General features: G+C 63.8%; 54 protein-coding genes, 1 tRNA gene and 1 pseudogene. 48 read left to right on the top strand and 8 right to left on the bottom strand.

The window, feature by feature from the left end:
- The first annotated feature begins 336 nt into the window (after positions 1-336).
- From CQ017_RS14540 to CQ017_RS14525, 4 genes are all read left to right on the top strand, one after another.
- Positions 337-1,344 carry an ABC transporter substrate-binding protein gene (locus CQ017_RS14540; RefSeq protein WP_105554281.1) on the top strand — a complete coding sequence of 336 codons (1,008 nt, stop codon included), beginning with the start codon at positions 337-339 and terminating at the stop codon, positions 1,342-1,344.
- 99 nt (positions 1,345-1,443) lie between these two features.
- Positions 1,444-2,364 carry an ABC transporter permease gene (locus CQ017_RS14535; protein ID WP_105554280.1) on the top strand — a complete coding sequence of 307 codons (921 nt, stop codon included), beginning with the start codon at positions 1,444-1,446 and terminating at the stop codon, positions 2,362-2,364.
- Positions 2,357-3,148 carry an ABC transporter ATP-binding protein gene (locus tag CQ017_RS14530; RefSeq protein WP_105554279.1) on the top strand — a complete coding sequence of 264 codons (792 nt, stop codon included), beginning with the start codon at positions 2,357-2,359 and terminating at the stop codon, positions 3,146-3,148. Before CQ017_RS14535 ends, CQ017_RS14530 begins: the two co-directional genes overlap by 8 nt.
- 187 nt (positions 3,149-3,335) lie before the next feature.
- The gene (locus tag CQ017_RS14525; protein WP_105554278.1) at positions 3,336-4,364 is read left to right on the top strand and encodes a GTP-binding protein; all 1,029 of its coding nucleotides are present in this window, start codon (positions 3,336-3,338) and stop codon (positions 4,362-4,364) included.
- Between the two features lie 81 nt (positions 4,365-4,445).
- On the opposite strand, the gene CQ017_RS14520 is transcribed toward CQ017_RS14525, so the two are convergent.
- Positions 4,446-4,521, bottom strand: a tRNA-Arg gene (locus tag CQ017_RS14520).
- A gap of 153 nt (positions 4,522-4,674) precedes the next feature.
- Here CQ017_RS14520 and argS point away from each other — a divergent pair.
- The 20 genes from argS (at position 4,675) to CQ017_RS14420 (ending at position 26,092) form a co-directional block, all read left to right on the top strand.
- Entirely contained in the window at positions 4,675-6,315 is a 1,641-nt protein-coding gene (argS, locus tag CQ017_RS14515) for an arginine--tRNA ligase (protein ID WP_105554277.1), read from the top strand.
- A 5-nt stretch (positions 6,316-6,320) separates the two neighbouring features.
- Entirely contained in the window at positions 6,321-7,742 is a 1,422-nt protein-coding gene (lysA, locus tag CQ017_RS14510) for a diaminopimelate decarboxylase (protein WP_105554276.1), read from the top strand.
- Positions 7,743-9,032, top strand: a complete 1,290-nt coding sequence (locus CQ017_RS14505; protein ID WP_105554275.1) for a homoserine dehydrogenase — start codon at positions 7,743-7,745, stop codon at positions 9,030-9,032.
- The gene (gene thrC, locus CQ017_RS14500; protein ID WP_105554274.1) at positions 9,033-10,133 is read left to right on the top strand and encodes a threonine synthase; all 1,101 of its coding nucleotides are present in this window, start codon (positions 9,033-9,035) and stop codon (positions 10,131-10,133) included.
- A 77-nt stretch (positions 10,134-10,210) separates the two neighbouring features.
- Entirely contained in the window at positions 10,211-11,170 is a 960-nt protein-coding gene (gene thrB, locus CQ017_RS14495) for a homoserine kinase (RefSeq protein ID WP_258133701.1), read from the top strand.
- Between the two features lie 329 nt (positions 11,171-11,499).
- On the top strand, positions 11,500-13,824 hold the full coding sequence (rho, locus tag CQ017_RS14490; protein ID WP_105554273.1) for a transcription termination factor Rho: 2,325 nt from the start codon (positions 11,500-11,502) through the stop codon (positions 13,822-13,824).
- A gap of 148 nt (positions 13,825-13,972) precedes the next feature.
- Positions 13,973-15,049, top strand: coding sequence for a peptide chain release factor 1 (gene prfA / locus CQ017_RS14485; RefSeq protein WP_105554272.1), 1,077 nt, complete (start codon positions 13,973-13,975; stop codon positions 15,047-15,049).
- An 18-nt stretch (positions 15,050-15,067) separates the two neighbouring features.
- Entirely contained in the window at positions 15,068-15,940 is an 873-nt protein-coding gene (gene prmC, locus CQ017_RS14480) for a peptide chain release factor N(5)-glutamine methyltransferase (protein ID WP_105554271.1), read from the top strand.
- A 4-nt stretch (positions 15,941-15,944) separates the two neighbouring features.
- On the top strand, positions 15,945-16,631 hold the full coding sequence (locus tag CQ017_RS14475) for an L-threonylcarbamoyladenylate synthase (protein ID WP_105554270.1): 687 nt from the start codon (positions 15,945-15,947) through the stop codon (positions 16,629-16,631).
- Positions 16,628-17,746 (top strand): MraY family glycosyltransferase, encoded by a 1,119-nt coding sequence (locus CQ017_RS14470; RefSeq protein WP_105554269.1) that lies wholly within the window; start codon positions 16,628-16,630, stop codon positions 17,744-17,746. Before CQ017_RS14475 ends, CQ017_RS14470 begins: the two co-directional genes overlap by 4 nt.
- Positions 17,747-17,891: 145 nt before the next feature.
- The gene (locus tag CQ017_RS14465) at positions 17,892-18,326 is read left to right on the top strand and encodes a hypothetical protein (RefSeq protein ID WP_105554268.1); all 435 of its coding nucleotides are present in this window, start codon (positions 17,892-17,894) and stop codon (positions 18,324-18,326) included.
- Between the two features lie 286 nt (positions 18,327-18,612).
- Positions 18,613-19,404 (top strand): F0F1 ATP synthase subunit A, encoded by a 792-nt coding sequence (gene atpB / locus CQ017_RS14460; RefSeq protein ID WP_105554267.1) that lies wholly within the window; start codon positions 18,613-18,615, stop codon positions 19,402-19,404.
- A 103-nt stretch (positions 19,405-19,507) separates the two neighbouring features.
- Positions 19,508-19,720, top strand: coding sequence for an ATP synthase subunit C (locus tag CQ017_RS14455; protein ID WP_013348621.1), 213 nt, complete (start codon positions 19,508-19,510; stop codon positions 19,718-19,720).
- Between the two features lie 82 nt (positions 19,721-19,802).
- The gene (locus CQ017_RS14450; RefSeq protein WP_096283894.1) at positions 19,803-20,357 is read left to right on the top strand and encodes a F0F1 ATP synthase subunit B; all 555 of its coding nucleotides are present in this window, start codon (positions 19,803-19,805) and stop codon (positions 20,355-20,357) included.
- On the top strand, positions 20,357-21,169 hold the full coding sequence (locus CQ017_RS14445; protein ID WP_105554266.1) for a F0F1 ATP synthase subunit delta: 813 nt from the start codon (positions 20,357-20,359) through the stop codon (positions 21,167-21,169). The genes CQ017_RS14450 and CQ017_RS14445 overlap by 1 nt, the downstream gene beginning before the upstream one ends.
- 126 nt (positions 21,170-21,295) lie before the next feature.
- Positions 21,296-22,933: a F0F1 ATP synthase subunit alpha gene (gene atpA / locus CQ017_RS14440; RefSeq protein WP_105554265.1), complete on the top strand. Its 1,638-nt coding sequence runs from the start codon at positions 21,296-21,298 to the stop codon at positions 22,931-22,933.
- A 75-nt stretch (positions 22,934-23,008) separates the two neighbouring features.
- A complete protein-coding gene (locus CQ017_RS14435) occupies positions 23,009-23,902 on the top strand; it encodes a F0F1 ATP synthase subunit gamma (RefSeq protein WP_096283888.1) in 894 nt (297 codons plus the stop codon).
- A gap of 35 nt (positions 23,903-23,937) precedes the next feature.
- Positions 23,938-25,383, top strand: a complete 1,446-nt coding sequence (gene atpD, locus CQ017_RS14430) for a F0F1 ATP synthase subunit beta (protein ID WP_096283886.1) — start codon at positions 23,938-23,940, stop codon at positions 25,381-25,383.
- Between the two features lie 2 nt (positions 25,384-25,385).
- A complete protein-coding gene (locus tag CQ017_RS14425) occupies positions 25,386-25,655 on the top strand; it encodes a F0F1 ATP synthase subunit epsilon (protein ID WP_096283884.1) in 270 nt (89 codons plus the stop codon).
- A gap of 8 nt (positions 25,656-25,663) precedes the next feature.
- Positions 25,664-26,092 (top strand): DUF2550 domain-containing protein, encoded by a 429-nt coding sequence (locus CQ017_RS14420; RefSeq protein ID WP_105554264.1) that lies wholly within the window; start codon positions 25,664-25,666, stop codon positions 26,090-26,092.
- Between the two features lie 81 nt (positions 26,093-26,173).
- Here CQ017_RS14420 and CQ017_RS14415 read toward each other — a convergent pair whose 3' ends face one another.
- Positions 26,174-27,382 (bottom strand): N-acetylglucosamine-6-phosphate deacetylase, encoded by a 1,209-nt coding sequence (locus CQ017_RS14415; protein ID WP_105554263.1) that lies wholly within the window; start codon positions 27,380-27,382, stop codon positions 26,174-26,176.
- Between the two features lie 9 nt (positions 27,383-27,391).
- The gene (nucS, locus tag CQ017_RS14410) at positions 27,392-28,087 is read right to left on the bottom strand and encodes an endonuclease NucS (RefSeq protein WP_105554262.1); all 696 of its coding nucleotides are present in this window, start codon (positions 28,085-28,087) and stop codon (positions 27,392-27,394) included.
- A gap of 55 nt (positions 28,088-28,142) precedes the next feature.
- On the opposite strand from nucS, the gene CQ017_RS14405 reads away from it, so the two are divergent.
- On the top strand, positions 28,143-28,484 hold the full coding sequence (locus CQ017_RS14405; RefSeq protein WP_105554261.1) for an ATP/GTP-binding protein: 342 nt from the start codon (positions 28,143-28,145) through the stop codon (positions 28,482-28,484).
- Here the strand turns inward: CQ017_RS14405 and CQ017_RS14400 are convergent.
- Entirely contained in the window at positions 28,481-29,755 is a 1,275-nt protein-coding gene (locus CQ017_RS14400; protein WP_258133691.1) for an AI-2E family transporter, read from the bottom strand. The two genes, CQ017_RS14405 and CQ017_RS14400, sit on opposite strands and share 4 nt — an antisense overlap.
- Positions 29,756-29,914: 159 nt before the next feature.
- On the opposite strand from CQ017_RS14400, the gene CQ017_RS14395 reads away from it, so the two are divergent.
- The 4 genes from CQ017_RS14395 (at position 29,915) to CQ017_RS14380 (ending at position 35,047) form a co-directional block, all read left to right on the top strand.
- The gene (locus CQ017_RS14395) at positions 29,915-31,681 is read left to right on the top strand and encodes a hypothetical protein (protein ID WP_105554259.1); all 1,767 of its coding nucleotides are present in this window, start codon (positions 29,915-29,917) and stop codon (positions 31,679-31,681) included.
- Complete coding sequence (locus CQ017_RS14390; protein WP_105554258.1) at positions 31,681-32,589, top strand: tetratricopeptide repeat protein; 909 nt, start codon at positions 31,681-31,683, stop codon at positions 32,587-32,589. The genes CQ017_RS14395 and CQ017_RS14390 overlap by 1 nt, the downstream gene beginning before the upstream one ends.
- Positions 32,590-32,741: 152 nt before the next feature.
- Positions 32,742-33,500 carry an ABC transporter ATP-binding protein gene (locus tag CQ017_RS14385; RefSeq protein WP_096283870.1) on the top strand — a complete coding sequence of 253 codons (759 nt, stop codon included), beginning with the start codon at positions 32,742-32,744 and terminating at the stop codon, positions 33,498-33,500.
- Complete coding sequence (locus CQ017_RS14380; protein ID WP_105554257.1) at positions 33,482-35,047, top strand: transporter; 1,566 nt, start codon at positions 33,482-33,484, stop codon at positions 35,045-35,047. Before CQ017_RS14385 ends, CQ017_RS14380 begins: the two co-directional genes overlap by 19 nt.
- Before the next feature lie 159 nt (positions 35,048-35,206).
- On the opposite strand, the gene CQ017_RS18565 is transcribed toward CQ017_RS14380, so the two are convergent.
- Positions 35,207-35,749, bottom strand: a complete 543-nt coding sequence (locus CQ017_RS18565; protein ID WP_374954998.1) for a DUF222 domain-containing protein — start codon at positions 35,747-35,749, stop codon at positions 35,207-35,209.
- 1,474 nt (positions 35,750-37,223) lie between these two features.
- Between CQ017_RS18565 and CQ017_RS14370 the strand changes: the two genes are divergently transcribed.
- The 7 genes from CQ017_RS14370 to CQ017_RS14340 all read left to right on the top strand — a co-directional run bounded on the left by CQ017_RS14370 (position 37,224) and on the right by CQ017_RS14340 (position 45,046).
- Positions 37,224-37,475 (top strand): DUF3039 domain-containing protein, encoded by a 252-nt coding sequence (locus tag CQ017_RS14370; protein WP_105554255.1) that lies wholly within the window; start codon positions 37,224-37,226, stop codon positions 37,473-37,475.
- Between the two features lie 39 nt (positions 37,476-37,514).
- Positions 37,515-39,281: a DEAD/DEAH box helicase gene (locus tag CQ017_RS14365; protein ID WP_105554254.1), complete on the top strand. Its 1,767-nt coding sequence runs from the start codon at positions 37,515-37,517 to the stop codon at positions 39,279-39,281.
- Between the two features lie 527 nt (positions 39,282-39,808).
- Positions 39,809-40,702, top strand: a complete 894-nt coding sequence (locus CQ017_RS14360; RefSeq protein ID WP_258133684.1) for a TetR family transcriptional regulator C-terminal domain-containing protein — start codon at positions 39,809-39,811, stop codon at positions 40,700-40,702.
- Between the two features lie 40 nt (positions 40,703-40,742).
- Positions 40,743-41,642, top strand: a complete 900-nt coding sequence (locus tag CQ017_RS14355) for a 3-keto-5-aminohexanoate cleavage protein (RefSeq protein ID WP_105554253.1) — start codon at positions 40,743-40,745, stop codon at positions 41,640-41,642.
- Between the two features lie 2 nt (positions 41,643-41,644).
- Complete coding sequence (locus CQ017_RS14350) at positions 41,645-42,592, top strand: 3-hydroxyacyl-CoA dehydrogenase NAD-binding domain-containing protein (RefSeq protein WP_105554252.1); 948 nt, start codon at positions 41,645-41,647, stop codon at positions 42,590-42,592.
- Positions 42,589-43,044, top strand: a complete 456-nt coding sequence (locus CQ017_RS14345) for a thioesterase family protein (RefSeq protein ID WP_105554251.1) — start codon at positions 42,589-42,591, stop codon at positions 43,042-43,044. Before CQ017_RS14350 ends, CQ017_RS14345 begins: the two co-directional genes overlap by 4 nt.
- A gap of 61 nt (positions 43,045-43,105) precedes the next feature.
- Positions 43,106-45,046 carry a BCCT family transporter gene (locus tag CQ017_RS14340; protein WP_105554250.1) on the top strand — a complete coding sequence of 647 codons (1,941 nt, stop codon included), beginning with the start codon at positions 43,106-43,108 and terminating at the stop codon, positions 45,044-45,046.
- Between the two features lie 116 nt (positions 45,047-45,162).
- On the opposite strand, the gene CQ017_RS14335 is transcribed toward CQ017_RS14340, so the two are convergent.
- Entirely contained in the window at positions 45,163-45,780 is a 618-nt protein-coding gene (locus tag CQ017_RS14335) for an isochorismatase family protein (protein ID WP_105554249.1), read from the bottom strand.
- 58 nt (positions 45,781-45,838) lie between these two features.
- Positions 45,839-47,137 (bottom strand): nicotinate phosphoribosyltransferase, encoded by a 1,299-nt coding sequence (locus CQ017_RS14330; RefSeq protein ID WP_105554248.1) that lies wholly within the window; start codon positions 47,135-47,137, stop codon positions 45,839-45,841.
- A 117-nt stretch (positions 47,138-47,254) separates the two neighbouring features.
- On the opposite strand from CQ017_RS14330, the gene clpS reads away from it, so the two are divergent.
- From clpS to CQ017_RS14275, 11 genes and pseudogenes are all read left to right on the top strand, one after another.
- Positions 47,255-47,539, top strand: a complete 285-nt coding sequence (clpS, locus tag CQ017_RS14325; protein ID WP_105554247.1) for an ATP-dependent Clp protease adapter ClpS — start codon at positions 47,255-47,257, stop codon at positions 47,537-47,539.
- A gap of 5 nt (positions 47,540-47,544) precedes the next feature.
- Positions 47,545-48,123, top strand: a complete 579-nt coding sequence (locus tag CQ017_RS14320; RefSeq protein WP_105554246.1) for a DUF2017 domain-containing protein — start codon at positions 47,545-47,547, stop codon at positions 48,121-48,123.
- A gap of 3 nt (positions 48,124-48,126) precedes the next feature.
- A complete protein-coding gene (gene murI / locus CQ017_RS14315; protein ID WP_105554245.1) occupies positions 48,127-49,050 on the top strand; it encodes a glutamate racemase in 924 nt (307 codons plus the stop codon).
- A pseudogene (locus CQ017_RS14310) lies at positions 49,047-49,841 on the top strand (MBL fold metallo-hydrolase); the annotation flags it as partial. The gene murI and the pseudogene CQ017_RS14310, both read left to right, overlap by 4 nt.
- 223 nt (positions 49,842-50,064) lie before the next feature.
- Positions 50,065-50,517 (top strand): carboxymuconolactone decarboxylase family protein, encoded by a 453-nt coding sequence (locus CQ017_RS14305; protein ID WP_105554243.1) that lies wholly within the window; start codon positions 50,065-50,067, stop codon positions 50,515-50,517.
- Positions 50,518-50,713: 196 nt separating this feature from the next.
- A complete protein-coding gene (locus tag CQ017_RS14300; RefSeq protein ID WP_105554242.1) occupies positions 50,714-51,154 on the top strand; it encodes a PACE efflux transporter in 441 nt (146 codons plus the stop codon).
- Positions 51,155-51,260: 106 nt separating this feature from the next.
- A complete protein-coding gene (rph, locus tag CQ017_RS14295) occupies positions 51,261-51,995 on the top strand; it encodes a ribonuclease PH (RefSeq protein ID WP_105554241.1) in 735 nt (244 codons plus the stop codon).
- Complete coding sequence (gene rdgB, locus CQ017_RS14290) at positions 51,992-52,627, top strand: RdgB/HAM1 family non-canonical purine NTP pyrophosphatase (protein WP_105554240.1); 636 nt, start codon at positions 51,992-51,994, stop codon at positions 52,625-52,627. The genes rph and rdgB overlap by 4 nt, the downstream gene beginning before the upstream one ends.
- Positions 52,628-52,851: 224 nt before the next feature.
- Positions 52,852-53,241, top strand: coding sequence for a GntR family transcriptional regulator (locus CQ017_RS14285; protein WP_258133683.1), 390 nt, complete (start codon positions 52,852-52,854; stop codon positions 53,239-53,241).
- Complete coding sequence (locus tag CQ017_RS14280; RefSeq protein WP_105554239.1) at positions 53,234-54,163, top strand: ABC transporter ATP-binding protein; 930 nt, start codon at positions 53,234-53,236, stop codon at positions 54,161-54,163. Before CQ017_RS14285 ends, CQ017_RS14280 begins: the two co-directional genes overlap by 8 nt.
- Positions 54,151-54,849 (top strand): hypothetical protein, encoded by a 699-nt coding sequence (locus tag CQ017_RS14275; RefSeq protein ID WP_105554238.1) that lies wholly within the window; start codon positions 54,151-54,153, stop codon positions 54,847-54,849. Before CQ017_RS14280 ends, CQ017_RS14275 begins: the two co-directional genes overlap by 13 nt.
- An 87-nt stretch (positions 54,850-54,936) precedes the next feature.
- Here CQ017_RS14275 and CQ017_RS14270 read toward each other — a convergent pair whose 3' ends face one another.
- The gene (locus tag CQ017_RS14270) at positions 54,937-55,467 is read right to left on the bottom strand and encodes a DinB family protein (RefSeq protein WP_105554237.1); all 531 of its coding nucleotides are present in this window, start codon (positions 55,465-55,467) and stop codon (positions 54,937-54,939) included.
- Between the two features lie 483 nt (positions 55,468-55,950).
- On the opposite strand from CQ017_RS14270, the gene CQ017_RS14265 reads away from it, so the two are divergent.
- The gene (locus CQ017_RS14265; protein ID WP_105554236.1) at positions 55,951-56,460 is read left to right on the top strand and encodes an SRPBCC domain-containing protein; all 510 of its coding nucleotides are present in this window, start codon (positions 55,951-55,953) and stop codon (positions 56,458-56,460) included.
- The last annotated feature ends 140 nt before the right edge of the window (positions 56,461-56,600 follow it).

Here is a 56,600-nt window from a genome sequence, read left to right as displayed (position 1 = left end):
CGGCAAAAACCCTTGATCTGCGTCACAGTGCGGCGAAGTCAATTTTTAAATCCGTCCACCGAAATGCCGGCAGCCTCGCTGGCCCGAATACGGATTCGCGCCCGAGAGCACGCCAAATGCCCAGTTGTGTCCGGCATTGGCCGAATCAAGGGGCAAACGTCTTTGGCATCACCGGGTTCATCGGCGAAGTGAGGTCTTTCACATGTAAGATCGTGGGTAATCACCTGCACGTGGTTCGGGCAGTTCCCGGTTCGCTTGTCTTCGCCGATGAGCTGGCTACCGGGCCAACGCGCACGGGGACATCACTCGCACAGGGAACATGTTGAAAGGATCACCATGAAGCGATTCACAGCTTTGAAACTAGCCGCAGTGGCTGCCACCGGCGCCTTGGCGCTCACCGCCTGCGGCTCGGACACCGGCAGCGAGGGTTCCGGCGACGGCGGAGCCGCCGCCGAGGGCCCGGTCAAGATCGGCATTTTCCAGTATGTCTCGCACCCATCCCTTGACGCCGTCACCAAGGGCTTCAAGCAGGGCATGGAAGACGCCGGCTACACCGGCGACAAGATTTCCTACGACGACAACAACGCGCAGGGCGACCAGGCCACCAACGCCTCGATCGCCGGCAAGCTCGCGGCCGACAGCGACATCGACCTGGTGCTGGCGATCGCCACCCCGTCGGCGCAGGCCGCGGCCCAGTCGATCACCAGCATTCCGGTGCTCTTCTCCGCGGTCACCGATCCGGTGGACGCGAAGCTGGTGGCCTCCAACGAGGCTCCGGGCGCCAACGTCACCGGCACCTCGGACAAGAACCCGGTCAAGGAGCAGCTGGAACTGCTCAAGACGCTCTCCCCGGATGCGAAGAAGGTCGGCATCGTCTACTCCTCGGGCGAGGCGAACTCCGCCATCCAGGTCCAGTGGGCCGAGGAAGCCGCCGGCGAGCTCGGACTGACCATCGAGAAGTCCGCCATCTCCGCGCCTTCCGAGGTGCAGCAGGCGGCCAACTCGCTGGACGTCGACGCCTACTACGTGCCCACCGACAACGCGGTAGTCTCCGCGCTGGAAGGCCTGCTGCAGACCGCGCAGGGCAAGAAGGTCCCGGTGATCGCCGCCGATGGTGACTCCGTAAAGCGTGGCGCCACCGCCACCTACGGCATCAACTACGAGAAGCTCGGCGAGCAGACCGCGATGATGGCGGACAAGCTGCTCAAGGGCGAGGCGGAACCGGCCACCATGCCGGTGGAAACCCTCACCGAGGTGGAGCTGTACCTGAACGAAACCGCCGCGAAGAAGATCGGCATCGAGTTCTCCGCGGAACTGAAGTCCGAGGCGGTCGAAACCTACTAGGGTCAAAGCACCACCCACCTGCGAGGAAGGCGAGGCGAGCACGTAGACGCCTCGCCTTCCTCGTGACCAAGAACTTTCCCACAACTCAAGGATCCAATTATGATCACAGCGGTTGAACTCGGGCTCATCTACGCCCTGATGGCGCTCGGGGTATATCTGACGTTCCGCATCCTGGATTTCCCGGACCTCACCGTCGACGGCAGCTTCACCACCGGTGCCGCCGTCGCCTCGGTGGGCATCGTGAACGGGGTAAACCCCTGGCTTGCCACGCTGCTCGCCTTCTTCGCCGGCATGGTCGCCGGCGCGATCACCGGCCTGCTGCATACCAAGGGCAAGATCGACGGCCTGCTCGCCGGTATTCTGACGATGATCGCCCTCTATTCGATCAACCTGCGCATCATGGGCAAGGCGAATACGCCGCTGCTGGGCGAGGACACGCTGATCAGCCCGTTGCGCACGGCGGGAATTCTCGGCTCCGCGGGCTCGGTCCTGATCCTCTTCGCCGTTGCACTGCTCTTCGTGGCCGCGATCGTCTGGTTCCTGCACACCGAAATGGGCATGGCGATGCGCGCCACCGGGGACAACCACGAGATGATCCGCTCCTTCGGAGTGAGCACCGATAGCCAGAAGATCCTGGGCCTGGCCCTGTCCAACGGCTTTGTCGCCCTCTCCGGCGCGGCGATCGCCCAGTACCAGGGCTTCGCCGATGTGGGCATGGGCATCGGCGTGATCCTGATCGGGCTGGCCTCGGTGATCGTCGGCCAGGCCATCTTCACCCAGCGCTACATCTGGCTGGCCGCCCTGGCCGTCGTCTTCGGCGCGGTCATCTACCGGCTGGTCATCCAGTTCGCGCTGGTCGCCGGGCTGGAGGTCAACGACATGAAGCTGATCTCCGCGGTGCTCGTGGTGGTGGCGCTGCTGCTGCCGAAATGGAAGGGCTTCCAGAAGATCGTGAAAACCTTCAAACGCAAGGATTCGGACGCCGCGCCGATCCAGGAAGAGGTGCGCAGCAATGCTTGAAATTTCCAACCTCTCACGGACCTTCTTCCCGGGAACGGTCAACGAGCGCAAGGCGCTGCGCAATATCAACCTGAACCTCGGCCCCGGCGAATTCGTCACCGTCATCGGCTCCAATGGCGCGGGCAAGTCCACGGTGCTGAACATGGTCGCCGGCAAGCTCTTCCCGGATACCGGGACGGTCACCGTCGACGGCAAGAACGTCACCAAGATGGCGGACTACACCCGCGCCAGGTACATCGGCCGGGTCTTCCAGGATCCGATGGCCGGCACCGCGCCGACGATGACCATCGAGGAGAATATGGCCCTGGCGCACGCCCGCGGCCGCTTCCGCGGTCTGGGCATGGGGGTGGGCGCCAAGCGCCGGAAGCTGTTCGTCGAGGAGCTCAAGTCCCTGGAGCTGGGGCTGGAAAAACGCTTGAAGACGAAGGTCGGGCTGCTCTCGGGCGGCCAGCGCCAGGCGCTCAGCCTGCTGATGGCCACCTTCTCCAAGCCGAAGATCCTGCTGCTCGATGAGCACACCGCCGCGCTGGATCCGCAGCGCGCGGCCCTGGTCTCGCGGCTGACCAACGAGATCGTGCAGCGCCATGCGCTCACCACGCTGATGGTCACCCACAATATGGAACAGGCGCTGGCCCTGGGCACCAGGCTGATCATGATGCATGACGGGCAGATCATCCTGGACCTGGACCAGGAAGCGAAGTCGAAGATGACGGTCAAGGGCCTGCTGGGCGAATTCGAGAAGATCAAGGGCGCGCAGCTCGACGATCGCACGATGCTGCAGTAGCTTTTTCTTGGCTTTTGCCTCCGCTGGCCGCCGGTGTTCCCTGTAGTTCAGGGTTCGCCGGCGGCCAGCGGTGCTTTAACCGGACAACGCGGCGGCGCGGGGCGTACTAGGGTTGGAGCGGTTGATGTTTCCCGCTCGCGGCTTCCGCAGCCCCGGCGAGCACCGCATGAAAGGTCCAGGTGGATAGATGGCACGCAGGCAGATTCCGGTGATCGCGCTGACCGGATACTTGGGGGCCGGCAAAACCACCGTGCTCAACCACCTGCTGCGCACCCCGGGGGCGCGCATCGGGGTGGTGGTCAACGATTTCGGGGCCATCAACGTCGACGCCGGGCTGATCACCGGGCAGGTGGACGCCGCGCAGTCCATCGCCGGCGGCTGCGTGTGCTGCCTGGACGATTCCGGGGGACTGGATGAGGCCCTGGCCAGACTCGCCGCGCCGCGGCTGCGGCTGGACGTGATCATCATCGAAGCCAGCGGGGTGGCCGAACCGCTGTCCCTGGCCCGGCTGATCCGCTTCAGCCAGGCGAAGAACATCCGGCCCGCCGGGCTGATCGAGGTGGTGGATGCGGCGAACTACTTCGAGACGGTGGACACCCATGCCGATCCGCCGGCGCGTTTCGAGGCCGCCTCGCTGGTGGTGCTGAACAAGCTCGACCAGCTGGAGCAGGAAGCCCACCCCGGCGCGGGCCAAGCCGACGTCCTTGAGCGCATCACCGAGCGCATCGCCCTGCGCAATCCGCGCGTGCCGCTGGTGCACGCGGTGCGCGGGGCCATCGACCCGGAGCTGGTATTCGACGTGGCGCTGGCCGAAGATCCCGAGGACCAGCTGCCGCTCGGCGCGCTCATGCGGGCCGAGCACGGCTCGCACACCCACCAGCATGCCGCCTCGGTGAGCGTGACCGCCTCCGCTCCCATCGCCGCCGGCGCGCTGCTGGACCTGCTCGAGCGTCCGCCGTCCGGGGTCTACCGGCTGAAGGGGATCGTCCAGGTGGCCACGGCCCGCGGCGCGAAATCCTGGGCGGTGAATCTGGTCGGACGCCATATCCATGTGGCCGCGCATCCTTCAAGCGATGCTGCGGGGCTGGTGGCCATTGGCGTCGGGATCGATGAGCATCTGGTGCGCGGGGCGCTAGCGCAAACGCTGCGGCCGGCACAGGGTCCGGACGCGGAAGGGATGCGCCGGCTGCAGCGCCATGCCCGGCTGAGCGCCTGAGCGCCAGCCTGCCGAGGCGGGGCAGCGATCGAGCGAGCGCGGGGAAAAGAAAAAGGCCCCGCAACTGCGGAACCTTTTTGCTGGTGCCCCTGAAAGGAATCGAACCTTCGGCCTTCTGCTCCGGAGGCAGACGCTCTATCCACTGAGCTACAGAGGCATGTTGCTGGGCAACAGGAAAAATACTATCAGGTGAAAGCGCCATCTGCGCAATTGGCCCGGCGGCGCGCCAACGCGGGTGATGCCTGCAGCATCACAGGGGGCAAAGTCATCAATGCCGAAGATGCCTGCGAAAAACCGCTATTCTTGAACAGTGACTCCTGAAGAACTCTCCGCTGCCATATCCGCATGCCTGACGCAGGCCGTAGCCGCCGGCGAAATCGCCGTCGAGGTACCCGACACCGTGCGCGTCGAACGACCCAAAAGCCGTGAGCACGGCGACTGGGCGACCAACATCGCGCTGCAACTGGGCAAGAAGGCCGGCATGGCCCCGCGCGACTTCGCGCAGATGCTGGTGCGCCGGCTTTCCGAAGTCCCGGGCGTCGGCGCGGTGGAGATCGCCGGACCCGGCTTCCTGAACATCACCGTGGACGCGGCGGCCGCCGGCGAGCTGGCCCGCTCCATCGTCGAGGCCGGGGCGGGCTTCGGGCACAACCAGGCGCTGGCCGGGCACGTGGTCAACATGGAATTCGTCTCCGCCAACCCCACCGGCCCGCTGCATATCGGCCACACCCGCTGGGCGGCGCTGGGAGACGCGATCGCCCGCGTGCTGCGCGCCTCGGGCGCCGAGGTGACCAGCGAGTACTACATCAACGACGCCGGCAACCAGATGAACGTGTTCGCCCGCTCGGTGTACAACCGCATGCATGGCCTGCCGGTCCCCGAGGGCGGCTACCCGGGGGAGTACATCAAGGAACTGGCCGACATCGTGCAGGCCGCCGCCCCGGAACTTGCCGAGCAGGACGAGGCCACCGCGCTGCCCAAGCTGCGCGAACTGGCCTATACCGCGCAGCTGGCGGACATCAAGTCCACGCTGGCTGACTTCGGCGTGCACTTCGACGTGTTCTACTCCGAATCCACCCTGCATGAGGGCGGTGCGGTGGCGGACGCCGTCGCCCGGCTGCGCGAACAGGGCCACATCTTCGATCTGGAGGGCGCGGTCTGGCTGCGCACCACCGACTTCGGCGACGACAAGGACCGGGTGCTGATCCGCGCCAACGGGGAACCGACCTACTTCGCCGCCGACGCCGCCTACTACCTGTCCAAGAAGGACCGCGGCTTCAGCGAGAAGATCTACCTGCTCGGAGCCGACCACCACGGCTACGTCAACCGGCTGAAGGCCATCGCCGCCTGCGCCGGGGATGACAAGGACAAAAACATCGAGGTGCTGATCGGCCAGCTGATTTCCGTCAACGGGGCCAAGCTCTCCAAGCGCGCGGGCAATATCATCGAGCTGCGCGATTTGATCAACTGGATCGGCGCCGACGCGCTGCGCTACTCGCTGGCCCGCTACCCGGCCGATTCGCCGATCGCGCTGGATCCGGAGCAGCTGAAGAAGAACACCAACGACAACCCGGTGTTCTACGTGCAGTACGCCCACGCGCGCTCCTTCGGCGCCTCGGCGAACGCGGTCGCCAAGGGCGTCACCCGCGAGAGCTTCGACGCGGCGCTGCTCACCGACCCGAGCGAGAACGAACTGCTGGCCGTGCTCGGCCAATTCCCCTCGGTGGTGGCCGGGGCCGCACAGTCGCGCGAGCCGCACCGCATCGCCCGCTACCTGGAGCAGGTCGCCGGGGCCTACCACTCCTGGTATGCGGCCACCCGCGTCACCCCGCTGGGCGACGAGCCGGTGCAGGAAGTGCACCACACCCGGTTGTGGCTGAACGACGCCACCACTCAGGTGCTGGCCAACGGACTCGGACTGCTGGGCGTTTCGGCCCCGGAGAGGATGTAATTCTTATGACCGCTTCACCACTGGCTCCGGCCTGGCTCAGTTTCCCCGCCGACCCCAACGCGCTGCGCGAGGTGCAGTGGGCCTCCGGAGTTTCCCGCGATGCCCACGGCGAGCTGGCCGTGCAGGGCGTGGCGGTCTCGGAACTGGCCAGGGAATTCGGCACCCCGCTGTTCGTGCTGGACGAAAACGACTTCCGCGCCCGCGCCCGCGGGTTCAAGACCGCCTTCGATGCCGCCTTCGCGCAGCTGTGCGGCGCGGTGGACGTGTACTACGCCGGCAAGGCGTTCTTGTGCACCGAGGTGGCCCGCTGGGTCACCGCCGAGGGATTGCGCCTGGACACCTGCTCCGGCGGCGAGCTCGCGGTGGCCCAGGCCGCCGGAGTGCCCGGGGCGAAGCTGTCGCTGCACGGGAACAACAAGTCCGTGCCGGAGATCGCCCGCGCCCTGCGCATGGGCGTGGGACGCATCGTCATCGACTCGCTGGACGAGCTGGAACGCGTGATCTTGGTCGCAGCCGCGGAGGGGATCACGGCGCAGGTGATGCTGCGCCTGACCCCCGGGGTTCACGCCTCCACCCATGAGGCCATCGCCACCGCGCACGAGGACCAGAAGTTCGGGCTGTCCATCCAGCCCGGGCCCACCGGCACCTCCCCGGCGCTGGCGGCCATCGCCCGCGCCCTGGAGGCCCCGGGCATCAACCTGCTCGGCCTGCACGCGCATATCGGCTCGCAGATCTTCGACGCCGAGGGCTTCGCCATCGTCGCGCGCACGATGCTCGGCATCCTCGCCGAGGTGCGCGAACGCCACGGGGTCACGCTGCCCGAACTGGATCTGGGCGGCGGCTACGGCATCGCCTACACCGAGGCCGACCACCCCTCCACCCCGGCGAAGCTCGCCGGGCAGATGGCCGAGGTGGTCGCCGCGACCTGCGCGCAGCTGGGCATCGACTGCCCGCGCCTGTCCATCGAACCGGGCCGCGCCATCGCCGGGCCCTCGACCTTCACGCTCTACGAGGTTGGCGTGCGCAAGGACGTGTTCGTCGAGGACGGGGCCGGGGGCACCGCGCCGCGGCGCTACGTGTCGGTGGACGGCGGGATGAGCGACAATGCCCGGCCGGTGCTCTATGACGCGGATTACAGCGCCGTGCTGGCCAACCGTGTGACGCAAAGCGACGCGATTATTTCTCGCGTAGTTGGGAAACACTGCGAGTCGGGTGACATAGTCGTGAATGACGTTTACCTGCCCGAGGACGTAGCCGCCGCCGATTTGCTGGCGGTTCCGGGCACCGGCGCCTATTGCTGGGCGCTGTCGAGCAACTACAACTACCTGACCCGTCCGGCGGTGGTTGCGGTGCGCGACGGCCAAGCCCGTCTGATCGTGCGCAGGGAAACCGAATCCGATTTGTTGGCCCGTGACATGGGAGTTTAAGTGAGCGGTGAAAAAAGCCTGAAGGTCGCCCTGCTGGGTTGCGGCACGGTAGGTGCCCAGGTGGCACGAATCCTGATCGAGGACAGCGGCGCCCTGGCGGCCCGCTCCGGCGCGAGTTTGGAACTGACGGGGATTGCCGTGCGCAACCTGGAGTCCAAGCGCGATGTGCAGCTCGACCAGCAATTGTTCACCACCGATGCCAATGCGCTGATCGACGGCGCCGACGTGGTGATCGAGCTGCTCGGCGGCATGGAGCCGGCCGGGGAGTACATTTCCCGGGCGCTGGCCCGCGGGGCCAGCGTGATCACCGGGAACAAGGCGCTCATCGCCGCCCGGGGCGCCGAATTGAACGCGCTGGCCGCCGCCTCCGGCGCCCAGCTGCGCTACGAGGCCGCGGTGGCCGGGGCGATTCCGATCCTGCGCCCGATCGCCGATTCGCTGGCCGGGGACCACATCACCAAGGTGATGGGCATCGTCAACGGCACCACCAACTTCATCCTCGACGCGATGGACACCACCGGCGCCGCCTTCGACGACGTGCTCGCCGAAGCCCAGGCGCTGGGTTATGCCGAGGCCGATCCGACCGCCGACGTGGGCGGGCACGATGCCGCCGCGAAGGCCGCGATCCTCGCCTCGCTGGCCTTCCATACCACCGTCTCCTCGGACCAGGTGCACACCGAGGGCATCACCGAGGTGACCGCCGCCGACGTATCCGCCGCCGCCGCGGCCGGCTACGTGATCAAGCTGCTGGCCATCGCCGAGAAGTCCGAGCAGGGCATTTCGGTGCGCGTCTACCCGGCGCTGGTCAACCGCAACCACCCGCTGGCCACCGTGCACGGTGCGTTCAACGCGGTGTTCGTCCAGGCGCAGAACGCCGGGGACCTGATGTTCTACGGCGCAGGAGCCGGCGGCAACGCGACCGCATCGGCCGTGATGGGCGACGTAGTCGCCGTCACCCGCCAGCTGGCCGCCGGGGCCCCGCTGCCCAATGGCTCCGCGGATGCCGCCGCGAGCCTGATGGACTTCTCCGCGATCACCACGCGCTACTGGATCGGCTTGACCGTCTCCGACGAGCCCGGAGTGCTCGCGCGCATCGCGGCGATCTTCGGCGAGCATGGGGTCTCCATCGAATCCATGAACCAGCAGGCGGCGCAGCCGGATGCGGCAGCCCAGCTGCGCATCCTCACCCACCAGGGCACCGAGGCCGCGCTCAGCTCCACCGTGGCGGCGCTCACCGCGCTGGACGCGGTGGATTCAGTCCTATCCGTAATGCGAGTTGAAGGAAACTAAGTGGCGCATCAGTGGCGTGGAGTCATCCGCGAATATGCCGACCGGCTGCCGGTCGATGAGAACACCCAGGTCATCACGCTCGGCGAAGGCGGGACCCCGCTGGTCTTCGCCCCGGCGCTGAGCGAATTGACCGGATCGAGCGTCTATCTCAAGGTCGAGGGCATGAACCCGACCGGCTCCTTCAAGGACCGCGGAATGACCATGGCGATGACCGCCGCGGTGGCCGCCGGCGCCAAGGCCGTGGTCTGCGCCTCCACCGGCAACACCTCCGCCTCCGCCGCGGCCTACGCCACGCAGGCCGGGCTGAAGTGCGCGGTGCTCGTCCCGGAGGGCAAGATCTCCATGGGCAAGATGTCCCAGGCGATCGCGCACGGCGCGGACATCATCCAGATCGACGGCAACTTCGACAACTGCCTGGACGTGGCCCGCAAGCTCAGCGAGAACTACCCGGTGTTCCTGGTGAACTCCGTGAATCCGGCGCGCATCGAAGGCCAGAAGACCGGCGCGTTCGAGGTCGTCGACTTCCTCGGCGACGCCCCGGACTACCATGTGCTTCCCGTCGGGAATGCGGGCAATATCACCGCCTACTGGAAGGGCTACAAGGAGTACGCGGCCGAGTACACCACCCAGGCCGGCGGCAAGCTGCCGGTGGTCTCCACGAAGACCCCGATCATGTGGGGCTTCCAGGCCGCGGGCGCCGCGCCGATCGTGCTGGGCCACCCGGTCACCGAACCGGACACCATCGCCACCGCGATCCGCATCGGCAACCCGGCCAGCTGGGAGCAGGCCGAGGCCGCGCGCGATGAATCCGGGGGACAGATCGATTCGGTGACCGACGAGGAAATCCTCGCCGCGCACCGCTGGCTCTCCTCCCGCGAGGGCGTGTTCGTGGAACCTGGTTCCGCCGCCGGGGTTGCCGGGCTGATCAAGCACCACGGCGCCGGCAACGTGCCCAAGGGCAAGAAGATCGTCATCACCGTCACCGGCCACGGCCTGAAGGACCCGAACTGGGCCCTGCAGAACCCGGACGGCACCACGGTGGAACCGACCAAGGTCGGCTTCGACGTGGTCGAAGTTGCCACCGCCCTGGGCCTGGCCTAAAAAATGCAGCATCGGCCCGCCGCATCATCCCTCGATGCGGCGGGCCGAGCACTATCCGAGCCAAGAATGATACGCCGATGAACCCCGAACTTCTCGAAGGAACCATGACGCAGCAGATCGCCCTGGGCCAGCACCTCATCGTGGCCCCTCCGGCCACCAGTGCAAACCTCGGCCCGGGCTTCGACTCGCTGGGCCTGGCGCTGGAATACCGCGACCGCCTCGAAATCCGCACGGTAGAGCAGAGCTCCGTGACGCTGACCGGGCAGGGCGCGGACACGCTGCCCACGGACGAGTCGCACCTGATCATCGCGCAGATGCACAGCTACTGGAAGGCGCGCGGTTTCGCTCCGGTGGGCATCGAGCTGAAGGCGGAGAACAATATCGAGCATGCCCGCGGCATGGGGTCTTCCGCCGCGGCCATCGTTGCCGCCTTCGCCGCCGCCGACGCCTTGCTCCCGGAAGATGCGCGCGGCGGCATCGACGCCATCTTCCAGGCCGCTGCCGCCTGGGAGGGGCACCCGGACAACGTGGCGCCGGCCGTGTACGGGGGATTGAGCATTTCCACCACCGATGCGGCAGGTAGCTTCACCACGGTGGCCGTGCCGCTGCACCCGGCGGTGCGCGCGGTGCTCGCCGTGCCCTCGAACGGGCTCTCCACCGAGGCCGCCCGCGGGGTGCTGCCGGCGCAGATCGACCACGCGCAGGCCTCGGCGAACTCCGCCAGCGCCGCGCTGCTCATCCATGCGCTGAGCAATGACCCAAGCCAGCTGCTCGGCGGAACCCGGGACTACCTGCACCAGGACTACCGGGCGGTGGCCATGCCCGAAAGCGCCGCGCTGCTGCGCGCCTTGCGCGGGAATTCGCTGGCCGCGGTGGTCTCCGGGGCCGGTCCCACGATCTTGACCCTGGTCTCCGATGAGGCCCAGCTGCAGGCCGCCCGCGCCGTAATCGAGTCATTCGCCACAGGATCTTCGGTGTCGTGGAGCATTAAAGTGCCCGAACTGGCCAAGAACGGTGTTACAGTAGAAGTGCTGTAACACTCACGGCAGACCGGATTGCTGAGCGCATTGCGCAGTAATGAATCCACTTGGCCAGTGTTGATCGGGCGAAATCGGTTTACCGAACTTTCGTTCGTCCAGCCGTTCCGGATCTTTTCTGCAGTTCGCAGCACCTCTGATATCCCACGTTTGTGCACTCCTCGTGCCGTCGAGATATCAACCTTTAAGTCCAGCGTTTGCCTTACACAATCTTTTAGCGTGAGCGGCCTGGATGGCGTGACGACCATCGAATCTCGGTCGTGACGCCTATACATACGGCACAGTGGGTTGCTTGAACCAGCCCATCCTACGAGTCAGAAGGAACTTTCGTGACCGAAACCACAAGCCTCAACGAAGGCGTGGACACTAAGACTTCCGAAACCAAGAGCGCCGGCCTGGCCTCTTTGAAGATGACCCAGCTCCAGCAGCTGGCCTCCCAACTAGGCATTACCGGCGGATCGCGCATGCGCAAGGCCGATCTGGTGAAATCCATTGGCGATCATCAGCGCGGTGGCTCCGTAGCCTCCAAGGAAACCGGCAAGGAATCCGCCAAGGCAGCCAAGGCTCCGGCCAAGGAGCAGAGCGAAACCGCCGAAAAGGCTCCTGCGAAGAAGGCTGCGGCCAAGGCCCCGCGCGGTCGTCGCGCACCTAAGGCCGAGGCCGAAGCGCCAACTCAGGGCGAGGCTTCGACCCAGGCGGCAGCTCCGGCAGCTGCGGCAGAGCCGAAGACCGAGCAGGCCGAAAAGCCAGTGCGGGCACGTCGCACCTCGCGTCGCGTCACCGACTCGGGCAAGGTCAGCGCTCCGGCAGCCGAAGGCGGCGAAACTCCGCAGCCAGCGGCCGAGCAGGCTCCGGCCGCGAAGGCCGAGCAGACGCAGGCTCCGCGCCAGCGTCGTAACTCGCGTGCGAAGGCCGAACCGGTCGCCGCGGAGAACACCGAAGCCGCTGCGGAAGCCAAAGCAGATGCTGGCGCATCGGCCCCGGCCGCAGAGGGCGAAAACCAGCCGGAGGCCCGCGAAGAGCGGCGCGAACGCGGCAACCGCCGGGAACGCAATTCCAATCGTCGCGAGCGCAACGCCGACCGTGGCGAGCGCACCGAGCGCAGCGAGGCCGACACCGAGCGCAACGATCGCGAAGAGCGCGGCGAACGCGGCAACAACCGCAACGAGCGTGAAGAGCGCGGCAACAACCGCAACGAGCGCGAAGAGCGTGGCGAGCGCGCCAACGACCGCAATGACCGGCGTGAGCGCAGCAACGACCGCAATAGCGACCGCAACAACGAGCGCAACGACGAGCAGGGCGCAAACGACTCCGAGGACCGCAATGAGCGTTCCAACGATCGCAATGACCGCAATGCCGAGCGCAGCGAACGCAACCGCAACCGCCGCGAACGCAACCGCGGGGACCGGAACGACCGCAGCGATCGTAACGATCGCAACGATCGCAACGACCGGAACAACCGCAACCGCCGCAACCGCCGTGATGACCTGGACGAGCCACAGCTGAGCGAAGACGATGTCTTGCTGCCGGTGGCTGGCATCCTGGACGTGCTGGAGAACTACGCGTTCGTCCGCACCTCCGGTTACCTGCCAGGCCAGAACGACATCTACGTCACCCTGGGCCAGGTCAAGAAGTACAACCTGCGCAAGGGCGATGCGATCGTCGGTGCGGTCCGCGCTCCACGCGATGGCGAAACCCCGAATCCGCGCCAGAAGTTCAACGCCCTGGTGCAGCTGACTTCGGTGAACGGCAAGAAGCCCGAAGACAACAAGGAGCGCGTCGAGTTCAACAAGCTCGTCCCGCTGTACCCAACCGAGCGCCTGCGCCTGGAAACCGATCCGAAGCTGGTCGGCCCACGTGTGATCGACCTGGTCGCCCCGATCGGCAAGGGCCAGCGTGGCCTGATCGTTTCGCCTCCGAAGGCCGGCAAGACGCTGATCCTGCAGGCCATCGCGAACGCGATCACCATCAACAACCCAGAAGTGCACCTGATGATGGTGCTCGTTGATGAGCGTCCCGAAGAAGTCACCGACATGCAGCGCACCGTGAAGGGCGAGGTCATCGCCTCCACCTTCGACCGTCCGGCAGATGACCACACCACCGTCGCCGAGCTCGCCATCGAGCGCGCCAAGCGCCTGGTGGAAATGGGCATGGACGTCGTGGTCTTGCTTGACTCGATGACCCGCCTGGGCCGTGCGTACAACCTGGCCGCTCCTGCTTCCGGACGTATCCTGTCCGGCGGTGTGGATTCGGCCGCGCTGTACCCGCCGAAGCGCTTCTTCGGTGCCGCCCGCAATATCGAGAACGGCGGCTCGCTGACCATTCTGGCCACCGCGCTGGTGGAGACCGGGTCCAAGATGGACGAGGTCATCTTCGAGGAGTTCAAGGGCACCGGCAACATGGAGCTGCGCCTTTCGCGCAAGCTCGCCGACAAGCGCATCTTCCCGGCGGTCGACGTCAACGAGTCCTCGACTCGCCGCGAAGAGCAGCTGATGAGCGCCGAAGAGGTGCGCATCATGTGGCGCCTGCGCCGGATGCTCTCGGGCATCGATCCGCAGCAGGCCCTCGAGGTGCTCACCGGCAAGATTCGCGAAACCGAATCGAACGCCGAATTCTTGATGCTGGTCAACAAGACCACTCCCAACAAGGATTAGCACCCCTGACCGCCATGGCGTTCAGGCAGTCGGCATTTCACGCCGACCGCCTGGACGCCATCGGCGCGTCACACGACATAGACTTTGACTACAGCGCGCGACGCACGATCCGTGGGCCGGGCAACGCATAACAGGAAGAACAGCCAACATGTTTGAATCCGTCAAGACGCTACTTGAGGAGCACGCCGCGATTCAGGCGGAGCTTTCAGACCCAGCGGTCTACGCCGACCAGGCCAAGGCCCGCAAGCTCGGACGACGTTCGGCTCAGCTCAAGGGCATCGTCGACGCGTACAACAAGTGGAAGCAGGCCACCGAGGATCTGGAAGCCGCGCAGGAAATGGCCGATGAGGATCCGGAGTTCGCCGAAGAGGTTGAAACCCTCAAGGTGGCCCTGCCCGAGCTGGAGGAGAAGCTGCGCCGCCTGCTGATCCCGCGCGACCCGAACGACGCACGCGACGTGATCCTGGAGGTCAAGGGCGGCGAAGGCGGCGACGAGGCGGCCCTGTTCGCCGCGGACCTGCTGCGCATGTACACCCGCTTCGCCGAGCACAAGGGCTGGAAGGTGGAGATGATCTCCTTCAACGAGTCCGATCTGGGCGGCTACAAGGACGCCCAGGTGGCGATCAAGGGGAAGTCCAACGACCCGGCCGAAGGCGTCTACGCGCAGCTGAAGTTCGAGGGCGGCGTGCACCGCGTGCAGCGCGTGCCGCAGACCGAGTCCCAGGGCCGCATCCACACCTCGGCCGCCGGCGTGCTGGTGCTGCCCGAGGTGGACGAGCCCGAAGAGGTGGACATCCACGCGAACGACCTGAAGGTCGACGTGTACCGTTCCTCCGGCCCCGGCGGGCAGTCCGTGAACACCACCGACTCCGCGGTGCGCCTGACCCACATCCCCACCGGCATCGTGGTCGCCATGCAGAACGAGAAGTCGCAGATCCAGAACCGCGAAGCCGCGATGCGCGTGCTGCGTTCGCGCCTGCTGGCCCACCAGCAGCAGATCATCGACGAAGAGAACTCCGCCGTGCGTGCCAGCCAGATCCGCACCATGGACCGTTCCGAGCGCATCCGCACCTACAACTACCCGGAAAACCGCGTCGCGGATCACCGCACCGGCTACAAGGCGTACAACCTGGATGCGGTGATGGACGGCGAGTTGGCTCCGGTGATCGAATCCTGCATCCAGCTCGATGAAGAAGAGCGCCTGGCGGCGCTGGGCGAACGCTAAGCGGCAAAGAGCCATAGCGTGGAGCAGCTGAATACCGCGCGGCGGGCCGCCGCCGCGGTTCTCTCCGACGCCGGGGTGCCAAGCCCCGGCGTCGATGCCGACCTCTTGCTGTGCTTCGTCACCGGGGACAGCCGTGCCGAGCTCAAATTGCGCGAGCTGCGCGGGGAAAACCTCGACGAGGCACAGTACGCACAATATCTGGACCTTGTAGACCGACGGGCGCGGCGCATCCCGCTGCAGCACCTGACCGGCGAGGGCCATTTCCGCTACCTGACCCTGCAGGTCGGGCCCGGGGTATTCTCGCCGCGCCCGGAAACCGAGTCGGTGGTGCAGGTAGGTCTGGACTTCATCGGCTCGCTACAAGGTTCACGTTGTGTAGACCTGTGCTCCGGGTCCGGGGCGATCGCCGCCGCGCTGGCCACCGAACTGAGCGCATCCACCGTGTGGGCGGTGGAACTCTCCGCCGAGGCGATCGGCTATACCCGGGCGAACTGCGAACCGCTGGGCGTGAGAGTCCTGCACCAGGACGCGGCGCAGCTGCCCGTTGCCCTGCACCGAACCATGGACCTGGTGATTTCGAACCCGCCGTACATCCCGCCCAACGCGATCCCGCGCGAGGTCGAGGTGCGCGAGCACGACCCGCAGATGGCGCTGTACGGGCTGGGCAGCGACGGGCTGCGGATCCCGCGGGCGGTTTCCGCCGAAGCCCTGCGGCTGCTGCGCCCGGGCGGCATGTACGTGATGGAACACGCGGAGGTGCAAGCCGCCAGCGCCGCCGCGATGCTGGACGAACTGGGTTTCGAGGCGGTCACCGGGCACCAAGACCTCACCGGACGGGCGCGAGCCACCAGCGGCCTTGCCCCGTTATCCTCCGACCGCATGAAAGAATAAACCCGTGAGCACAACATTTGATGTCAGCAACGCAGAGCAGCGCGCCGCAGCGATCACCGCAGCCAAGGAAACCCTCGGCGAGAAGCGCTGCATCGTCCTACCCACCGACACCGTCTACGGGATCGGCGCCGACGCATTCAGCCCGCAGGGCGTCGCCATGCTGATGGCCTCCAAGGGCCGCTCACGCAATATGCCGCCTCCCGTGCTGATCGCCCAGGTCGCCACCATGGACGGGCTCGCCCGGGACATCCCCGATGAAGCCCGCAAGCTCGCCGAGGCCTTCTGGCCCGGCGCACTGACCCTCATCCTGCAGGCACAGCCCTCGCTGACCTGGGATCTGGGGGAGACCCGCGGCACCGTCGCGCTGCGCGTGCCCAACGACGACACCGCGCTGGAACTGCTCGGCGCCACCGGACCGCTGGCCGTCTCCTCGGCCAACCGCACCGGCCAGCCGGCGGCGACCACCGTGGACGAGGCGATCGCGCAGCTCGGCGAGAGCGTGGACGTGTACCTCGACGGCGGCGCGCGCGGCAGCTCCGATGGCGGCGCCACCCTGCCTTCGACCATCGTCGACGCCACCGGCGAGACCCTCCGCGTGGTCCGCGCCGGCGCCATCGACATCGGCGAACTGCGCGTCGTGGTCCCGAACATTGCGGATGTGGAGCCCCAGGCTCCGAGCCAGGACGCATGAGAAGCTACGTCCTGCTGATCGCGTTCAGCTTCGCCACCTCCTTTTTGCTGACCCCGATCATCCGTTCGATCGGCCACCGCTTCACCCGCAGCCAAATGGTGCGCGAACGCGACCAGCACAACGCGCCGATCGTGAAATTCGGCGGGTTGGCGATCATGATCGCCTTCGGCGCCGGGCTCTGGCTGGCCAGCCACTTCAGCTTCTTCGCCGGGGTCTTCGAAAACGGGCTGACCATCCGCGGCATCGCCATCGCACTGGTGATGATCGCGCTGCTCGGGCTGTGGGATGACGTCGGCGACCTGCGCTGGTACTACAAGGCGGCAGGCCAGGTGGCCATCGGCGCGGTGATCGCCGGACACGGCATCCTGATCCGCTCGCTGCCGGTTGGCACCTGGCGGATCGAGGAGCCCTGGGCACAGGGAGCCCTGACGGTGTTTCTGGTCGTGCTGACCATGAACGCCATCAACTTCTCCGACGGGCTCGACGGGCTCGCCGCGGGCCTGGCCGCTATCGGCGCGGCCACCTTCTTCCTCTACTCCTACATCCTGGCCACCCATGTGAGTGCCGATGACTACGCGAATGTCGGAGCGCTGCTTTGCGCTTTGTTACTCGGTGCGTGTGTGGGATTCCTGCCACATAATTTCAACCCCGCGAACATCTTCATGGGGGAGACCGGGGTGCTGACCATCGGGCTGATCCTGTCGGTTTCGGCCATCGCGGTCACCGGCGATGTGCAGGGGCTCGATGCCCATCGTTTCCGCAATGTGCCGGCCTACATGCCGATGGTGCTGCCGATGGTGATCGTCTTCCTGCCGGTGCTCGATCTGAGCCTCTCGGTGGTGCGCCGCCTGCTCAACAAGCGCTCGCCCTTCTCCCCGGATTCCAAGCACATCCACCACCGCATGCTCTCCCAGGGCCACTCGGTGCGCAAAAGTGTGGTGTTGCTCTACATCTGGGCGGCATTGGTGGCCGCTACGGTCGTATCGATCGCCTTCATACCGCTGGTCATCTTGATCCCGGTCATCGTGATTCTGGTTATCGGAGCCGCCTTGCTCACCTGGTGGCCGCTGGTCTCGGTGCGTTACACCAACCTTCGGGCCAAGCTCGGGAAGTAACCAGAACCCAAGCAGTTTCTATCTCGTGTAGAATTCATGGTGGATCATCTCCCGCGAGGGTAATAACCGTGCGGGGGAAATGAGTATCATCAGCATCATCCGGTGCCCGATGGATCGTCGAAAGTGAACAGAGGAGGATGCGGAGATGAATTCACGTTCTGACCGCATAACCGCCTCTGCCGCTCCGAAGTCCATCTGGCTGCCAATTCTTGGTATCTCCGTGCTGTACTCGTTGATCGCAACGGCCGCATTTTTCCTGATTTCGTGGCTGCTTGCAGATTTGCGATACGCACTTTCCGGGGCGTTTGCCGCCGGCTTAGTGATCGGCTTCTTCGCCGTCAGCATCTTGATTGCTGAGGCCGCCGGACGAATCCGCAGCACGTGGGCGATGCCCGCGTTTCTGGGAACATTCGTCATCAAGGTATTTGGCATTGCCTTCGTGCTGTTGAACCTGGGGTTGCCCGAATGGGTCAACCGTCAGGGATTCGTGCTCGCAGCTGCGGTCTCACTCGTTGCCTGGCAGGTCGGCGAGGTTCGCGCCTTCATGAAGACGCGCCTTGCCATCTACAACGAGTCATAGACATTTAGCCCGCGACGTTTATGTCATGGGTGAGCTGTGAGTTTGATAGGCTTACTACGGGTCATTTTCGGCAATTCGTTTAAATACGAGGGGCCGTCTCCGAAAGGCATTCTCAGGGGAACCTGAGGGTGGCACTTCATCAACGTCGATGTGCTATGCAAAAGCGCTGATGGAACCCGTTTGATTTTTTCTTCACAAGGTGAGAGGCAGTTACCGCCAGTCACCGCCTTTTGCCCGTGACCGTTACTGCAGAGAGGACAGCGCGTTGTTCGCGTTTGCGCTCCCAATGGCCTCAGAAGAAGGCGGATTCATTCCGCCATCCGTATCCGATACTCACCTCCCAGATATTTTCCCTTGGATGGTTGAGTACGGCACCGGTTTCGGCAAGCAGATGCTCATGATCGTGCTTTCGATCGTGCTCATTACTTGGTTCTTCACCGCGGCCATCAAGAACCCGAAGCTGGTTCCAAGCAAGACGCAGTACCTCGCCGAGTCCGGCTACGCCTTCGTGCGTAACGGAATTGGCCGCGACATCATTGGTGAGAAGAACTTCCGTCCTTGGATTCCTCTGCTGTTCGCGACCTTCTTCTTCGTCCTGCTGAACAACCTCTTCGGAGCAATTCCGTTCCTGCAGATTCCATCGTTCTCACACGCTGGTTCTGCATACGCGATGGCCATCATCATCTACGGCACCTGGATTGCCGTGGGTTTGAAGAATCATGGTATTCGCTACTTCAAGTTGGCCGTCGTTCCATCCGGTGTTCCGGGCTGGATCATGCCACTGATGATTCCACTGGAAATCATCTCTAACTTCATCGTTCGCCCACTGACGCACTCGCTGCGTTTGATGGCAACGATGCTGGCCGGTCACATGATCGTGATGCTGGCAGCTGCCGGCGCACGTCACCTGATCGTTGTTCAGGATTCCTTGGCTATGAATGGTCTTGGCATCTTGGTCATCCTCGGATCGGTCGCAATGTACTTCCTGGAACTGCTGATCATGGTGCTGCAGGCGTTCGTTTTCGCCTTGCTTACCGCGATCTACCTCCAGGGTGCAATTGAAGCCGACGCCCACTAAGGCCAACACTTCTTCTAACCACTAAAGATCTTCCTTGAGTCGCTCAAGGAATACCTCACAACCTACCGGCAAAAGTTCGGTATCTTGAAAGGAACATAATCACATGTTGCATGGCTCCCTGAATATGATCGGCTACGGCCTGGCTGCAATCGGTTCGGCAATTGGCGTGGGCTTGATCTTCGCTGCTTACATCAATGGTGTTGCACGTCAGCCAGAAGCTCAGCGCATCCTGCAGCCAATCGCAATGCTTGGCTTCGCACTTGCCGAAGCACTTGCAATTTTGGGCCTGGTTTTCGCTTTCGTTATCGGCGCCTAGTCTTTTCGCGACTGTAGTAGTGGCCTCGCCACTGTTGCGAGGCGTACACACATGCGGAAACTAGTAGATAGGAATAGTGAGAATGAACAGCACTGAATTCATCCTCGCTGCGGGCGAATCGGTTAACCCGCTGTTGCCGAACCCGTGGGAGATTCTCGTCACGGGCGTTGGCTTCGCGGTATTGCTCTTCATCGTCATCAAGGTGATTGCTCCGAAGTTTGAGCAGTCCTATGAAGATCGCGTCACCGCGATCGAAGGTGGACTTGAGAAGGCTGAGGCCGCTCAGAAAGAAGCAGAGGAGACCTTGGCTCAGTACAAGGCCCAGCTTCTGGAAGCGCGCACCGAAGCTAACCGCATCCGTGAGGAAGCACGTAGTGAAGGTGCACAGATCCTTGCCGATCTGAAGACCAAAGCAACCGATGAGGCTACTCGTATCACCGAGCAGGCTCAGCGTCAGATCGAAGCAGAGCGCACCAGCGCCCTTGCTTCGCTTCGCAGCGATGTTGGCTCTTTGGCCACCGAGCTTGCAAGCAAGATTGTTGACGAAGCTCTGCAGGACGATACCCGTGCACAGCGCGTGGTTAATTCGTTCCTGACCGATTTGGAAGCTCAGCAGAATGCAGGTGCATCGAACTAATGGCAAGTGTATCGAGCGAGTCATTGGCAAAGGCCTTGGAGTTCTTGGAACCAAAGCTGGCGCAGGCATCTGTTGATCTGCCGAAGGATCTGTTCGCGGTCCTGGAAGTACTGGATGCAAATGCCGGTCTTCGCCGCGCATTGACTGATCCAGCACGTGAAGCTGCCGCTAAGGCAGGCCTTCTGGCCCAGCTGTTGCGCGGAAAGGTTTCGGCTGACGCCGAAGCAATCGTCGCAGAGTTGGCTTCGTACCGCTGGAGCTCGGAACGCGACATTAGCGATGCGCTCGAAACGCTGGCAGTCACCGCGGTCACCGCGGTGGCAGAGCAGCAGGACGGCGCTTCGGGGCTGGCCAAGCTGGAGCAGGATCTGTTCTCCTTCATCGAGGTAGTTCGTTCTAACCATGAACTACAGCGTGCGTTGGATGAGGCGCAGGCCCCAGCCGAAGCAAAGAGCGCCCTGGCGCTCAAGCTCGTGCCTAACGCGTCGCGAACCTCGAAGGTATTGATCCAGCAAGCGGTGGCAGCTCCTCGTGGGCTCAAGCCAATGGCCTTGGTGGAACGTTTCGTTGAGTTGGTGGCCAAGCGCCAGCAGCGCTGGATCGCTACGGTGACCAGCTCTGTCCAGCTTTCCGAGACTCAGCTTCAGCGACTTCAGCAGGGCTTGAACAAGTTCTACGCTCGCGAGCTGAACCTCAACACCTCCATCGACCCAAAGTTGGTCGGCGGATTGGTGGTCAAGGTTGGCGACGAAGTTGTCGACGCTTCCGTGGCATCACGCGTGGCCGATTTGCGCCGCGCACTGGCTAGCTAGGAATTTTCGGTGGGGGAGCGATCCCCGCATCGAAGTCCTAGCTAACCAGGACCACAACAGACTTCATTCATATTCGATTCGTAATCTTTTTCTACGGATCACAATTTAGGAGAGCAGGGACTGCAGATGGCCGATTTGACCATCAATGCCGACGACGTCCGTAATGCCCTAAACGAGTTCGCTACTTCCTACGAACCGGGTAAGGCAGAGCGTACCGAGGTGGGACGCGTCGTCAGCGCGAGCGACGGCATCGCCAAGGTGGAGGGTCTTCCTTCCGTCATGGCCAACGAGTTGCTCAAGTTCGAAGACGGAACTCTGGGCCTGGCCCAGAACCTTGACACCCGCGAAATCGGTGTTGTCGTGCTTGGTGACTTCACCGGCATCGAAGAGGGCCAGAAGGTTGAGCGCACCGGCGAGATCCTTTCGGTTCCAGTAGGCGACGCCTTCCTGGGCCGCGTGGTTGACCCATTGGGTGAGCCAATGGATAACCTGGGCCCAATCGAGGCCGAGAGCCGCCGTGCACTGGAACTCCAGGCACCAGGCGTCACCCAGCGCAAGAGCGTGCACGAGCCAATGCAGACCGGTCTGAAGGCTATCGACGCCATGATCCCGATCGGCCGTGGCCAGCGTCAGCTGATCATTGGTGACCGCCAGACCGGTAAGACCGCTATCGCGGTTGACACCATCTTGAACCAGCGCGCCAACTGGGCCTCCGGCGACGAGACCAAGCAGGTTCGCTGCATCTACGTAGCGGTTGGACAGAAGGCATCGACCATCGCTGCCGTACGTCAGACCCTCGAAGAGCAGGGCGCTTTGGAGTACACCACCATCGTGGCCTCCCCGGCATCCGACCCAGCTGGCTTCAAGTACCTCGCCCCATACGCAGGCTCGGCCATCGGCCAGCACTGGATGTACGGTGGCAAGCACGTGCTGGTCGTCTTTGACGATCTGTCCAAGCAGGCTGAAGCATACCGCGCCGTGTCGCTGTTGCTGCGCCGTCCACCAGGACGCGAAGCCTACCCAGGCGACGTGTTCTACCTACACTCCCGCCTGCTTGAGCGTTGTGCCAAGCTCTCCGACGAACTCGGTGCAGGTTCGATGACCGGTCTGCCGATCATCGAGACCAAGGCAAACGACGTGGGCGCGTTCATCCCGACCAACGTGATCTCGATCACCGACGGTCAGATCTTCTTGCAGTCGGACCTGTTCAACGCCAACCAGCGTCCAGCCGTCGACGTGGGTATCTCCGTATCCCGCGTGGGTGGTTCGGCGCAGGTCAAGGCCATGAAGAAGGTCTCCGGTACGCTGAAGCTCGAATTGGCCCAGTACCGCGACATGGCGGCCTTCGCCATGTTCGCTTCGGACCTGGACGCCGCTTCCAAGCAGCAGCTCACCCGTGGTGCACGTCTGATGGAACTGCTCAAGCAGGGCCAGTACCAGCCGTACGCCGTGGAAGATCAGGTTGTATCGGTTTGGGCCGGCACCAACGGCTACCTGGACGATGTTCCAGTGGAAGACGTCCGCCGCTTCGAAACCGAGTTCATCGATTACCTGCGTCACCGCACTCAGGTGCTGACCGTTATCGGCCAGACTGGCAAGCTGGAGAACGAGACCGTGGAAGCCATGAAGGCTGCCGTCGTCGACTTCAAGGCTGGCTTCTTCGGTGAAGGCGATGACCAGCTGGTTGCAGCCGGCCACGAAGAGCATGACGCTCTGAACGCCGAGTCCGTCGACCAGGAAAAGATCGTCAAGCAGAAGCGCTGACATTTTCTTTACGCAGGGGTGGGGCGCTGCTAGCGGCGCCACGCCCCGATCGTAAGGATTAAGGAAAGGACACACATGGGAGCCCAGATTCGGGTCTACCGCCAGAAGATCGGTTCGACTTCGTCGATGCGCAAGATCTTCAAGGCGATGGAACTGATCGCTGCATCCCGCATCGGCAAGGCACGTGCGCGTGTTTCGGCTTCATTGCCGTATGCCAATGCGATTACCCGTGCAGTAACCGCCGTCGCGTCCCAGGCCGATGTCGATCACCCATTGACCACCGAGCCGGCGCAGGTTCGCCGCGCCGCGGTCTTGGTTATGACGTCGGACCGAGGCCTCGCCGGGTCCTACTCCGCCAGCGTTCTGAAGCAGGCAGAGCATCTCGTGGAACTCCTGCGTGAGGAAGGCAAGGAAGTCAAGACCTATTTGGTCGGCCGCAAGGCTCAGGCTTACTTCGATTTCCGTTCGCGCGAGTACGCCCGAGTGTGGACCGGGGACACCGATTCCCCGCGTTTCGAAACCGCACGCGAGCTGCGCGAAATCCTCCTAGAGGACTTCGCTACCGATTACGAGCAGGGCGGTGTGGAGGAGATCCACGTCGTATACACCCAGTTCAAGTCGATGGTCACGCAGGAACCGACGGTCATCCGTCTGTTGCCGTTGGAGGTAGTCGAGGATGAGACCGAGACGCCAACCGACGAGTTGTTGCCACTGTACGAATTTGAGCCATCGCCGGAGGAAGTGCTTGACGCGCTGCTTCCGCGGTACATCGATTCGCGATTGTTCAACGCCCAGCTGCAGTCCGCAGCCTCGGAGCTCGCTGCTCGTCAGCGTGCGATGAAGGCTGCTGGCGACAACGCTGGCGAACTAATCAAGAAGTACAAGCGATTGCTCAACAATGCCCGTCAGGCTGAAATCACCCAGGAGCTTTCGGAAATTATTGCCGGCGCAGACGCGCTGAACAGCTAAATTTCGAAACTCCGACCAGACAAGAAGTGAGAAAGATGACTGCCCAACTCAACGAGCAGGTTACCGCAGGGGCCACCGGTCGTATTGCCCGCGTGATTGGCCCGGTCGTGGACGTCGAGTTCCCTGCCGATGCACTGCCTTCAATCTACAACGCCCTCACCGCCGAGCTAACCCTCGCCGGTGTAACCAAGACCATTACCTTCGAGACCAGCCAGCACCTCGGCGACAACATGGTCCGCGCGGTATCCCTCCAGGCCACTGACGGCCTGGTACGCGGTACCCAGGTAATCGACACCGGCGCTTCGATTTCCGTCCCTGTTGGCGACGGCGTCAAGGGCCACATCTTCAACGTTTTGGGCGAAGCCCTGGACGTTGACAACTCGGAGATCCAGGTCACCGAGCGCTGGCCAATCCACCGCCAGCCACCTAAGTTCGCAGACCTTGAGGGCTCGACCGAGATGCTGGAAACCGGCATCAAGTCGATCGACCTTCTCACCCCGTACATCAAGGGTGGCAAGATTGGTCTGTTCGGTGGCGCAGGTGTGGGTAAGACCGTGCTGATCCAGGAAATGATCACCCGTGTGGCACGTAACTTCGGCGGTACCTCGGTATTCGCCGGTGTGGGCGAGCGCACCCGTGAAGGCAACGACCTCTGGGTCGAAATGGAAGAAGCCAACGTTCTGAAGGACACCGCCCTGGTGTTCGGCCAGATGGATGAGCCACCTGGAACTCGCTTGCGCGTGGCACTGTCGGCACTGACCATGGCGGAGTACTTCCGCGATGTGCAGAACCAGGACGTGCTGCTGTTCATCGACAACATCTTCCGCTTCACCCAGGCCGGTTCCGAGGTGTCGACCCTGTTGGGCCGCATGCCTTCGGCCGTGGGTTACCAGCCGAACTTGGCCGATGAGATGGGCCTGCTGCAGGAACGCATCACCTCGACGAAGGGCCGCTCGATCACCTCGATGCAGGCCGTCTACGTCCCGGCCGATGACTACACCGACCCGGCTCCAGCGGCAACCTTCGCTCACTTGGATGCAACCACCGAACTGTCGCGTGAAATCGCGTCGCGTGGTCTGTACCCGGCGATCGATCCGCTGACCTCGACCTCGCGAATCCTGGATCCGCAGTACATCGGTCAGGCGCACTACGACACTGCCATCCGCGTGAAGGCTATTCTGCAGAAGAACAAGGAACTGCAGGACATCATCGCGATCCTCGGCATTGACGAACTGGGCGAAGAGGACAAGATCGTCGTGTCGCGTGCACGCCGCATCCAGCAGTTCCTGTCGCAGAACACCTACACCGCAAAGCAGTTCACCGGTGTTGAGGGTTCGACCGTTGAAATCAAGGACACCATCGAAGGCTTCACGGCCATTTGCGATGGCGACTTGGACCACATCGCAGAGCAGGCGTTCTTCAACATCGGCGGTCTTGATGACGTCGAGCGCCAGTGGGCCGAAATCCAGAAGGCCAGCTAACCATGGCCGAACTTCAGGTCGAAATCGTTGCGGCGGACCACTTCGTGTGGTCCGGCGCTGCGAAGCTGGTCAAGGCACGTTCGGTTGACGGCGAGATCGGCGTTCTGCCCGGTCACGTTCCGATGCTGTCGGTGCTTGCCGCTGGGGATCTGGAAATCGATCCAGTTTCCGAAGCGCGCTTCTCGGTGCAGATCGACGGTGGCTTCTGCTCCGTCGATTCGGATCGCGTAGTGATCGTCGCCGATAACGCTGTGATTGGTACCGCAGCGTAGGCATTGAATTGATCGAGATAACCGCACCAGTTCTGATAGCGCTGCTGGTATTAACCTGCATCGTGTTGTTCTTCGGTGCCATGGGTGTGCGCCGCATTCAATTGCGGCGCACCCTGGGCACCTTCGACGCCTCCATCCGCACGCCCAAGGGCCGCTGGATGATGGCGATCGGCCGCTACGGCGGGGGACATCTGGACCTGTTGCGGTTTTTCTCTGTCTCCCCGGTGCCCAGCTACGTGCTGCAGCGCCGCGGATTAGAAATGAACGGTTGGCGTCGGCCCAGCGAGGATGAAGCGATGCAGATTCCTCCGGGGTTCGTCATCGTGCAGCTCACCCAATCGGGCGAAGAGCAGCTGCTGGCGATGGACTACCGCGACTACACGGGTTTCTCCGCCTGGCTTGAAGCCGGGCCGATCGCCGGCAGCTGGCAAATCTGAGCCAGCGCCGCAAAAACGCATCCCGCCGTGTCCACCCATTGGGTGGACACGGCGGGATGCGCTGTTTAAACCGGATGCGGGCTAGAGGACCTGCCCGTTGCGGATCACCTGCTGCAGCTGCAGCTTCGCGTCAAGCATCACCACGTCGGCGCAGAAGCCATAGTGCAGGCTGCCGACCTCGTCGGCCAGGCCGATCAGCGCGGCGGGGATGGAGGTGGCGGACTCGATGGCCCGGGTCAGCGGGATGCCCGCGTCGACCGTGCAGCGCAGCACCTCAAGCAGGGTGCTGGTGCCACCGGCCAGCGAACCGTCGGCCAGGCGGGCCTGCGAATCCTTGACCTCAACCTGCGCCGGGCCCAGCGAGTAGTGCCCGTCGCTCAGCCCCGTGGCGGCCATCGAATCGCTGACCAGCACCACATGGCGCCCGCCGATCAGGTTGAACACCAGGCGGACCGTATCGGGGGACAGGTGCACATCATCGGCGATGAGTTCCACGAAGGCGTTGCCGCGCGAGGCCTCCTCCAGGCAGGCGGCCACCGGACCGGGCTCACGGTGATGCAGCGGAGGCATGCCGTTGAACAGGTGGGTGACGGTGGGCTTCTCGGTGAAGCCGTCCACCCCGGCGTTGCTCAGCTGGTCGCGGGCGTAGCGCAGGGATGCGGCGGTGACCTCGGCGCTCGCGTTCGTGTGCCCTAGGGAGGGCACGACGCCGAGGATCACCAGCTGTTCGATCAGCTCCTCGCAGCCGGCCAGCTCCGGGGCGTAGGTCATGGTGCGCAGCTGGCCGCGGCTGGCGGCCACGAGCTCTTCGACAAATTCGGGGTCCGGGTCGGTGAGGTAGCGCGGATCTTGCGCCCCGCAGCGCGCCGCTGAAAGGAAGGGGCCTTCGGCGTGGATGCCGGCGATCTGGCCCGCCTCGGCGAATTCGGCCAGAATTTCGGCCGCCCGGGTCATCTCGCCCTGCTCGGCGGTGACCAGCGAGGCGAGCAGGGTGGTGGTGCCGGCGCGGTGCAGGTACTCCAGGGCGTCGGTGACCGGCCCGTGTTCCGGGGCGGCGAAATCGGCGCCGAGGGCCCCGTGGCAGTGCAGGTCGATCAGCCCGGGGATGAGGATGGTGCCTTCGGGCACCGGATAGTCGGTGAATTCTTCCGCCTCGGGCAGGGCGAGCCAGTCGTCGCGGTTGCCCGCGAAACGGATTCGATCGTCCTCGATGGCCAGCACGCCATCGCTGACTTCCTGTCCATCGGAGACGAGAGTGGCGAAAATGGCGTAACGCGAAGCGGTATTCATGTACCTAGCTTAGAAGAGTCTGCCCGCAGAGTCATCGACTCCGCGCATTGCATCGTAATCCAGGGTCAGGCAGCGGATCCCGCGGTCCTCGGCCAGGGTGCGGGCCTGCGGCTTGATCTGCTGTGCGGCGAACACTCCGGTGACCGGTTTGAGCAGCGGATCGCGGTTGAGCAGCTCCAGGTAGCGGGTGAGCTGCTCGACACCGTCGATGTCTCCGCGGCGTTTGAGTTCCACCGCCACCGCGGCGCCGGAGGAATCGCGCGCCAGGATGTCCACCGGGCCGATGGCGGTCATGTACTCGCGGCGCACCAGCCGGTGACCGTCGCCGAGCAGCCCGATCTGCTCCGCCAGCAGGCGCTGCAGATCGGCCTCCACGCCGTCCTTGATCAGCCCCGGGTCCACGCCGAGCTCATGAGCCGAATCGTGCTCGATCGAATGGAAGCTGATGGTCAACTTGTCATCGGTCTTCGCGCTGGTCACATGCCAGACGCTGAGCGCGCCGAGGGCGGCGGCGTCCTCATCGGGACTCGCCTCACGTAATACCAGCGGCGGATTCATCCAGTTCAACGGCTTGTAACTGCCGCCGTCGGAATGGATCAGCACCGAACCATCGGCCTTGACCATGATCAGCCGGGTAGCTAGGGGGAGGTGGGCTCGAAGACGGCCCTCGTAATCTACTGAACACTTTGCAACCACTAAACGCACCCGACCTACTTTACCGGTTCGTGCCGCCGGTGCGCGATACGGCATGATTAAAGGCATGCCACGTTCGAACCGCCCGCGCCGCAAACCAGGATCCGCACCGAATGCTCGTTCGCGGTCCAGCGCGCCGCAGGGCAATGACGAAGATTGGATGCAGCGCGCCCGCTATGGGGTGGTGCGCCTGCAGGATGCCCCGGACGGGCAATGGCATGTGCGCAAGGTGTCCCCGCTGAACGCGGTGAAAACCTACACCTGCCCGGGCTGCCATCGAATGATCACCCCGGGCGTGGCGCACCTGGTGACCTGGCGGGCCGATCATTGGTCCGGGGACGATGCGGCCGCGGCGAATCGCCGGCACTGGCATCCGAACTGCTGGGAATCGCGCTCCTACCGCTACTAGAGCCGGTCCTGGCGGGCGATGAACACCTCGCGCAGCAGGATCATCGCCGAGGCGGCGACCGGGATGGCCATCAGCGCCCCGGTGATCCCCACCAGCGTGCCGCCGGCGATCACCGAGATCACCGCGACGGCCCCGGGCACCGCGACGGCCTTGTTCATTATGCGCGGGGAGACGAAGTAGGCCTCCAGCTGCAGGTAGCCGAAGTAGCAGACCGCGTAGATCAGCGCCGTCTGCCAGCCCAGGGTGAGGGTGACTAGGGTGACCAGCACCCCGGCGATCACCGCGCCGACCAGCGGAATGAAGGCCAGCATCGCGACCAGCAAGGTCAGCAACGCCGCGAAGGGGACCTCCAGCAGGGTCATCAGCGCCAGCGCGACGAGCGCGTTGAGCACCGCCACCGAGGCCTGGCCCATGACGTAGTTGCCCACCGAGCGGGTGATGCGGGTAGCGATTTCGCTGGCGCGCGTCCGCTTGGAACGCGGGACCAGGCGCATCGAAAACGACATCATGCCCGGCAGCGAGGCGAGGAAGTAGATCGCCAGGACCAGCACGATCAGTACGCCGAACATCGACTGGGCCACCGTCTGGGAGACGCCCAGCACGCCGCCGAACACGTTGGTGACCGCGCCGGAATCGCCGAAGAAGCGCTGCACCTCGGTATTAACGCGCGCCGAGAGCGCATACTGCGCATCGATCTGCCTGACCCACTGGCTGTTGAGGAAGTTGTCGGTGATTTCCGGGGCGCGGGAGATGAATTGGGTGATCTGCGTGACCAGCGTCGGGATGATCAGCGCCATGAACCCCGCGAAGATTGCCAGCAACCCGACCATTGTGGAGGTGACCGCCAGCGGCCGGTTCAACCCGCGGCGCATCAGGAACCGCACCACCGGGTCCAGTCCCAGGGCGATGAACAGGGCGATCGCAATCCAGGTGATCAGCGAGCCGACATTGGTCAGCAGGTAGTAGCCGGCCAGCGCCATTCCCACGCCGATGGTGCCCAAGAAGCCCATGGAGATCGGGTGCAGGGCGGGGATCGGCTCGGGGGTCCCCTGATCAGTGGCCTCCGGGAGCTCACCGAACGCGTTGGGGCGGCGCGGGGACTTCAGCAGTGCGTTCACCTTGGCGGAAAGCCGGCGCGCCCACTGCGCGGTGGGGGATTCGGGCTCGGTGGAACCCTGCTCGGGCTGCCCGGCGGACGGCTCGGTGGCGGAGGGGTGCGCGGGGTTGGTTGCCGGGTCCGGAAGTTCATTGGGCGGCTGATTACTCTCCATGGCACCGAGCATACCGCCGGAATGGGTTCTGAAAGTGCTCTATGACACTCCGACATGGTCATTTGAGCCACTTCACAGGTAGATCGCGGAACCATTGGGGCGATGGACTCGTTAGACTTGTGAAAGAACAGCTGTGACCGTTGGCGAATAGGTGAAGTCGTGCGAAAAGTTATCTCCGTGATCGCGATCCTGCTTGGGGCCGTTGCCCTGGTGGTAGGGATCGGACAGAAGACCTTTTGGGCTCCGCCCGAAACGGTCACCGCAAGCATGCCAGAATTTGAATCCGAGGCGCCGCTGACGGTTATCCAACCGTCGGTGCAGAATGCCAATGCCGAACCGGTGGAGCTGGTGATCAGCGGAGACGGCGAGTTCACCGCCTCGCTGGCGCGCAGCTACGACGTCGAGGCGTGGGTCGACAACGCCTCCCATGTCGAGCTGACCGGCGTGGACCGCGAAAACCACCAGCTGGTCGCCGAACTGATCGACGGGGAGAAGAAGACCCCGAACCCGGCTGGCGATGACCTGTTCTTCGACTCACAGAAGGCCGATGGCACGATGACCTACCGCTGGACCGCGCCGGATAACGGCGACTGGTCGCTGCTGCTGGCCGCCGATGGCACCAAGGCGGCGCCAACCGATATTTCGGTCACCTATGCCAACGACGATGCCATGCCATGGGCGCTGCCGCTGATCATCATCGGCGCGCTGCTGCTCGTCTTCGGTGTGGCCCTGCTGCTGATGCGCGTGATCAAGCCTTCCAAGCCTGCACGCCGCGGAGAAGCTGCCTCCCCGAGCGCCAAGGGCGGCTCGACCACGCAGAACTCGCTGGCCATGGCCGCGGTGCTCGCCTTGGCCGTGGGCGGGGTCAGCGTGCCGATGGCACCGTCGGAAGACAAGCCAGCCGAATCGGCCAAGGCATCGGACTCCGCGAAATCCGAGGAATCGGAGAAAGCGGAGGAATCCAAGCCCGCCGACGACTCGAAGCCGGCCGACGAATCGACGTCCGCGGAAGCCGAACCCGATAGCTACCCGGTGCTCACCGAGGAGCAGCTGCAGCGGATCCTGGGCGACGTGGAGAAGCAGATCGGCAAGGCCGACGAGAAGAATACGAAGAAGGACCTGGATGCCCGTACCTCCGGTGCCTTCAAGGACCTGCGCACCAAGCGCTACGACATCCTGAATGACGACATCAAGATCGCCAAGCCGCTGGCGCTGAAGACCGCGGTGATTCGCTCGGCCGCCGTGCCAAATAGCTCCGAGGCGAAATTCCCGCGGGTGATCTCGGTGGTGACCGCAAAGGACTCGGATCCGGCCACCTTGCCGATGGCGTTGACCCTGAAGCAGGACAGCGCTCGCGAAAACTACAAGGTCAGCTTCGCCGCGCAGATGCTGCCGAACTCGACCTTCCCGGGCATCGCGGTGGGCGACCCCTCGATCCAGCAGCTGGGCAGCAATGCCGAAGGGCTGAAGGTCAAGCCGGAAGAGGCGCTCGATCAGCTCGCGGACGTGTTGACCAACGAGAAGTCCAAGCACAAGGGCAACTTCGCGGAATCCGAATTCATCAAGGCGATCCACTCGGGGCAGAAGAAGGAAAAGGAAGAAGCCAACGAGGCGAATGTGAAGTACTCGCGCTCGGTCAACAAGAAGGACACGCAGGTGATCTCCACCCCCGATGGCGGTGCGATCGTCACCGGCCGGCTGAACCAGAAGGCAGTATTCGAGCGCACCGAGGATGCAGATCCGCTGGAGAGCGCCGACGAGCTGACCAAGAAGTTGCTTGGATCGAGCACCTCTACCGGTAACGTAGAGATCACGTACGCCGAACCGGTGATGATGTACATCCCAGCGTCCGGCAATGACGACAAGATTCAGCTTGTCGCCAGCGAGGTAGTGTTGCTGAGCGTCAAGCAGGCGGAGGAGAACTAATGACCGAACCACATATTCCCTCGGCGCGCGGAGCCATCGATTTAGGCTCCCTGGCCGCCCACGGCCCGCAGGCCACCGAGGAGAACGCACCCGGCGCGGCGGCTAGCTGGACGCTGACCCTGGACGAGGCCGCATTCCAGCAGTTTGTCGGGCTCTCCCAGCAGGTGCCGGCGATCGTCTCCCTGGGTTCGCCTCGGGTGCAGGTCTCCGCAGACCTCGACGCCGCGCTGAAAACCCTCGTGGATCGCCGCGCTGGCAAGATGGTGCTCGGCCTGGTGGACGCGGAGAAGTACCCGAATATCGCCCAAGCGTTCAAGGCGGAGCAGATCCCGATGGTGATCGCGTTGGTCAACGGCCAGCCGGTCCCGCTCTTCCAAGGCCCGGCAGCTGCCGAGCAGATCGACCAGGTGCTCAACCAGCTGGCCGAACTGGGCGTGCAGCAGGGCTTGGCCGGGAGCGTTCCGGCCTTCTCCGGCGGAAGCGAAGAGCAGCCATTGCCGCCGCTGCACCAAAAGGCGGTGGATGCGATCGACGCCGGTGACTACGCCGCCGCCGAGGCAGCCTACCTTGAGGCGCTCAACGAAAAGCCCAACGATCAGGACGCCCAGGTCGGCGTCTACCAGGTGCGTTTGCTCTCCCGCACGCAGGCCCTGGAGCTGAACGAGGCGCGAGCCGCCGCGGCAGAAAACCCGGATGATCTCACCGCGCAGCTGAACGTTGCGGATCTGGACCTGGTCGGCGGACATGTGGAAGACGCCTTCGCCCGGCTGGTCTCGCTGATCTCGCGGTTGGCCGATGAAGACCGCGAACGGATCCGCCGCCGGCTGATCGAGCTCTACGCGGTGATCGGCAACGCGGATCCGCGCGTGGCGGCATCGCGCCAGAAGCTGGCCCGCGTGCTGTTCTAAGCACCCGCAGCCCATGACGGCCCACTTTCATTGCTCAGGCGATGAAAGTGGGCCGTTTTATTCTGCCCGGATGCTCCTACCACGGGCCTGGGCTACGAGATTAACTCCAAAGGATGATGCGTCTTGACTTGGCAGGTTGATATTCTCGACACATGAATAGCATGGCGCTCGAAATAAGGAACCTTGCCAAGCAATTTGGTGACAAGGTGGCGGTGAACAATGTCAGCCTCCAGGTGCCCGCCAAGTCCTTCTATGGACTAGTCGGACCCAATGGTGCAGGCAAAACGACGATGCTTTCAATGGCGACCGGACTGCTGCGCCCGGATCAGGGCAGCGCGCTGGTCAACGGGGTGGACATCTGGGCGGAGCCGCACACCGCCAAGCGGACCCTGGGCGTGCTCGCCGACGGGGTGCGCCAATTCGACCGGCTGACCGGCCGGCAGCTGGTGACCTACGCCGGCCTGCTGCGCGGCATGGACCGCGAGGAGGTCACCACGCGCACCGAAGACCTGCTGCGCGTGATGGATTTGAGCGCGGACGGCGACAAACTCGTCGTGGACTACTCCGCGGGCATGACCAAGAAGATTTCGCTAGCGACCGCGATGATCCACTCGCCGAAGCTGCTGGTGCTCGATGAGCCCTTCGAAGCGGTGGACCCGGTTTCCGCGGCGAATATCCGCGACATCCTCAACGACTACGTCGCCTTCGGCGGCACCGTGATCGTTTCTTCGCACGTGATGGACCTGGTCCAGCGCATGTGCTCGCATGTGGCGGTCATCGACGGCGGCGTGCTCAAGGCCTCGGGCACGGTGGACGAGGTACGCGACGGGATGTCCTTGGAGGACCGCTTCGTCGATCTGGTCGGCGGCCGTGGCACAAGTGAAGGGCTGTCATGGTTGCGTACATCCTAAAGCTGAAGCTGCGGCTACTGGCCAACGGCTTCAAGCGCAGCCCGTGGCAGCTGGCGGGCGTGATCATCGGTGGGCTTTACGCGCTGGGCATGGTGGTGATGCTGTCGCTGGCCATGTGGTTTAGCGCCGACAACTTAGAGGCGCGCGGCTGGGTGAGCGTGCTGGTCGGTTCGGTGATTGTGCTCGGTTGGGCGGTGATCCCGCCGATGATCACCGGTGTGGACCTGACCCTGGAGCCACAGCGCTTCGTCCACTTCGGCATCGAGGCCAAGACCTTGGCCCGCGGGCTGATCCTCGCCGGGTTCATCTCGGTTCCGGCCTTTCTGACGATGCTTGCGGTGCTGGGCTTTTCCACGATCTGGCGACTGGATCCATTGGCGCTCATCGTTGGGCTGCTCTGTGCGATCGGCACCTGGGTGATGGCGATTCTGCTCTGCCAGTACCTGACGATCATGGCCACCGCGCTGCGCGCCAAGCGCCGTTTCCGCGAGCTGTCTTTCGGTGTGCTGTTCTTGCTGTTGATCAGCCTGGGCCCGATCATCACCACGATCGCCACCAACGTCGAATCGATCTTCGACCTGCTGATCCCCGCCACCAAGGTCCTTGCGTTCACCCCGCTCGGTGCCTTTGCAGCCGTGCCAAATGACTTTGCCACCGGTCAGTTCGCGGCCTTGGGGCTGCACCTTGCGTTGGCGCTGGTCTACCTGGCCGGGCTGTATCTCTTGCTGACCCGAGCCACCGGCAAGGCCACGGTCACTCCGCCGGCCGCGCAGCGTGCATCGAGCGCGAAGGGATTGGGGTTCTTCAAAATCACCCCGGCTACGCCCAGCGGCGCGGTGGCCGCGCGCGCCCTGACCTATTGGTTCAAAGACCCGCGCTATGCGTTGAGCGTGATCATGGTGCCGATGCTCCCGATCATCTTCTACTTTGCCAGCGGAACCACGGGAAACTACTCCATGATGCTGCTGCTCGGTCCGTTGATCGGCATTTTGATGGGTTTCTCGATCTCCGCGGATGTCTCCTATGACAACACCGCCTTTGCGCTGCATGTGCTGACCGGTGTGACGGGCAAGGACGATCGTTTGGGCCGCGTGCTGGCGTGCTTCGCACTGGTCATCGTGCCGCTGATCCTGGCCGCGGTCTTGCCGGCCACGCTGACCGGTCAGCCGTGGCGTATTCCCGGCGATCTGGGAATGTCCATAGGAGCGTTCCTGATTGCGTTGGGCGTCGCCTCGATCGCTTCGGCGCGGTACACCTACGCGGTGCCGCTGCCTGGGGACAATCCGATGAAGACTCCGCCAGGCAATGGTGCCCGCGTGGCGCTGACTCAGCTGGCGACCTTTGGCATCATGGGTGTGCTGCTGATTCCAACGCTAGTGCCATATATCTTCGGTTGGGTGACTCAATCGATGCTGGCCGGATACATTACCGTCGCGGTCGGCCTGATCACCGGTTCCATCATGCTGTTCCTTGGGATCAAGATTGGTGGCAAGACCATGGACGCGCGTCAGCCGGAGCTGATGCAAGCGGTGCTGGTCAACCGCTAGACAGCAAACCCTGCAACGCCCGCATCAACCGGGTCGGATTTTCTCCGACCCGGTTGATGCGGGCGTTGTCTTAACTCACGAACTAACCGAATTGATGCCCTGGTCTCCTGCGCCTTGCGCGGTCACGGTCGTGGGCGGAGTTCTCCCGCTCACCAGTGGCTAGTCCCAATACGTATTACGCCGCGGCTGCTGCTCCGGATCAACATGCTTCGGCAAAATCACATGCGGCAGCCCATCCACCAGCACCACCTGGATCCGCCCCGCATCGGCATCCATATGCGCACCCCGGCACAAAGCCCCCAAATTGCCCAGTTTCGTCTCCCCGCCCTTCCACCACGGATCAATATGGTGGAATTCCACCTTCTCCGGCGGCTCGGTGCAGCCAGGCACAATGCACCCGCCATCGCGGGCCAGCACCGCCCGCTTGAGCTTCTCCGGCACGATGCGTTGGGCTCGGCCATAATCGAGCAGTTCGCTCTTCGAATTGAACACCGCCGGTATGATCTCGGCCTCGCACAAGAGCCGTCTCAGCTCGCCGGGCGGCAGATGCACCCCGTGCGCGGTCCGCGCATCCCCGGCGGCCAAATCCTGCAGGTTCTCCAACTTCAGATGCACGATCACCTCCGGCCGGATCCGCGACCCTCCACCAGCAGTGGTGGTGGTGAGGATGTCCAGCAGCGCGTTCAACGCCCGCTCGGGCACGGTCGCGATGGTTTCGGTCTCTTCGGGGTCCCAGCGTGCTTCGTTGCCCACGCCTTCGGGAAGGAAATCCGGGAGGCCCGAACTCGCGGTGTTTGGTTCGGTGGTGGCTTCCGGTACGGCCGGTTCGAGAATGCTCGGATCCACGGCCGACGCAGCGTCTTCATCCTCGTCGGTGCCGTTTTGTTCGCTGCTGGTCGTCTCGATGGCCTCGGATGCTTCTGCTTCGTCGTGGGACGGCGCAGGGTCTCCGGGGTTCGTGCGCACCGCCTGCCCCACCCGGGTGCGCGGATTATTGGCCTGCGCGATCAACGAATCGAGCACCTCTCCCTCCAGCGTGCTCACCCGCAAGAGGAACTCCCGGCTCAGCGCATTGCGCACCGGCAACGCATACAACCCGCGCCGCACCGACGCTTTCGTCGCGGTACCCGCAGTGGTGGCGGCGCTGCTGATCAGCTGCGTCACGTGCTTCTCGGCTTCCTTCACGCTCTGCGCCCCGCGCAGCACCTCGGCGGCGTGTTCCTCCACCGCCCGCCCATCAGCATGGCGCAGTGTCGCCTCGGTGCCGATGCCTTCGAAGGTCAGATCCTTCGGTTCGCGTTTAGCCAGCTTGCGGCTGGTCTCCTGCACGAGGGACGGATGCAGCACCGGGGCTCTGGCGGGATCCGGGCTAGTGAACAGCGCACCGAGGTGGGTGAAGCGCGGCGGGACCGACTGGCCTGCCGGGTCCCGGCGGCCAATGAGATCACTCGCATCCTGGACAAGGGCGGCTGCTTCGGTGTAGGCCAGGTACAGCCAAGAGGCTAAGAGGGCGGCAGGGTCCAGGAAGCTGGGCCGCCCGGTGCAGCGCTGCGCGTCCCGGCTGGTGTCGGCTCCGGTGGTACGCAGCGCGTCCAGTTCGTCCGGGTGGAGGGTGTGGGCGTTGGTGGCCGCGATCCGGTCCGCGGCGGCCACGCGCATGCGGGCGGCTTCATCGGCCAGCGACTGTCCGGCAGAAGCCAGTTCCAGGGCCAGGCGCGGGTCCTCGGTGCCGGCCAGGTGTTCGCGCAGGGTGGTGAGCAGCTGTGTGGTGCCGGTGAACAGGGCCCGCAGGTCGGTGCCCGCCAGGCTCGGGGACAAGCCCGGGCCGGTGAGCTCGGTGAGCTCCCGGTCCAGCTGGCTGAGGGTGTCCCCGAGGGCGGTGGTGTTCATGGGTTCGAGTATGCGCCCGGACAAACGGAGGTGAGCGTGCGGAGCGCGGACTGTGGATAAGCCTCCGCGCAATTAGGCTGCGCAGACACACCCGGTGGCATCGGAGGTTTGAAATGACTTGAGCCCGTCGGGGCAGGACGGCGGCGGCGGAGGATAAATGTGCTGGTTGTGCGGGTATTCATGCGCGTCCTGCCGGGGCAGCGGACGAGTCAAGGGGATGGCGGTGTGGACAAGCTCCCATCGCCGAGGGTGCCGTGCTGGGCCGTGGCGTACTAGAATTGGTGGCATGGTGGAACAGTCTGAAGAAACCCGTGGTGGAACATCAACGATCGAACGCACGGAGACGACGCATGGCGTCGAGGCCGGCGATCATGAGCGCTTTGCGCACTATGTGCAGAAGGAAAAGATCATGGAGTCGGCGTTGTCCGGCGAGCCGGTGATCGCGCTGTGCGGCAAGGTGTGGACGCCGGGCCGTGACCCGAAGAAGTTCCCGGTCTGCCCCGAATGCAAGGAAATCTACGAATCCATGATGGGTTAAGTAGCGGGACAACCAGCAGGAACCATCGGGAAAAGGTAAATGACCGAGACACTTTTTGATTTTGGTGACAAGCTTCCGCTGGAAGACAAGCTCCCTCCGGCATACCCGGAACGGGCTGCCTGGGGAACCGGGCCGAAGCTTCGTGCCTGGCAGGCCGAGGCGCTGGCAAAATACTTTGACGCCGAACCACGGGACTTCATGGCCGTGGCGACCCCCGGTGCGGGTAAAACTACCTTCGCGCTGCGCCTGGCGAAGGTGCTGGTCGATTCGGGCAAGATCAACCGGATGATCGTCGTCGCGCCCACGGACCACCTGAAAAAGCAGTGGGCCGATGCCGCGGCACGTGTGGGAATCGCGCTGGATCCGAACTACAAGAACTCCGATGGGCGGCACGGCTCGCACTACTTGGGCGTCGTGGTGACCTATGCGCAGGTGGCGCAGAAGCCAGCGGTGCACCGGGCGAAAACCGAAGGCGCGCGCACGCTGGTCGTGATGGACGAGGTGCACCACGCAGGCGACGCGCTCTCCTGGGGCGATGGCATTCGCGAGGCCTTCGAGCCGGCCACCCGCCGGCTGGCGCTGACCGGTACTCCGTTCCGCTCGGACGCGGCGCCGATTCCCTTCGTGCAGTATGTGGACGAGGGAGATGGCATCCGCCGCTCGAAGGCGGATTACACCTACGGCTATGGCAAGGCGCTGGCGGACCACGTGGTGCGCCCGGTGCTGTTCATGGCCTATTCCGGGGCGATGCGTTGGCGCACCGCGGCCGGCGAGGAGATGGAAGCCGAGCTCGGCGCCGGATTCACCAAGGATGTCACCGCGCATGCGTGGCGCACCGCCTTGGACCCGCACGGCGACTGGATTCCTTCGGTGCTGCGTGCGGCGGATCGCCGGCTTTCCGAGGTGCGGCGCACCGTGAAGGATGCCGGCGCCCTGGTGATCGCCACCGACCATGAGGACGCGCGCGGTTATGCCACCCAGCTGGAGGCGATCAGCGGCGAGAAGGTCACCACCATCCTCTCGGATGACCCGAAGGCCTCGCAGAAGATCGACGATTTTGCCGCCTCGGATTCGCGCTGGATGGTCGCGGTGCGCATGGTGTCCGAGGGTGTGGACGTGCCCCGGCTGTGCGTGGGCGTGTATGCCACTTCCACCTCGACCCCGCTGTTCTTCGCGCAGGCCGTCGGGCGTTTTGTGCGCAGCCGAAAGCGTGGCGAGGTCGCCAGCGTGTTCCTGCCCTCGGTGCCGGTGCTGATGGCGCTGGCCAACGAGATGGAGATCGAACGCGACCACGCGCTGGACCGCGAAGGGGAGAAGCTCGAAGACGGACTGGACGACGCGTTCCTCGAAGAGGCGAATCGCGAGGAGAAAGCCAGCGACGAGCTGAACAAGGCCAAATTCGAGGCGCTGAATTCCCAGGCCTCCTTCGACCGGGTGCTCTTCGATGGCGGCGAATTCGGCACCGGTGCGGAGCTGGGCAGCGATGAGGAGCTCGGCTTCCTCGGGATTCCCGGCCTCTTGGATACCGAGCAGGTGTCCGCGCTGCTGCGCGAGCAGCAGAACAAGCAGATTTCGCGCGGGGCCACGAAGCCCGAACCGGTCAGCGACCACCGGCGGATGATGGACTTGCGCTCGAAGCTGTCCAAGAACGTCTCGGCCTGGGCTTCGCGCACCGGCGTGCCGCATGGGCAGGTGCACAACAAGCTGCGCAGCGTATGCGGCGGTCCGGCGGTGCCGCAGGCGACCGCGGACCAGCTGCAGGCGCGCATCGACAAGCTGCAGGATTGGTTCGTCGGGCGCAAATAGGTCCGGCGATCCGCCGACGGCGCCCCGCATCATGCGGGGCGCCGTCGGCGTTTAACGAAGGCTCGGGGCGCGGGGCTGGCCGCTTCCAGGCCTGTGGCCAGCGCCGTGAACCGAACGGAATCCGAGCGGCGAGCAGTTGTTATTTTCGCTCTTGAAAGTCGCCATTCCATGCAGCCTGCCCGCCAGGATCCGGTAGGACCCGGCTTCGGGCACCGCTTGCTTTCCTCGCATTGCTGGACAGGGCCGCCGAGCGCATGACGCAAACATCGTCTCCGCGGCCGGCGGCGTTGAGCCCAGCTGCGGGATGCACCTTTGGCGTACTTGCTTCCGGCCGCTCGCAAGGAGCTTTCCCAGAGCGGCTCGGCCTAGGAACTGCTGGAAACCGTTCCGTGTCTTGCGCCGTTGCTCCCGGATTCGCTTCTGCCACGGCATGAATCGCCAATGCGACGCGGTTCCCAAAATCGCAAGTTCTGACTAAATATCAAAATACTTTGCGATTCATGAAAGTTGCATATAGGCTAGCTGGCATGCCAAGTACCACAGCCATGGGCCCGATCGGCGAGCGGATCCGGACCGCAATCAAAAAGAGCGGCAGTTCGCAGCGGGAGATCGCCGCGCAAATTCGCATCGATGAAACGAAGCTCTCCAAGTCTTTGAAAGGATTGCGGCGGTTTACCGCCGACGAGCTGCTGCGCCTTGCCACGGCTACCGGGGTGACGGTCAGCTGGATCATGGGCGAGGAGAGCTCTGCGGTTTCCGCCGCCATCCCGAGACTGGAGGGCGCCGATGAGCGTCTCCCGTCGGCTGATCAAAAGTTAGGCCATCGCAAAATTATCGAAACGGCTTGGCGATTATTTGCCGAGCAGGGCTTTGAATCGGTGCGGATTGCCGACATCGCGGCCGAAGCCGGAGTATCCAGCGCGACGGTCCATTATTACTTCCCGACCAAGCAGGAACTGTTCGGCGCGGCCATGAACTACTCGGTGAAACTGGCCTATAACCGACAAGTCGCGTGGCTGAGCGAGGTAACCGACCCGGCCGAGCGGTTGACCAGGCTGCTTGAGCTGCAATCTCCCGATGGGCGAACCGCGGAGCTTGAATGGTCGATCTGGGTCCAGATGTGGAACAAGATCACCGTGGATGGACGCTACGACGAGGCCTATGTCGAGAGTTACCGGCGCTGGGTAGCGACCGTACGCAGCACGATCGAGGATGGCCAACGCCAGGGGCTGTTCCGGGCGGGCGACCCCGACAGCATGTCGCTGGAACTGACCTCGCTGATGGATGGATACGGCATCAAGGTGCTGACCCGGGTGATCGACAAGCCGGCCATGGCCCGCGGATTGCGCGACTATCTCCGGCGCTGCATCGCGCTGGACGGATCCCGGGCCGATTCCCGTTGGGCCGCGGAATCCCGGTAATTCGCAGACCGGGCAAAAGAGCTACAAAAGGAGTTTAGAGATGAACCGAAAAATAATCTTGACCTGCGCCCTGACCGGAGCAGGCGACACCACCGCAAAGAGCGAATTCGTTCCGGTGACTCCGGAAGAAATCGCCAAGGATGCGATTGCCGCGGCACGTGCCGGTGCCTCGGTCGTCCACATCCACGTGCGCGATCTGCAGACCAAGCTCAGCTCGCGCAAGGTCGAATACTACCGCGAGGTCGTTGAACGCGTCCGCGCCTCGGAGGTGGACCCGGTCATCAATCTGACCGCCGGAATGGGCGGGGACCTGGTCCTCGACCCGCAGAACCCGACCGCCCAGCTGCCGGGCACCGACTTGGTCAGCGGCCTGGAACGGCTGCCCCACGTCGAGCAGCTGCTGCCGGAAATCTGCACGCTGGACTGCGGTTCGCTGAACTTCGGCGATGGCAGCAACCTCTACGTCTCCACTCCGGACATGCTGCGCGAAGGCGCGGCACGGATCCAGCAGCTGGGGGTGCGCCCGGAGCTGGAGATTTTCGACACCGGGAACCTGTGGTTCGCCAATGTCATGGTGCAGGAGGGATTGATCTACCCGCCGCCGCTGTACCAGCTGTGCATGGGCGTGCCCTACGGGGCCCCGGTGGACCCGGGCCTGCTCCACGCGATGGTGAACCTGCTGCCCAAGGGCGCGGAATTCACCTCCTTCGCCATCGGCGCCAACCAGCTGCCCTGGGTGGCCCAGTCGGTGCTGGCCGGCGGCCACGCCCGCGTCGGACTGGAGGACAACCTGTACCTGTCCAAGGGAGTGAAAGCCACCAACGCGCAGCTCACCGACCGCGCGGTGGGCATTATCGAATCCCTGGGCGCCGAAGTGGCGACCCCCGACGAGGCCCGCGAAATCCTCGACCTCAAAGTCCAGATCCCGGCAGGAGCCTGAGCATGGAACGCATTCGCGCAATCAACGACATCGACACCATCGCCTGCATCGGCGCCGGAACCATCGGCGGCGGCTGGGCCGCCTACTTCCTGGCCCGCGGGTACAAGGTCAAGGTCTGGGACCCGGCACCCGATGCGGCCGCGAAGCTGGGACGGCTGATCGAGGCGGCCTGGCCGGCCCTGGAACAGCTGGACATGGTCCCCGGAGCGGACAAGAACGCCTTCAGCGTGCACACCGATTTGTCCGAAGCGGTCGCCGGGGCGGGGTTCGTGCAGGAATCGGCCCCCGAGGAGCTCGAGCTCAAGCGCAAGCTGTTCGCGGAGCTGGACGCGGTGGTGGATCCGGACGTGGTCATCGGTTCCTCCACCTCCGGCTACCCGATGACGGATATGGCCGCGGCGCTGGCGCACCCCGAGCGTTTTGTGGTCGGCCATCCGTTCAACCCGCCCTACCTGATCCCGCTGGTCGAGGTGGTCGGCGGCGAGCTGACCAGCAAGCGGGCCGAGGCATGGGCCGCCGAATTCTACGAGCAGATCGGCAAGTCGGTGATCCTGATGGACCGCGAGGTCCCCGGATTCATCGCCAACCGCCTGCAGGAGGCGCTGTGGCGCGAGGCGCTGCACATGATCGACAACGGCGAGGCCACGGTCGAGCAGATCGACCGTTCGATCACCGACGGCCCGGGGCTGCGCTGGCCGATGCATGGCCCGATGCTCACCTTCCATCTGGCCGGCGGCGAAGGCGGCATGGCGCATATGCTCGACCATTTCGGACCGTCGCTGAAGTCGCCGTGGACGCGCCTGGAAGCCCCGGAGCTGACCGGTGAGCTGCGCGATTCGGTGGTGGCCGGCTGTGACACGGCCGCCGGCGAACGGAGTTTCGGGCAGCTGGTCGCCGAACGCGACGCCGGGATTATCGCCATCCGCAAACTTGCCGGAGGCCGGGGATGAGCGCCCAACAGCCGGGGCTGCTGAGCAGCTACGAAACGACCGTTGACGCGGCCTGGATCGATTACAACGGGCACATGTCCGAGCCCTACTACGTGCTGGTCTTCGGGTACGCCACGGATGCCGCGATGGAGTCGCTGGGCCTGGGGGAGGACTACCGGGCCGCCAGCGGCTGCTCGCTCTACACCGTGGAAGCCCATGTGCGCTACCTGCAGGAGGTGTCGCTCGGCGAACCGCTGAGCGTGCGCACGGTGCTGGCCGGCTTCGGCGCGAAGAAGCTGCATCTGGCTCACGAGCTGTACCGCTCGGGGCAACTGGTGGCGACCGAGGAAATCCTCGGGCTGCACGTGGACCAGGCAGCCGGGGCCACCGTGCCGTTTGGGCCCGGCATGCTGTCCGCGGCCCGGCGCGCTGCCGCGGACCCGCCGCCGTGGTGCGGGCGCAGGATCGGGTGAGGAACCGGATCCAGCCCGCGCCGGCAAGGCAGTGACGACAAAGCGACCTCAGGTGGAAAACATGGCAAAGCAGAATACCCCGCGGGAACCGCACCCCGCCCGACCCCGGCCTCCGATGCGCAAGCTGCTCAAGGAATTCACCCAGCCCGGGCTGGTGCATCCGGCCCTGATTCCGGGCATCGGCGTAGAATCGACCAGGCAGGATTTCCGCACCAATAAACTTGTCTTCGCCTTATCCGGCGCGTTGATTGTGGCGGTGATTCTCTGGGCCGTGCTGGCACCTGATACCGTCGCCACGCTCGGCGGCACGGCGCTGTCCTGGGTGACCACGAACTTCGGCTGGATGTTCGGGCTGCTCTCGATCGCGATCGCCGTGTTCATGCTGGTGGTCGGCTATTCGCGCACCGGCGGCATCCGCTTGGGCGCCGACGATGAGAAACCCGAATTCTCGACCGTGTCCTGGGTGGCGATGCTGTTCTCGGCAGGCATCGGCATCGGCTTGCTGTTCTATGGCCCCTATGAACCGCTGGTCTACTTCCAGGAACCGCCCTACGGGTTCGAGTCGGCCGCCGGAACCCCGGATGCCATGCACGATGCCATGGCGCAAACCATGCTGCACTGGGGCCCGATCGCCTGGGCCTACTACGCGCTGGTCGGCGGCGCCATCGCCTACAGCGCCTACCGGCGCGGGCGTCCGCCGCTGATCTCCTCGATCTTCGAACCGATCTTCGGCGCCCGCACCCACGGCCCGATCGGCATGGCCATCGACATCTTCGCCATCCTGGTGACGCTGTTCGGCACGGCCATCTCGCTGGGCATCGGCGCCCTGCAGATCGGCCGCGGCTACCAGATGGTCAGCGGGGCCGGGCCGGTGGGCAACGCGTTCCTGATCGGCTCGATCGCCGTGCTGACGGTGCTGTTCATCCTTTCGGCGGTCTCCGGGGTCAAGCGCGGCATCCGCGCCCTGTCGAACCTGAATATGGTGCTGGCCGGGATGCTGGCGCTGTTCATCTTCATCGTCGGGCCGACCCTGTTCATCTTGAACTTCATGCCCGCCAGCATGGCCGCGTTCTTCGGCGAGCTGTGGACCATGCTGATGCGCAACCCGAACCAGAGCCCGGAAGCGGCCGAGTTCATGGGCGGCTGGACCACCTACTACTGGGCCTGGTGGGTGACCTGGACCCCGTTCGTGGGCCTGTTCATCGCCAAGATCTCCCGCGGCCGCACGCTGCGCGAGTTCGTGACCGTGGTGATCATCGTCCCCGCGCTGGTCTGCTTCTTCTGGTTCTCCATCTTCGGCGGCACCTCGATGTGGATGGAGCTGACCGGCCAGGGCATCAGCGATGCCGGTTCGCCGGAGGCGATGCTGTTCGCGGTCCTGGACCAGCTGCCCGGAGGCACCGTGCTGTCGATCATCGCGATGGTCTCGATCATCGTCTTCTTCATCACCTCGGCCGATTCGGCCTCGATCGTCATGGCCTCGATGTCGCAGCGCGGCCGGCCCGAGCCTTCGCGCTGGGTCACCGTGGTGTGGGGGCTGCTGCTGGGGCTCACCGCGGCCTCGCTGCTGCTGGCCGGCGGCGCGGAGGGGCTGGCCGGACTGCAATCGCTGATGGTGGTCTCGGCACTGCCGTTCGCCTTTGTGGTGATGGGCATCATGATCGCCTGGTGGCGCGATCTGCGCACCGATCCATATATTCTGCGGGTCAAGTTCGCCCATGCGGCGATCGCCCAGGGCATCCGCCGCGGCATCGAGGACTTCGGCGATGACTTCGTGTTCAACGCCACCGAGGTGCGCAAGGAGGAGGGAGCCGGTGCCGGGCTGGGCACCAAGGATCCGCTGCTGACCGACTGGTACCTGCAGGCCACCGGGGAGATCGACCTGGTCAACCCCGCGGATATCGCCCGCAGCCGGCAGCCCGGAGCGATCCAGCGCGAGCGCCAGGCGGAGCCCACGCCTACCGCATCCGCAGACGCTTCGCTGGCCGTGGGCGAAAAGTAGCCGGTGCGGCGGCGCAGCGACAGGCTGCAGGATTGGTTTCTCGGGCGCAAATAGGTCCGGCGAACGACCGACGGCGCCCCGCACAAAGCGGGGCGCCGTCGGCGTTTAACGAAGGCTCAGGGCGCGGGGCTGACCGGTTCCAGGCCCAGGGTGAGCACGATGGCTCCGGCCTCGCGCAGCTGGGTGTAGACCGCCGGCAGGTTCTGCGGGCTCACCGCCGCGGTCAGCGGGGCGAGCACGGTGGTGCTGAATCCGGTGCGGGCGGCATCCAGCGCGGTGGCGCGCACGCAGTGATCGGTAGCGATGCCCACGATATCCACCGTGGTGATGCCGCGCTCGCGCAACCATTGATCCAGCAGGGCGCCGGACTCATCCTCCGGGGCCGCGCCCGGATCCAGGACCCGGGCCTCGAACCCCGAGTAGGCGGCGGTGAAGCGGCCCTTGGCGAAGTGCGCGTCGACCTCCAGCGCGGCGATGCTTGGGTGCAGCTCCGCGCCTTCGGTGCCGGCGACGCAGTGCACCGGCCAGGAGTCGGCGAAGTCCGGGGCCTCGGAAAAGTGGGCTCCCGGATCGATATGCCAATCCTGGGTGGTGATGATCGCGCTGTAGGACTCGCGGCGGGCCATCACGTCCTCGGCGATCGCGGCAGCGACGGCGTTGCCGCCGGCCACGGCCAGCGGGCCGCCTTCGCAGAAATCCGGTTGGACATCGACAACTAGCAGGGCTCGAGTCATGTTTTGCTCCTAATCATTGCGAGTGAATAGGGTTTTAACCATAATACTGCCTCGGCGCTCAGTCCTCGCGGATGATCGTCGGGATGACCGGCTCGCCGCGCTGGAGCTTGCGTGCCACTCCGGGCATTTCCTGGATCGAGGCGTGGTGGCGCGCCCGGGCCTTTTCCACGCCGGCCGCGCCGATGAAGGACTCATCGATCCGGCCCGCGGTGACGAAGGGCACCGAAAGCTGGCGCTCGGGCCCGCCGGTGCTGTACTCCTCGAGCGAGACGATCTCCGCGGTGGCACGGTTGCGTTCGTTCAGCTGGCGGACCGCGTGCTTGCGCCCGCCGACGCTCGCCTTGTTCGCCGAGGCCTTCGCCACCGGAATCCAGCTGCCGGCCGAATCCTGCCGGGCGACGAGCTTGTAGACCATCGAGGCGGTTGGGTGCCCGGAACCGGTGACCAGGGCGGTGCCCACGCCGTAGGAATCCACCGGTGCGCTGCCCAGGGCCGCGATCGCGTATTCGTCCAGGTCAGAGGTGACGGTGATCTTGGTGTTCCAGTTGCCCAGGTCGTCGAGCAGCTCGCGCACCCAGCCGGCCTGCTGGACCAGGTCGCCGGAGTCCAGGCGCACCCCGCCGAGCTCGGGACCGGCCACCTTGACCGCGGTGCGCACCCCGGCCTCCACCTCGTAGGTGTCCACCAGCAGCGTGGTGTCTTTGCCCAGCGACTCGATCTGCGCGGCGAAGGCCTGCTCTTCGGTGTCGTGCAGCAGGGTGAAGGAGTGCGCGGAGGTGCCTACCGTCTTGATCCCGTAGCGTGCGCCGGCCTCCAGATTGGAGGTCGAATCGAATCCGGCGATGATCGCGGCGCGGGCGGCGGCCACCGCGGATTCCTCGTGGGTGCGCCGGGAGCCCATCTCGATGCACGGACGGGTGCCGGCCGAGGCGATCATGCGCGAGGCGGCCGAGGCGATGGCCGAATCGTGGTTCAGGATCGAGAGGATGTAGGTTTCGATCACGCAGGCCTCGGCGAAAGTGGACTGCACGGTGAGGATCGGGGAGTGCGGGAAGTAGAGCTCGCCCTCGGCGTAGCCGGTGATGTCGCCGGTGAACTTGAAGTTCTCCAGGTAATCCAGGGTTTGCTTGTTCACCACCTTGGTATCCGAGAGGAAGCGCAGCTGCGCGTCGCCGAAGTGGAAGTCCTTGAGGCCTTCGAGCAGGCGACCGGTGCCGGCGACCACGCCATAGCGTCGTCCCTCGGGCAGTCGGCGCGAGAAGGCTTCGAACACCGAGGGGCGGTGAGCGGCGCCGGAGGCGAGGGCCGCCTGCAGCATGGTCAGCTCGTAGTGATCGGTAAAAAGGCTGGTGAGCATGTGGTGCTCCTGATCGAAAAGTGGATGGACCGGCCTTTACTGTATAACGCCTCACGCTTGCGGTGATATTCACAACGCACCGCGTCTCTTGGCAAGATGGGGCGTAAAATGAGAATTATGACCGCTATGCCCGATGTAATGACGAACCCCGAGACCCTCAAGGCGCAGGATAAGGCCTGGCGCCTGATCGTGTGGAACGACCCGGTGAACCTGATGAGCTATGTCTCCTATGTGTTCCAGTCGTATTTTGGCTTCACCCGCGAGCGCGCCGAACAGCTGATGCTGCAGGTGCATAACGACGGTTTTTGCGTCGTGCGCAGCGGTGCCCGGGAGGCGATCGAGTCCGACGTGCATGCGATGCACGGCTTCGGATTGCAGGCAACCATGAACCAGGAGGCCTAAGCTACGTGGCAAGGGCCTTTAAAAGTGGCGCGCGCGGAATCACCGGTTCGCTGCACGCCTCGGAACGGAAATTGCTGCGCGAACTCTTCGGAGACGTCATCACGGTGCTCGAAGAACGCGCCGCGGTGCATGAGCTGCCCGAGGATATCGATCCGCTGTACGCGCTGACCGGGATGCGCCCGAAGAGCGCGGATCTTCCCGAACCATCCGATGCCGCGGTCAAGCGGCTGCTTCCGGATGCCAGCGAGGACAAGGCGGTGGCCGCGGAATTCCGCCGGCTGACCGAAGCGGATCTGATCGCCGAAAAGACCTCTTTATTACGCGAGGCCCAGCTTTTGCTGGAGACCGAGAAGCTGGTGCTCCAGGTCCCGGCCGCGCAACGCTTCGCGCGGGCGTTGAACGATGTGCGCCTGGTGCTCGCCGAGCGGCTGGACATCCGCGACGAGGCGGATTCGGAGCGGATCGCCCAGCTGGTCGATGCCGCGGCCGTGCAATCGCCGCAAGAGTATCTGGGATTGGTGTACAACTTGGTCTCCTGGGTGCAGGACACCTTGATGCAGGCACTGATGAATGCGGAGCGCTAGGCGATGAACTCCTACTTCGCCAGTTCTCCGCTCAGCGCGCCGAATGCCAATACCCCGATCGGGATCTTCGATTCAGGGGTCGGCGGACTGACCGTGGCCCGCGCGATCATCGACCAGCTGCCGGGCGAATCGTTGATCTACGTCGGAGACACCGCGAACTCGCCCTACGGCCCGTTGCCGATCGCCCAGGTGCGGGCCAATGCGCTGGGCGTGATGGACGAGCTGGTGGACGCCGGGGTGAAGCTGCTGGTGATCGCCTGCAATTCGGCCTCCTCGGCGGTGCTGCGCGACGCCCGCGAACGCTATACCGCGCGCTACGGGATCCCGGTGGTCGAGGTGATCCAGCCGGCGGTGCGCCGTGCGGTCGCGGCGACGAAGAATGGGAAGATCGGGCTGATCGGCACCCAGGCGACGGTGGGATCGCGCGCCTACGAGGACGCTTTTGCCGCCGCGCCGTCGTTGAAGGTGCACGCGGTGGCCTGTCCGCGGTTTGTCGAATTTGTGGAGTCAGGGATTACCGCAGGTGCCGAGCTGCTGGCGCAGGCCGAGGAATACCTGGCCCCGCTGAAGGCCGCCGAGGTGGACACGCTGATCCTGGGCTGCACCCACTATCCGCTGCTCACCGGCGTGATTTCCTACGTGATGGGGGAGTCGGTCACCCTGGTCTCCAGCGCCGAGGAGACCGCAAAGGATGCCTTCCGCGCCTTGACGACCCATGAATTGGTACGCGAGGACCAACTGGCGGCGCGTCACGAATTCCTTGCCACCGGGAACGCTGATAGTTTTGGGGTATTGGCTCGCCGATTCCTCGGACCGGAAGTATTGCAGGTGCGCCATGTGGACCATGTGGCCGCCCACTATCCCACCGGTGCGATCACCAGGCTAACCCCGGAACTGATTGCCGCGGCGAAAGCGAGTAAGCAATGAAGCTGACCATTATCGGGTGCACCGGGTCGTTCCCGGGCCCGAGCTCCCCGGCGTCCTGTTACCTGGTCACTGCCTTTGATGGCACTCGCGACTGGAAGATCCTGCTCGATCTTGGCTCCGGCGCCCTGGGCGTCCTGCAGCGCTATACCGATATCAAGGACCTCGATGGGATCATGATTTCCCATCTCCACCCGGATCACTGCATGGACCTGTGCGGCATGCACGTGGCCATCCGCTGGGACCCAAACGGCTGGAACCGCGAAAAAATGCTGGTTCATGGGCCGGCGGATACCGCCAATCGGATCGAGACCGCCTACGGCCTGCCCGAGGGCGACACCATGCACAAGGACTACGACTTCCGCCAGTGGACCGCGCTGCAGCCGGTGAATATCGGCCCATTCACCATCACCCCCTACCCGGTGCGCCACCCCATCGAAGAGTCCTACGCCTTGCGTGTCGAGGCCCGCGAGCCTGGCCCCGACGGGGAACTGCTGACCAGTGTGCTGACCTACTCGGGGGATACCGATACCTGCCAGGGGCTGGTGGATGCCGCCCGGGGTTCGGATATCTTCCTCTGCGAAGCGGCCTTCGAGGAGGGCCGCGACGACGCGATCGACGGGGTGCACCTGACCGGCAAGCGTGCCGGGCAGATGGCCACCGAGGCGGGCGCCGAGCGCCTGCTGCTGACCCACATTCCGGTGTGGACCGATATCAACAAGGTCGTCGACGAGGCGAAGGAAACTTATGACCGCGGGATCGCCGTGGCAATTTCCGGGGTGACCTACGGGGTCTACTCCGGCTCCCTGAAAGAGGACAAGCACCCGACGCTGTTCAAGGGCGACCGCGGAACCGACTACCTCAAGTCCCGCACCGGCTCGCTGCCGAAGATCAACTACGAGAAGGTCCGCAAGTTCCCGCTGCTCAAGCGCAAGAAGTAGCGGGCAGGGTTTTGCGGCACGGGTAGGCAACCGAACCCGCCGCACCCACGGGCCAACCCAACAGAGGAACTGAACTATGCCATCGGCACCGCGACGCAGCGTAAATCTGGGCAAGCAACATCCCGAGGCCTACAAGGCCCTGATCGAGTTGAATGCGCAGGCCGAAGCGGCGCTGGTGGCCTGCGGTCTGGACCCGCTGCTCGGTGAGCTGGTCAAGATCCGTGTTTCGCAGCTCAACGGCTGCGCCTTCTGCCTGCGAATGCACACTCGCGATGCGCTGAAACTCGGGGAGACGTCCGACCGCTTGGCTGTGCTGGCCGCGTGGTGGGAATCGCAATACTTCAGCGAGGTGGAGGCCGCGGCGCTGGCCTTGGCCGAAGAGGTCACGCAGCTTGAGGTGCCGCCGTCGCGCGCCGGGGACACCGCGGTGCTCAGCGCGGAGCAAGTCTCCGCGATCAGTTGGCTTACCATCGTGATGAACAGCTGGAATCGGATCGCGATTCGCAGCCAGTACCCCGTCGCACCTTGATCACCGGAAATCGCCGTTCGGCTGAGGGATCAGCCAGCCAGACCGGTGATTTCGCTCACCGAACTCTAGCGAGCAGAATTGCCGCGTGCTAGCTTGGAAAGCACACCCCGCTGAGGACTCGCGGGGCAATTAACTACCTACACCATGGACGCGAACCCGCAAGGACTTCCTATGGACTACTTCTAAGGAGTACCTCGTGTCCTCGGTTCTTCGACGCATCATTTACGTCTTTTCCTATGAGCTCTTCGCCATTGTGCTGACCTCCGTGGCCTTGGTCCTCTTGGGTTTTGGCGGCGGGCATTCCGGTATTGTCGCCGTGACTTCTTCGGTCGTGGCCCTGATCTGGAACTACATCTGGACCTCCCTGTTCGAGGCATGGGAAAAGCGCCAGGAGTCCCAGGTGCGCACCGTGGGGCGCCGGATTGCCCACGCGCTCGGGTTTGAAGGCGGATTGGTGCTGATTCTTGTGCCGATTCTCGCCTGGATCCTCTCGGTTACGCTGCTCGAGGCGTTGGTCCTGGAAGCAGGATTGCTGGTGTTCTTCCTGATCTACACCTTCGTCTTTGCCTGGCTCTTCGACCGTGTCCTACCGGCCAAAAAATGCCCATCTGCCGAGGTCGAAGAATCGGTGATTTAGCACCGCCCGCCAGCCAAGTCGAGTTGGCACCCTGTTGGACTAAACACCCTGGCTTCTGGTGCCGTCACAGACCCGGAAGCCGGGGTGCTTTCGTTAGGATGGAAGCATGACTTTACGTGCCGACGGCCGCAGCGCCGCGCAACTTCGCGACATCACCATCACCCGTGGATGGTCCACCCAGGCCGAAGGCTCGGCTCTGATCGAATTCGGAAATACCCGCGTGCTGTGCACCGCTTCCTTCACCCAGGGCGTGCCGCGCTGGCTCAAGGGCGAGGGGACCGGCTGGGTTACCGCAGAATACGCGATGCTTCCACGTGCCACCAACACCCGTAACTCCCGCGAAGCGGTCAAGGGCAAGCTGTCGGGCCGCACCCATGAGATTTCCCGACTGATCGGCCGCTCGCTGCGCGCGGTGGTTGACACCAAACAGCTGGGCGAAAACACCATCGTGCTCGACTGCGACGTATTGCAGGCAGATGGCGGAACCCGCACCGCCGCGATCACCGGCGCCTATGTGGCGCTGGCCGAAGCGCTGGAATGGGCCCGCCGCGAGGGAATCCTGAAGTCCAACGCGAAGGTGCTCTCCGATTCTGTCGCGGCGATCTCCGTGGGCATTATCGACGGTACCCCGATGCTCGACCTGCCTTATGAGGAGGACGTTCGCGCGGAGACCGACATGAACGTTGTGGTCACCGGTTCCGGTGACTTCGTCGAGGTGCAGGGTACAGCGGAGGGCGCACCGTTTAAGCGTGCAGAGCTCGACGCATTGCTGGACCTTGCATTGATCGGGACCACCGAGCTGGCGCAGATCCAGACCGAGACCCTGCGAAACGCCAAATGAGCGAGGCAGTTCTCGTCCTAGCCTCACGCAACCAGGGCAAGCTGCGCGAACTGCGCGAGCTGCTGCGCGGCCAGGTGCCTGGCCTGGATGTCGACACCCAGGTCATCGACGCGGCCACCGCCGGCGCCCCGGACCCGGTCGAGGATCAGGTCACCTTCGAGGGCAATGCACTGAAGAAGGCCAAGGAGATCAGTGCCGCTACCGGGCTGATCGCGCTGGCCGATGATTCGGGATTGAGCGTTGATGTCTTAGGCGGGGCACCCGGGATCTTCTCGGCTCGCTGGTCTGGATCGCACGGTGACGACGAAGCGAATATCGACCTGTTGCTGGGGCAGCTCGGCGATATCTCCGAAGAACACCGTGGCGCCGCGTTCGTCTGCGCCGCGGCACTGGCTACTCCGAGTGGTGCGCAGCAAGTGGAACTCGGCAAGCTTGTAGGCCGGCTGCGCCGCGAGCGTGCCGGCGAGCATGGCTTCGGCTACGACCCGGTCTTCCAGCCCAAAGATTCCAACCGTTCCTTGGCTCAGTTCTCGGCAGAGGAAAAGAACTCGATCTCGCATCGCGCCCAGGCATTCAAACTGTTGCTACCAGCGATTATCACTGAGGTCAGCAAGGCATTAGCCGTCAAATAAGCGCCAGCGTGACTTGGCGCAGATAGCCACCGGACTTCTGGTGAACCGGCCGGCTCTCCGCATTTCCCCGATATGGGAAATACGGAGAGCCGGCCGGTTTTTTCGTGCGCGGAAGGCAGTGGTATTGCATAATTTTCACCCAGGTTCTATGGTTAGTTACATGAGTAATGAACCAATGAACTGGTTGGGAGATTTGGTTCCACAAACGAGGGGAAGTGCATGGCGTGATCGATGATTCGAAACCGATTTTCATGCAGATCGCCGAGCTGATCGAAAATGATATTTTCGCTGGCGTGCTTGCCGAAGAGGCCCAAGTGCCATCGACAAACGAATTCGCCGCCTTTTACCGGATCAATCCGGCAACTGCGGCCAAAGGAATTAACAAGCTCGTTGAAGAAGGGCTGTTGTATAAGAAGCGGGGGATCGGGATGTTCGTAGCACAGGGCGCGCCGGAACGGCTGAGGCAAAAGCGTCGACAGAAATTTAATGACCTGTACGTCCAGCCGCTGACGGCCGAAGCGGGGAAACTTGGCATCGGAGTTGAGGAGCTGATGGACATGATCAAATCCGCACATCCATTGGATTCGACCCACGGAGGTATGAGTGATGTCTGAGAAAATCGCAGTTTCGGCGCAACGGCTGACTAAGACGTTTAAGGACGTCAAGGCGCTGGATGACGTTACCCTGCAGCTAGAATCCAACAAGATCTACGGTCTGCTCGGCCGCAATGGCGCTGGCAAGACGACCCTGATGTCGATCCTCACCGGTCAGGGGTACCCCGGCAGTGGCGAGATCGAGATCTTCGGGCACGCGCCCTTCGAGCATGATGCAACCCTGTCCCGCATCTGCTTCATTCGTGAATCGCAGAAGTACCCCGATGAGTACAAGGTCTTTCAGGCGTTCAAAGCAGCGTCCCTCTTCTTCGAAAATTGGAACGAGGCGCTAGCCCAGGAGCTGATCGCAGACTTCAACTTGCCGGTCAAGCGCAAGATCAAGAAGCTATCCCGCGGCCAGCTTTCGGCCGTTGGAGTGATCATTGGCCTGGCTTCGCGGGCCGAAGTGACCTTCTTCGACGAGCCATACCTGGGCCTGGATGCGGTGGCTCGGCAGATCTTCTACGACCGACTGGTGGAAGATTTTTCGCTGTATCCACGCACGATCGTGCTCTCCAGCCACCTGATCGACGAGGTCGCAAATCTCCTCGAACACGTGATCATCATCGACGGTGGTCGCATTGTGATGGACAGCGATGCTGAATCCCTTCAAGGGGCCGCGGTGACGGTCAGCGGCAACTCGAGCACGGTGCACGAGTTTATCGAGGGTTACCCGGTCATTCACCGGGATTCTCTGGGAACGCTGGCGAGCATCAGCATCCGAGCGCGACTTTCGGAGAGGCAACAAACCGAAGCGCGAGAACTGGGTCTTGATCTCAGCCCCGTTTCACTACAGCAACTGGTCGTACGGACTGCCTTGGGGCAGCCGGTTCAAAGCGAAACAACCGAAGGCGATGAGGAGGCAAAGCAATGGAGCGTGTAATAAAGGTAGTTCGCATGCAACTGATCAACAAATGGGTCTTTATTGGCCTCCCGCTGTTGATTCTCGGCTGCTCTTTTATTTTCTCGTTGGCGATCTTCTGGATAGTCCGCGAAGCCGGAGCCGAGGGAGCCGTTTATGGCGGCGGAGCCCAAGCGCCCATGTGGTACTTTTTGGCGTTGGGTATCCAGGCACTGACCTTAACCTTCCCCTTTTCTCAGGCCATGAGCGTCTCGCGACGCAGTTTCTACCTCGGAACGGTCCTATTGTTTTCGGCCTGCGCACTGGCGCTATCGATCTTCTACTACTTGATGGGACTGGTGGAGAAGGCAACCGGTGGTTGGTGGCTGGATTCCCGGTTCTTCGCCTTGGAGTGGATCGCGGATAACAACGCGGCGGTTCAGGTAGGTTTCTACTTCGTGCTGATGGTACTGCTGTTCATGATCGGCTTCTTGATCGCCACGATCTACATGCGTTGGAAGACGACCGGCATGGTGGTCTTCTTCATTGGACTAGGAGTTGTGCTCCTCGGAGTTGCCGCGCTGATGACCTTCAGCGATTTTTGGGACAATTTCTGGAGCTGGGCGCTGACTTGGACTGCTGCCGGGGTGACCTTGTGGGGTGGTGCCGTAGCGGTGGTGATGGCCGGCGGTTCGTATCTGACCTTGCGTAAGGCAACAGTGGCCTAGCCGCCCGATAGATGGCCTGATACCCGGGGAGCGAATCACTCGCTTCCTGGGTATTCTGCTACCCGGAGACCCAGCGCAGCGCGATCCCTATCCCATCGACTTCGCACCGTCGATGGACTCGCGGATGATGTCGGCGTGCCCAGCATGCTGCGAAGTCTCTGCACCGATGTGAAGCAATGACCGGCGCACGCTAAGGCTCGCACCAGGTTCGTTCCATGGAGCCGGCGGTAGCTCGAAACGTCGATCAAGATCCGCAAGGGTAGTCACTATCTCCTCGGTGCGTGCGGCGCAGGCATCGTAATCAGCAATGATTTCCGCCAGAGTCTGATCTGCTCCCATTTCAAACTGAGCCTGCCGAATCGCGTATTCCTCCGCTCCCCACTGCGCAAAATGCTTCCCATTGACCGACTGGGCCTCCATGCCTTCGACGACAAATCGCGCCCAGGAATCCTCGGTGGCGGTAACGTGCTTAATGATTCCTCCTAAGCAGAGGGCACTGGCCGTGGGGCGAAGCCTGGCCTGATCATCGCTCAGCCCGCGGGTCGTATTTTTCAGGAAGAAACGGGCCTCCGCCAGCAGCCCCAAGATGTCTTGGCGTTCGGGAGATAGCGAAACCATGGTGCTCCTTGGAAAGGTCAATGCTTGGATGGGAAGTGCTGTGCCCAACGATACGACGCTCCGCAGCTGGGCCACAGCCTTCGAATTGAAACAGGTCGGGCCGAAAACTCAAAGACTAGGCGAATAATTCCTGTCCCAAGCCAGGTCGAATCGGGTCTATCGAGAGCTGCATGGAGCAACAGATGGGCTTGAAATAGCACTTTTCCCGCAGTGGTTTTGGTCGCCAGGGTGGGGAAGAGGCGAATTGCCCACGGTCGGCAAAATCAGCCTGCCGACGCCGGGGCGGTCGCCAGATGATGAGGGCTTGGCCGGTCAGGGTTAGCCGAACAACCATAAATCATGTCTCGATCGTGACCGAGCATGGCAAGGCGTTTCTTTTCCAATGACGGATGGCACCTTTCTTGCTACCCTACATACACCGCTGTCGAGCCCGATGGATACTGAATCCACCTCGGCAATTCATGGAGAATCAGGAGAGTGGCCATGAACGCCCTGCCGACCGGAACCCGCGCACCCGATGGCGCCTTGGAGCTGCGCAGAGTTTTCACGGTGCCAGCCGCAGAGCTTTGGACCTACCTTGCTGTTTCGGATCGAACTGCTTTGTGGTTCGGCAGTTGGCGGGGTGACCCCAGCAGCGGGGAAGTGGAAGTGGCTTTGACCGCCGAGGAAGGAACGCCCCGCGAGAAAGTCGAGATCCTGAGCTGTGACCGGGCTGCTTACCTGCTTAGCGTCAGCACCGGGGAAGGCGAGGAAGTTTGGCGGTTGGAATTATCGATCGAGGAAGTTTCGGACGGCAGCAAGCTGGTGTTCAGGATGCCGGGGCTCGATCCGAGCATGGCCGGCTCGGTGGGTCCTGGGTGGGATTACTACCTGGACCGGCTGGTGGCAGCCGTTTCCGGTGCCGATGCCGATGAAATCCGATTCGAACCGGATTATTACCCAGCACTTAGCGGCTACTACGAGTCGCTCTTCCCATCCGCGCCCCGGGAGTAATCGCTTGCGTATATCGGCTTTACGGGCGACGCGAGCATCCAATGCCGTGTTCGGTGCAGCTCTGGGCCTTTCGCTGTTTTAACCCGAAAATCCGATTGTCGTCCTGTGGACGGTGGATCCTTGCAGGGGCTAGGGGCTAG

It is taken from the genome of Arthrobacter sp. MYb224 (assembly GCF_002975455.1).
Taxonomy (GTDB): Bacteria; Actinomycetota; Actinomycetes; order Actinomycetales; family Micrococcaceae; genus Glutamicibacter.
The sequence above is the reverse complement of the archived record's forward strand: the minus strand, read 5'-3'. Positions and strand labels throughout refer to the sequence as shown.

Excerpts from the sequence above, each read along its gene's own strand:
- CQ017_RS14540 (WP_105554281.1), top strand. The coding sequence starts at position 337 with ATGAAGCGATTCACAGCTTTGAAACTAGCCGCAGTGGCTGCCACCGGC.
- CQ017_RS14535 (WP_105554280.1), top strand. The coding sequence starts at position 1,444 with ATGATCACAGCGGTTGAACTCGGGCTCATCTACGCCCTGATGGCGCTC.
- CQ017_RS14530 (WP_105554279.1), top strand. The coding sequence starts at position 2,357 with ATGCTTGAAATTTCCAACCTCTCACGGACCTTCTTCCCGGGAACGGTC.
- CQ017_RS14525 (WP_105554278.1), top strand. The coding sequence starts at position 3,336 with ATGGCACGCAGGCAGATTCCGGTGATCGCGCTGACCGGATACTTGGGG.
- lysA (WP_105554276.1), top strand. The coding sequence starts at position 6,321 with ATGACCGCTTCACCACTGGCTCCGGCCTGGCTCAGTTTCCCCGCCGAC.
- thrB (WP_258133701.1), top strand. The coding sequence starts at position 10,211 with ATGAACCCCGAACTTCTCGAAGGAACCATGACGCAGCAGATCGCCCTG.
- prfA (WP_105554272.1), top strand. The coding sequence starts at position 13,973 with ATGTTTGAATCCGTCAAGACGCTACTTGAGGAGCACGCCGCGATTCAG.
- CQ017_RS14470 (WP_105554269.1), top strand. The coding sequence starts at position 16,628 with ATGAGAAGCTACGTCCTGCTGATCGCGTTCAGCTTCGCCACCTCCTTT.
- CQ017_RS14465 (WP_105554268.1), top strand. The coding sequence starts at position 17,892 with ATGAATTCACGTTCTGACCGCATAACCGCCTCTGCCGCTCCGAAGTCC.
- atpB (WP_105554267.1), top strand. The coding sequence starts at position 18,613 with ATGGCCTCAGAAGAAGGCGGATTCATTCCGCCATCCGTATCCGATACT.
- CQ017_RS14455 (WP_013348621.1), top strand. The coding sequence starts at position 19,508 with ATGTTGCATGGCTCCCTGAATATGATCGGCTACGGCCTGGCTGCAATC.
- CQ017_RS14450 (WP_096283894.1), top strand. The coding sequence starts at position 19,803 with ATGAACAGCACTGAATTCATCCTCGCTGCGGGCGAATCGGTTAACCCG.
- CQ017_RS14445 (WP_105554266.1), top strand. The coding sequence starts at position 20,357 with ATGGCAAGTGTATCGAGCGAGTCATTGGCAAAGGCCTTGGAGTTCTTG.
- atpA (WP_105554265.1), top strand. The coding sequence starts at position 21,296 with ATGGCCGATTTGACCATCAATGCCGACGACGTCCGTAATGCCCTAAAC.
- CQ017_RS14435 (WP_096283888.1), top strand. The coding sequence starts at position 23,009 with ATGGGAGCCCAGATTCGGGTCTACCGCCAGAAGATCGGTTCGACTTCG.
- atpD (WP_096283886.1), top strand. The coding sequence starts at position 23,938 with ATGACTGCCCAACTCAACGAGCAGGTTACCGCAGGGGCCACCGGTCGT.
- CQ017_RS14425 (WP_096283884.1), top strand. The coding sequence starts at position 25,386 with ATGGCCGAACTTCAGGTCGAAATCGTTGCGGCGGACCACTTCGTGTGG.
- CQ017_RS14415 (WP_105554263.1), bottom strand. The coding sequence starts at position 27,382 with ATGAATACCGCTTCGCGTTACGCCATTTTCGCCACTCTCGTCTCCGAT.
- CQ017_RS14405 (WP_105554261.1), top strand. The coding sequence starts at position 28,143 with ATGCCACGTTCGAACCGCCCGCGCCGCAAACCAGGATCCGCACCGAAT.
- CQ017_RS14400 (WP_258133691.1), bottom strand. The coding sequence starts at position 29,755 with ATGGAGAGTAATCAGCCGCCCAATGAACTTCCGGACCCGGCAACCAAC.
- CQ017_RS14390 (WP_105554258.1), top strand. The coding sequence starts at position 31,681 with ATGACCGAACCACATATTCCCTCGGCGCGCGGAGCCATCGATTTAGGC.
- CQ017_RS14385 (WP_096283870.1), top strand. The coding sequence starts at position 32,742 with ATGAATAGCATGGCGCTCGAAATAAGGAACCTTGCCAAGCAATTTGGT.
- CQ017_RS14380 (WP_105554257.1), top strand. The coding sequence starts at position 33,482 with ATGGTTGCGTACATCCTAAAGCTGAAGCTGCGGCTACTGGCCAACGGC.
- CQ017_RS14370 (WP_105554255.1), top strand. The coding sequence starts at position 37,224 with ATGGTGGAACAGTCTGAAGAAACCCGTGGTGGAACATCAACGATCGAA.
- CQ017_RS14365 (WP_105554254.1), top strand. The coding sequence starts at position 37,515 with ATGACCGAGACACTTTTTGATTTTGGTGACAAGCTTCCGCTGGAAGAC.
- CQ017_RS14360 (WP_258133684.1), top strand. The coding sequence starts at position 39,809 with ATGCCAAGTACCACAGCCATGGGCCCGATCGGCGAGCGGATCCGGACC.
- CQ017_RS14355 (WP_105554253.1), top strand. The coding sequence starts at position 40,743 with ATGAACCGAAAAATAATCTTGACCTGCGCCCTGACCGGAGCAGGCGAC.
- CQ017_RS14350 (WP_105554252.1), top strand. The coding sequence starts at position 41,645 with ATGGAACGCATTCGCGCAATCAACGACATCGACACCATCGCCTGCATC.
- CQ017_RS14345 (WP_105554251.1), top strand. The coding sequence starts at position 42,589 with ATGAGCGCCCAACAGCCGGGGCTGCTGAGCAGCTACGAAACGACCGTT.
- CQ017_RS14340 (WP_105554250.1), top strand. The coding sequence starts at position 43,106 with ATGGCAAAGCAGAATACCCCGCGGGAACCGCACCCCGCCCGACCCCGG.
- CQ017_RS14335 (WP_105554249.1), bottom strand. The coding sequence starts at position 45,780 with ATGACTCGAGCCCTGCTAGTTGTCGATGTCCAACCGGATTTCTGCGAA.
- CQ017_RS14330 (WP_105554248.1), bottom strand. The coding sequence starts at position 47,137 with ATGCTCACCAGCCTTTTTACCGATCACTACGAGCTGACCATGCTGCAG.
- clpS (WP_105554247.1), top strand. The coding sequence starts at position 47,255 with ATGACCGCTATGCCCGATGTAATGACGAACCCCGAGACCCTCAAGGCG.
- murI (WP_105554245.1), top strand. The coding sequence starts at position 48,127 with ATGAACTCCTACTTCGCCAGTTCTCCGCTCAGCGCGCCGAATGCCAAT.
- CQ017_RS14305 (WP_105554243.1), top strand. The coding sequence starts at position 50,065 with ATGCCATCGGCACCGCGACGCAGCGTAAATCTGGGCAAGCAACATCCC.
- rph (WP_105554241.1), top strand. The coding sequence starts at position 51,261 with ATGACTTTACGTGCCGACGGCCGCAGCGCCGCGCAACTTCGCGACATC.
- rdgB (WP_105554240.1), top strand. The coding sequence starts at position 51,992 with ATGAGCGAGGCAGTTCTCGTCCTAGCCTCACGCAACCAGGGCAAGCTG.
- CQ017_RS14280 (WP_105554239.1), top strand. The coding sequence starts at position 53,234 with ATGTCTGAGAAAATCGCAGTTTCGGCGCAACGGCTGACTAAGACGTTT.
- CQ017_RS14275 (WP_105554238.1), top strand. The coding sequence starts at position 54,151 with ATGGAGCGTGTAATAAAGGTAGTTCGCATGCAACTGATCAACAAATGG.
- CQ017_RS14270 (WP_105554237.1), bottom strand. The coding sequence starts at position 55,467 with ATGGTTTCGCTATCTCCCGAACGCCAAGACATCTTGGGGCTGCTGGCG.
- CQ017_RS14265 (WP_105554236.1), top strand. The coding sequence starts at position 55,951 with ATGAACGCCCTGCCGACCGGAACCCGCGCACCCGATGGCGCCTTGGAG.